Raw genomic sequence first — 54006 nt, 5'->3', positions numbered from 1 at the left:
ACCGATCGATACCGCGGCGGCCGATCGAAACCAAAGTTGGTATGTCCGCCTCGGCTCCACACCCTAGATAAGATGGTACAGACGAGCGTTATCGGTTGTGGCAACATGGGGAGCGCCCTGATCAAGGGGCTCTGGCGGGCCGGGAACCACACGGTGACCGCGTGCGATCTCGATCCCGACGCACTCGAGTCGGTCGCCGACTACGTCGATCGAACGACCTCGGACGTTTCGGAGGCGGCCGACGCCGACGTCGTGATCGTCGCGGTCAAACCGGACATCGTCGGCGCGGTTCTCGAGGAACTCGATCTCTCGCCCGAGCAGACGCTGATCTCGATCGCTGCGGGCGTCTCGACCGACTACGTCGAAGCGCGGACCGACGCGAACGTGGTTCGGATTATGCCGAATCTCGCGGCCGAGACGGGGGATATGGCGGCGGCCGTGACCGCCGAGGGCGTCACCGACGAGGTGCGGGAACTGTTGGACGATGTCGGCGAGTTCGCCGAAATCGACGAGGAGCGGATGGACATCGCGACCGCCGTCAACGGGAGCGGCCCGGCCTTCGTCTTCTATCTCATCCAGGCGATGGCGGACGCGGGCGTCGAGGGCGGCCTCGAGCCCGACGACGCCGAGACGCTGGCCGCCCAGACGTTCAAGGGGGCCGCCGAGACCGTCCTCCGGTCGGACCGGAGCGTCGAGGAACTGATCGACGCCGTCTGTTCGCCCAACGGGACGACGATCGAGGGAATGGAAGTCCTCTGGGACAGCGACGCCGACGCCGACGTTGCCGCAGCGGTGACGGCGGCCGAAGAACGCTCGGCGGAACTGGCGAGCGAATTCGCCAGTGAGGACGATGAGTAGCGAACTCGAGGAAGGGGCCGTCGCGGCGGCGCGACAGCTCGCGGCCGACGCGGACCGCGTGATCGTCAAGGCGGGGACGAACTCCCTGACCGACGCGGATTCCAATCTCGACGACGAGAAACTCGACAAGCTCGTCGACGACCTCGAGGACCTCCTCTCCCGTGACAAGGAGGTCATCCTCGTCTCGTCGGGCGCGATCGGGGCCGGTACGGGCCGGGTCGGGGCGTCGACCGGCACCGTCGAGGAGTCCCAGGCGCTGTCGACCGTCGGGCAGAGCCACCTCATGCACCGCTACACCGAGAGCTTCGCGCGCTACGACCGGAAGGTCGCCCAGCTACTGCTGACCCAGCACGACCTCGAGAACCCGGAGCGGTTCACGAACCTCCGGAACACGATCGAGACGCTGCTCGAGTGGGGCGTCGTTCCGATCATCAACGAGAACGACGCGGTCGCGACCGAGGAGATCCGGATCGGCGACAACGACATGCTCTCGTCGGCGACGACGATCGGCATCGATGCGGACCTGCTGGTCACGCTGACCGACGTCGGCGGCGTCTACACCGGCAACCCGAAGCGCGATCCCGACGCCGAACGCATCGAAGCGGTCGGCACCAACTACGACACGGTACAGGAGATCATTTCCGAGAGCACGTCCGACGGGTTCGGCGGCATCCAGACGAAAGTCGAGGGCGCGCGCGACGTCAGCGAGCACGGAATTCCGGCCGTCATCGCGAAGTCCACCGAGCCCGACGTCCTCGCAAAGATCGCTACTGCCAAGCCCGTGGGGACCCTATTCCTTCCCATCAACGGTGTGAGCGATGACTGAGACCGACATCGAACGAGACGTCGACGAGGCACAGACCGCGGCCCTCGAGCTCGCGAAACTGTCCGACGCGGAGCGGAGCGGGGCGCTTCACGAGATCGCCGACGCGATCGAAGCGCGAACCGACGAGATCCTCGCGGAAAACGAGCGAGACGTCGAGGAAGGTGAGCGGCTGCTCGAGGAGGGCGAGTACACGCAGGCGCTGGTCGATCGGCTGAAGCTCTCCGAGTCGAAGATCGAGAGCATCGCCGACATGGTCCGCAGCGTCGCCGGTCAGGACGACCCCCTCGGGAAGACCCTCGCCGCGCGGGAACTCGACGAGGACCTCGAGCTGTACAAGGTCGCGGTCCCGATCGGCGTCGTCGGTACGGTGTTCGAGTCCCGACCCGACGCGCTCGTCCAGATCGCCGCGCTCGCACTCAGATCGGGGAACGCGGTCATTCTGAAGGGCGGAAGCGAGGCCCTGCACTCGAATCGAACCCTCTTCGAGATCATCGAAGCGGCCGCGGCGTCGGCGGACGCCGACATCCCCGACGGCTGGGCGCAGCACGTCGAGGCCCGCGAGGACGTCGACGCCCTGCTCGAGATGGACGACGCGATCGACCTCCTCATGCCCCGGGGAAGCTCCGAATTCGTGAGCTACATCCAGGACAACACGAGCATCCCCGTGCTGGGCCACACGGAGGGGATCTGCCACGTCTACGTCGACGACGGGGCCGACCTCTCGATGGCCGAAGACATCGCCTACGACGCGAAGGTCCAGTACCCGGCCGTGTGCAACGCCGTCGAGACGCTGCTGGTCCACGAGGATATCGCCGCGGCGTTCCTGCCGGCGATCGCGGACCGCTACGAAACCGCCGACGTCGAGATTCGCGGCGACGAGGCCGCCCGCGAGATCGTCGACGTCGAGGCCGCGACCGACGCCGACTGGGACACCGAGTACGGCGACCTGATCGTCTCGATCCGGGTCGTCGACTCGCTCGAGGCCGCGATCGATCACGTCACCACCCACGGCTCGAAACACACCGAGTCGATCGTGACCGAGGACGAAGAGCGCGCGAGCACCTTCATGCGGAGTCTCGACTCCGCGAGCGTCTTCCACAACGCCTCGACCCGCTTCGCCGACGGCTACCGGTTCGGTCTCGGTGCCGAAGTCGGCATCAGCACGGGCAAGATCCACGCCCGCGGCCCCGTCGGCCTCGAGGGACTGACCACCTACAAGTACCACCTCGAGGGCGACGGCCAACTCGTCGCCACCTACGCCGGCGAGGACGCGAAACCGTTCACGCACCGGGAGTTCGACGGCGAGTGGTCTCCCGGCCGCCTCTCCGACGAATAGCTCAGTCCTTCCGCGCCTACCCACGCGTGGGCGCGGATCGATACCCGCCTTCCGCCTTCTCTGCGCTGCCTTCCGTCTTCTCTGCGAGTCCGAATAGGACGGCCCACTCGAGCAGCCGTTCGACCCGTTCGAGCTGCGTTCCCTCGGTGGGGTTCGAGCGCCGACCGCGTTCGCCGGACTGTCGTCGCGCTTCGCGGAGCGCCGCGACACCTTCGGCTGCAGTCAGTGAGCCGTCGGCTCGCTCGAGCGCTGAAAGCACTGCGTCGGCTCCGTCCACCCGCTCTCGAAACGCCCGACGGAGCCGGTCGCGCTCGAGCGCTGATGGGATGTCCGAATCGGGCTCGCCACTCGAGCCCGGATCACGGCGGCGAAAGCCCGCCGGCTCCTCGGTCGCGAGCTCGAGCGCTCGCAGGAAGGTGAGCCACGTCGCCGCCTCGTCGCGGGTCTCGAGGGGCGTCTCGTCGACGAGGAGTCGACAGCAGTCGTCGGCGTCGCCGGCGGCCGCGGGGAGGGCGCGGCGGACCGTCTCGACCGCGGCGAGATCCGCGGGCGGTTCGGGGACCGGCTTGAACCGCACGGTTACAGGTCGAAGGAGTCGACGAGGATCTCCTCGTCCGTTTCGCCGTGGACGTACGTCGGCCCGCCGATCACGTCGATCGTCACCGCCGCGGGCGCGAAGAGATCCGACGGCACCTCCGAGAAGTCCCACTCGAGGTCGTCGAAGACCTCGCCGAGCGGCCGGCCGTGATCCTCGGCTGCGCTCGAGGGCACCGAGTCGAAGATATCTGCGTCCTCACGGACCGTGAGGTGTGCACGTCCGCCGTAGGCGATCGCGTCGTTCGTCCGCGCGATGGCCGTCCGCTCGTCGCCAGCGACGGGTGCGACCGGTGCGCGCCCCGTCGCAGAGACGATGTCGAGGGGATCGTATCCGAGTTCCGAGAGCCGGAAGGTCGCGAGTTCGGCCGCGCGGGCGGCGTTCGTAATGCTCCCCACGAGGCTCGCGGTCGGATAGGCCAGCAGGAACACGCTGCTCGTCTCGACCTCGGCGCGCTCGGCGACGTGCTCGGCCACGGACTCGGTCGGATCAGTATCCGTCTCGATGGCCAGCGCTGTCAGGTCGAAGGCGTCGGTGTAGCCGATGCGGCGGAACTCCTCTTCTTCGGCTACCAGCGCTCGAGCGGGACCGCTACCGAGGCCCTCGAAGTCCTCGGTCAGCACCTCCCAGCCCGCCTTCTGAGAACACAGCAGCGAGAGCGCCGGCTGATCCGTCGATAGCTCGACGAAGGGAATCGACGCGCCGCCGAGTTCGCCGAGTTCGTAGCTCGGCGTCGCCATCCCAGCCGTCTGAATTTCGGTCAACAGGAGCCCGGCCTCGATACCGCCGTCGAACTCGAGGCCGAAGTCGAGTACCGTCGATTCGTTCTCGAGGTCGTAACCCCCGATATTCAACTCCTCGGCGTAGTCGAGGGCCTCGTCGACCAGCTCGATCGCCATTCGATTGAGACTTTCCATGCAATCGAATTCAGCCCCCGTGGTAAAACCGTTTGTCCGTTCGTGTCTGACCGCCGTCTGACAGGTGCCGCGATCACTCTCGCCTTGTCTCGACGGTCTCTCGTACTCTCAAGCGGTGTCCGCGGCGGGCAGTGGAGCCGATCCGCGACCGTTATTCCTCGCGATTTCGGGCGGGCCGTCCGAGCTGTTCTTCGACGGCCGAGACCTTTTCTGCGGCATCGATGTCTCGCGTCCGTTTGTCGTCGATTTTCAGGACCGTGCTCACGCGGTCGGCGTCGACGGCGTCGTGCGCCGCCTGCGCAGCCGCGAAGAGTTCGTCCGTCGTCTCGGCTTCGATCACCGTTCCCATCGGGTTCGTCTCGTAGGTGACGTCGTACTCCTCGAGGGCGTCGACGGCCTTCGCGACCTCGTCGGCCATGCTGTCCTCGATTACCGGTGCGACGCTCAGTAGTGCGACTACCGTCATATGGACCACTGATACCGGGCGGAACCTAAATACCGCGTCCGACGGATCGTCTCACCGGGTTGCCGTCAACTGCTCGTGAGCGTCAAACGGATGCGGTGCTCACGGTCAGTCGGCAGTGTGAGCGTGGAAAAACGACCAGTGGGACCGGGGCCGGGATCGGGATTGGGGCAGTGACCGCCGGCGTTCAGTTCGTGGTCGGCGTCCGGGGCGTCTCCGCGGGTGGGTAGATGATGACATCGCCGTTCGCGTAGACGTATACCTCGTGCTCGAGGGCGGTGAACGCGACGTGGCCGCCCGCGCGATCGGAGCCGTCCGCCTTCTGGCTGAAGATGCGGTCGAGCGCGTCCGGGTCGACGCTATCGTACAGGGAGAACTCCCCCTGCGAGACGTCGGTGTCCGCGATCGATGCGAGCGCGTGGACGATCGTCGTGGTGATGGTGGCGGTGCCGTCGACGTCGTGGTGGAAGACGTAGCGATCGTTTGGCTGGTCGTACTGGAGGTCGTCCGTGCCGTCTGCGGGTGAGAGTTCAGTCTGCATATCTATATCTGATCGTTCAATCGTGTATTAGACTGTAGCTACTCATAGTATAAAAGCCACTCGTCGCCGACAATAGTACGTATATGTGAGATACCGTTCTCTGTTAGTATAATACGTCAACTACCACTGCCAGCAGCCGATTGCGCGCTGCATCGCCAGCGTCACGGCGATGACACTCGCGACAATACGAGCTTTTACGACGACAACCGGTTATTTCCGGTCGAACCCCCACTCGATTCTCGTCGCGACGATCGCGTACCCCCGAGCTCCGCGTGACGGGCTGCTTCGTCGCACTTGCCAGTGAACGGGGCCGTTCGGCGTGGCTTCGATAGTCGACTCCTACCGACGAAATTCGTATGTACTGGACCGGTCGCTCCAACCCGTTATGAGGGAGGGGAGATTCTCGAGGCCGATTCGGGCGACGATGGCGACTGGCCGATCTGCGAATCGCTTGCCACGGCCGCCCGCGGGCTTATCCACACACGCGCCCAATCCGACGTATGGCAACCGACTCAACCAACGATTTCAGTTCGGAACTCGAGGAACTTCGCGAGGACCTCCCCGCTGCCGTCGACGAGGCGGCGATCAAACGCATGCGCGTCGTCGCGCACGCTCTCGACGAGGGGGTTCGGGTTCCAGGGACGGACTTCAAAGTCGGACTCGATCCGATCGTCGGGATCCTTCCGGGAGCCGGCGACGCCGCGGCCGCGGGCGTCTCGTTGTACCTCGTCGCCGAAGCCGCCCGCATGGGCGTCTCCCAGTCGACGCTGCTTCGCATGCTCGCGAACGTCGGCGTCGACGCCGTCATCGGCTCCGTCCCCGTTCTCGGCGTCATTTTCGACGCCTTCTGGAAGGCCAACAAGTGGAACCTGAAACTGGCCCTCGAGGATCTGGCGGAGAAGGACGGCCAATCCGACGGCGGACCGGAAGTCGTGACTATCGAGTAGCGCAGTCGCTCGAGGTCGTTGCGTCCGATCGTCGTCTCGTTTTGGCTGTGATCTCGAGGTCACACTCGCTGAACGTTGATTCCAATATGCGATGGCTCAGTGAAATCGACAGCAAATGACGTGTTCGGAGTCTGTGCTGGCTGGAATTTGGACAACGTAAAGACGGTCCTGCTCGCTCGCAGGCTGCGACTTCTCTCGTTCAAATTTAGGACGGTGTTTCGATGAACAGACTCCTCGCTCCGCTCGTCGCCACTAATAGAATATTAGTGGAGGAAGCGCTATTTTCCCAGTTCTAACCTTACCCTCGCCTCGTCTGCCCGTCTTCAAAGTCCTTCGTTAGCCGAATGATATTGATTTCTTCCAAACTTATTTTTCGTCTGGGTTATGTTTTCCTGTATGGGAGTTGTACGGCGCGAAGGGCGTTGGCGATTAGAAAAACAGGATACTGGCTTCTACGAAGTCACACACGAAAAGAGGACAGAGGCGACAATCACCACGCCAGAGTACGATCCCGGTATGTTCGACGATCGATTCGTTGCCGGTGTTCCGATCTATGAGGCTGATTCAGCAGCCGAAGCTCGGTCAGTTTTCGAAGATATCGTCGAAAGTAATTCAGCATCGATCCTCCCGAGTTCCGGACTGTCTGATACTGGGACCGAACTCGGCTATCCGTCTGGTTCGTCCGGTGAAGTGCAGTCTGACGGGGATGGAAACCTGCCGCCTGGTGGGATAGCACTCGTGATGTTAGTTGCTGGCGGTTTGTTTCTGTTCTCCTCATCGTTCGAGTTCGGAACGCCAGTTTTCTACGTCAGCACGGCGCTGCTCCTTGGTAGCCTCATAATCTTTGGCTGGGCGATTGCGCTGTACAAACGGGATGGAGCCGCGGAAGCCTGGTCTTTTCTCACCACAGTAGACACTAATGATGAATCCGATTCTAAATCGAATACTGGCGATAACGGCGAGGGTACTGTCGAGCGAACACCACCAGCACCACAATCCTTGAAAGACGATTTGTATTTCGATCGTGCGAACCAGCATTGTGAATGGTGTAATAACCGGACGGATCACCCAGAGGTCCATCACATTGAGCCTCGGAGTGAAGGCGGTCCAAATGACTCTTCTAACCTAATCGTTCTCTGCCCGGACTGCCATCGGAAAGCCGATAGCGGTGCGATTTCACGGAATAAGCTGCGCGCTAAGGTTCGACGACAGACCGAAGCGGCGATGTAGAATCGTCGTTGGAGGTAGAATACGTTTCAACTGCCTGGAATCTGAACAACGCGAAGACGGTCCTGCTCGCTAACTTCGTTCGCTCGCAGGCTGCGACTTCTCTCGTTCAAATCCAGGACGATTTCTCTGAACACGAATACTCGCGTTGCTACGCAACGCTCGCGATGTTGTGTTTAGAGAAATGCGCTGGCTGGGATTTGAACCCAGGTTGTGACCATGGCAAGGTCACGTGATACCACTACACTACCAGCGCCCTGCTGCACTCATATCTACTGCCGGACGGATGTATAAGGGTTGCGAATCGACCCGCCTTCGGCATGCCGCAGCATGCCGATTCTCGAGTAATCGTACTGCCAATTTCCGCACATACCCGGCAGTATTCTCCGGGCTTGCTCGCATGTCGGATATAACTGGTTACCGAAGACAAATGTGTGTCCGTTCAGCACGAATTCGGGGGTGTGAGGCGTTCACAGCCGGAATCGAATCCGCTATTCTTTTAAGACCCTCTCCGCAATACATCGCTACAGTCTAGTGACGCGGCGCCGAAGCGTTTCGGTATGACTGTCAGCGTACTCGTGCCGTCGTCAATCAGCCGGGAAGCCGAGGACAAACGCGAGGCAACTCGCAAACTTGGATACGTCGCCCGCGCGGCGACGATCTTCCGGGCCGATCGCCTGGTCGTCTATCCCGATCGGGATGGGGAAACCGGGCGATTTGACGGCGGATTCGTCAGCATCGTGTTGCGGTACGCCGCAACGCCCCCGTACCTCCGCAACGAGGCGTGGGGGATGCGGGACGAACTGAAGTACGCGGGCATCTTACCGCCGCTCCGCGCCATGTCACAGACCGGCTCCGAATCTACCGGTTCGGGGTCGTCAAGACAAGGAATCGTGACCGAGGTCGGACCTGAAGGGCGCGTCCGGGTCAATTGCGGACTGCAACACCCGATCTCCCTCAACGTACCGCCGAACATGGCGGTTGAAGAGGGGGAGCGCGTGACCGTCAGGATCTCTTCGCGACGACCGGTCCGGGCGAAGCTCGTCGACGATCCCCTTCCGGGGCTTTCGATCGAGCAGACGGACCTGCGGGCAGCACTCGGCCGTGAGGACGCCGGCGTTCGTATCGCGGCCTCCCGATTCGGTGAAGAACTCACCGTCGGGCGGCTCGAGACGCTGGCCGGACGCGTTCAGCGCGACGGGATGACCGTCGCCTTCGGCGCGCCCGAGAGAGGGCTGCCGGCGATCCTCGAAATCGAGGAATCCGCCGTCGGCGCTGCACAGGACGCAGCCGTCGGCGGGGATAACGGAGTCGAACCCACTGCCGATCCGGGGTTCGACCTCTGGCTAAATACGGTTCCGGATCAGGGAAGCGAGGTCGTGCGAACGGAAGAGGCTCTGTTCGCCACCCTCGCTCCCCTCTCACTGAGAGAGTGATAGAATGCCACAAGCAAATACACCACGCAAAGGCTCACTCGGGTTCGGCCCACGACAGCGTGCGACCAGCGAGGTCCCACGCTTCAACTCGTGGCCGGACACTGACGGACAGCCGACGCTCCAGGGTTTCGCGGGCTACAAGGCCGGCATGACCCACGTCGTCATGGTCGACGATACAGCGAACTCGCCGACCGAAGGGATGGAAGAGACCGTCCCAGTGACGATCGTGGAGACGCCGCCGATGCGCGCCGTCGCTCTGCGAGCATACGAAGACACGCCGTACGGTATGAAGCCGATAACCGAGGTCTGGACCGACGAGTTCGTTCCCGAACTCGATCGCGTTCTCGACCTTCCCGGTGACGATAACGACACCGGCGCGACCACGGACGAACTCCGTTCCCTCCACGAGGAGGGTCGCGTCGATGACGTTCGCGTCATCACCCACACGGTACCGGGGGAGCTGCCCTCGATGCCGAAGAAGAAACCGGACGTGATGGAAACGCGCGTCGGCGGCGGCTCCGTCGACGATCGCGTCGAGTTCGCCCTCGAGACCATCGAGAACGGCGGCGAACACGTCATGAACGACGTGTTCCGCGCCGGCGAGTACGTCGACGCGAGCGGCGTCACGAAAGGGAAAGGGACGCAGGGTCCCGTCAAGCGATGGGGCGTCCAGAAACGAAAGGGCAAGCACGCCCGGCAGGGATGGCGCCGTCGCATCGGTAACCTCGGCCCCTGGAATCCGTCCCGCGTTCGGTCGACGGTTCCCCAGCAGGGCCAGACCGGCTACCACCAGCGGACGGAACTGAACAAGCGCCTCGTCGACATCGGCGACGGCGCAGACGCGACGGTCGACGGCGGCTTCGTCAACTACGGCGAAGTCGACGGACCGCACGCGCTGATCAAGGGCTCGCTCCCCGGGCCGCAACAGCGTCTCGTACGCTTCCGCCCGGCGATCCGACCCGGAGACCAGCCGCGCCTCGATCCCGAGGTGCGCTACGTCTCCACCGCATCCAACCAGGGATAACACATGGACGCAACAGTACGAAACCTGGACGGCGACGACGCGGACACGGTCGAGCTCCCGGCGGTCTTCGAGACCACGTACCGCCCGGACTTGATCGGCCGAGCCGTGCGCGCCGCGCAGGCAAACCGAAAACAGGACTACGGTGCCGACGAGTTCGCCGGCCTTCGAACGCCGGCCGAATCGTTCGGTAGCGGCCGCGGGATGGCCCACGTTCCACGACAGGAGGGTCGCGCACGCCGCGTTCCCCAGGCCGTCAAGGGACGCAAGGCCCACCCGCCGAAAGCCGAGAAGGACCAGTCCGAATCGATCAACACGAAAGCAAAGAAACTGGCCGTCCGCAGCGCGATCGCTGCGACGACCGACGCCGAACTCGTCGCCGAACGCGGCCACGAGTTCGACGAAGACGCCGAGCTCCCCGTCGTCGTCGACGACGAGTTCGAGGACCTCCAGAAGACGCGCGAGGTCGTCGACTTCCTCGAGGCAGCGGGTCTCGCGGACGACATCCAACGAGCCGACGAGGGTCGAAGCGTTCGCTCCGGTCAAGGGAAAGCCCGCGGCCGGAAGTACAAGACGCCGACGTCGATCCTCTTCGTCACATCCAGCGAGACCGGCCCGTCGCGAGCGGCCCGGAATCTCGCCGGTGCAGACGTGACGACGGCTGCGGAGGTCAACGCGGAGGATCTCGCCCCCGGTGCACAGCCGGGACGACTCACCGTCTGGACCGAGAGCGCACTCGAGGAGGTGGCCGACCGATGAGCTCGGCCATCGAACACCCGCTCGTCACGGAGAAGGCGATGAACGACATGGACTTCGAGAACAAGCTCCAGTTCGTCGTCAACCCGGACGCGACCAAGCCCGAGATTCGGGACGAGGTCGAAGAGCGATTCGAGATCTCGGTCGAGAACGTCAACACGCAGGTAACGATGAAGGGTAAAAAGAAAGCGATCGTCCGCCTCTCCGAGGAGGACGACGCACAGGAAGTCGCTTCGCGAATCGGGGTGTTCTGAGAATGGGACGACGCATTCAAGGACAACGACGCGGTCGCGGGACCTCCACGTTCCGCGCCCCGTCGCACCGATACAAGGCGGACCTCGAGCACAAGAAAGAGGAAGACGACGATGTCGTCCGCGGGACGGTCGTCGACATCGAACACGACCCGGCTCGGTCCGCACCGATCGCGGCCGTCGAGTTCGACGATGGCGATCAGCGCCTCATCCTCGCACCCGAAGGCATCACCGTGGGCGAGGAGCTCGCGGTCGGTGTCACGGCGGAGATCAAGCCCGGCAACACGCTCCCGCTCGCGGAGATTCCCGAAGGAGTGCCGGTCTGTAACGTCGAAGCGAACCCGGGCGATGGCGGACGATTCGCTCGCGCCTCGGGGACCAACGCCGACCTGATCACCCACGACCGCAACGCGGCGGTCATTCAGCTTCCCAGCGGCGAGGTCAAGCGCCTCGATCCGCAGTGTCGCGCCACCATCGGCGTCGTCGCCGGCGGCGGCCGCACGGAGAAGCCCTTCGTCAAGGCCGGCAACAAGTATCACAAGATGAAGTCCCGGGGCACCAAGTGGCCTCGCGTCCGCGGTGTCGCGATGAACGCCGTCGACCACCCGTTCGGTGGCGGCGGCCGACAGCACCCCGGCAAACCCAAGTCCGTCTCGCGGGACGCCCCGCCGGGACGGAAGGTCGGTGACATCGCGTCCCGGAGCACCGGTCGAGGTGGAAAGCAATGAGTCAGGAGTACCGAACCGGCCGCGAAGGTGACTTTACCTACCGTGGTCACACGCTCGAGGAGCTGCAGTCGATGGAGCTCGACGAGGTTGTGGAACTGTTACCCGCACGACAGCGGCGAAGTATCGAACGCGGCCTCTCCGTCGAGAAGGAGAAGCTCCGAGAGGAGGCCAGCGACAAGGGCGAAGAAGAAACGGCGAACGCCCCGATCCGAACGCACCTGCGGGATATGCCGATCCTGCCGGAGTTCGTCGGACTGACCTTCGAGGTCTACACCGGACAGTCGTTCGAGCGCGTTCGCGTCGAACCCGAAATGATCGGCCACTACCTCGGCGAGTTCCAGCTGACGCGGACCTCCGTCGAGCACGGTCAGGCCGGTATCGGCGCGACCCGATCGTCCAAGTTCGTCCCACTGAAGTGATCCACGCATGGGAATCAACTACTCAGTCGACGCGGATCCCGACGCCACGGCGAAAGCCATGCTTCGGGAGCGTCATATGAGCAACAAGCACAGCAAGGAGGTCGCACGCCAACTCAAGGGCCAGACCGTCGGCGAGGCTCGAGCGTACCTTCAGGACGTAATCGACAAGAAGCAGTCGGTGCCGTTCAAGTCCCACAATACCGGCGCGGGTCACCGCTCCGATATCGACGGCTGGGACGCCGGCAAGTACCCCGAGAAGGTCTCCAAGGAGTTCCTCGATCTGCTCGAGAACGTCGAAGCAAATGCAGATCATCAGGGCTTCGACGGCGAGTCGATGGAGATCGCCCACGTCGCCGCCCACAAGGTCGGCGAGTCCGTGGGCCGCAAGCCCCGCGCGATGGGGCGTGCCTCGGCCTGGAACACGCCACAGGTCGACGTCGAGATCGTCGTCGAAGAAGTCGAAGACGAGGAGGACGATAACTAATGGCTGACGAACACCAATTCATCGAAAACGGCCTGCAGCGGTCCCAGATCGACGAGTTCTTCCAGGAAGAGCTCGGCCGCGCGGGCTACGGTGGTATGGACGTCGCCAAGACGCCGATGGGAACCCAGATCGTCCTCAAGGCCGAGAAGCCCGGGATGGTCATCGGCAAAGGCGGCGAGAACATCCGGAAGGTCACGACGGCCCTCGAGGAGCGGTTCAACCTCGAGGACCCCCAGATCGACGTGCAGGAGGTCGACGAACCCGACCTCAACGCACGGATCGTCGCGGACCGACTGGCCAACGCACTCGAGCGCGGCTGGTACTTCCGAAAGGCCGGTCACACGACGATCGACCGGATCATGGACGCCGGCGCGCTCGGCGCGGAGATCGTCCTGTCGGGGAAGGTCACCGGCGCGCGATCGCGCGTCGAGAAGTTCAACCGCGGCTACATCAAGCACAACGGCGAGCCCGCCGAGACGGTCGTCGACCACGGTCAGGGCGTCGCGGTCATGAAACTCGGCACCATCGGTGTCGACGTCAAGATCATCCCGCCGGGAGCCGAGCTCCCCGACGACTTCCAGGTCAGCGAGGACATGGATCCGGAAGAGGTCGTTCCGGACGCCGTCGAAGTCAACGCGGAAGGCGGCGTCGAGGAACTCCTCGAGGGCGAACCCGAGGCCGCCGAAGGCGATGCCGAGGCTGCGGCTGACGAAGCCGTCGAAACCGACGAAGCCGACCTCGACGAAGACGTCGTCGAGGAAGTCATCGAAGCGGAGGTCGAGGCCGACGCCGACGAGGAGTTCGACGAGGTCGAAGTCCCCGACGACGAAGACGTCGACGAAGAGCTCGAGGAGCTCGAGGAAGACGTCGAAGCGGAAGCCGAAGAGCTCGTCGAAGAGATGGACGAGGAGGCGGAAAGCGCCTCCGAAGACGAGGAGACGGACGAGGCAGCTGCAGACGCGGACGAAGCCGAGACGGACGAAGCGGACCCAGACGAGGGAGGTGACGCCTGATGGCGATCCTCCACGTCGAAGAGATCCGCGACATGACTCCCGCCGAGCGGGAGGAAGAACTCGAGGAACTCGAGACGGAACTGCTGAACCAGAAGTCCGTCCTCGCCGCCGGTGGTGCCCCGGAGAATCCGGGTCGCATCGGCGAACTCAGTCGCACCGTCGCGCGGATCAAGACGATCCAGCGGGAAGAAGGCGATCTCGAGGACGAAGCGGAAGCAACCGCGGAATAACGACACACCAATGGCACTGACACCCGAGACCCTGCCGCGACACGAACTCAACGGGCTCCCCGTGCGAGTCGTCGAGAGCGACGACTCCTCGCGGGTCGGCCTCGAGGGACGGATCGTCATCGAGACGACCAAAACCCTCTCGATAGAAGTTCGCGACGACGGCGAGTCCCGGGTCGTCATGGTGCCGAAGTCGGGCTCGACGTTCGAGTTCGCGATCACAGATGAAGCCGCCGACTCCGCGAAGGAGTCGGGGACTGCGTCCAAACTGGCCGACACTGAACCCGCCGGGGGATCCGAGGAACGATCCTCACCCGCTGCGGACTGCGCTGGCGAGGATGTAGCCTACGTTACGGTCGATGGATCGCGGTTGCTCTCACGACCCGCCCGACGCACGGAAACGAATGGTGACTCACCATGGCAATAGGACTAGACGTTGAAACCCCTCCGGAACCGAACAATCCGGAGGAATACGACTACGAGAAGTGTCCGTTCTACGGCGACCTCTCCGTTCGAGGACAGATCCTCGAGGGGACGGTCGTCTCCACGGACATGGACAAGACCGTAGTCGTCGAGCGAGAGTACGATGTGGCGGTCCCGAAGTACGACCGACACATGAAACGACGCTCGCGCATCCCGGCACACGTACCGGGCGTGCTCGAGCCGCTCTCGGTCGGTGACACGGTCAAGATCGCAGAGACCCGACCACTGTCGAAGACGAAATCGCACGTGGTCGTCGAAGTAACCCAAGAAGCGACCGCGGAGGACCTCGCCGAACTCACGAGCCAGGCCGAGCCTGAGCCGCAGCTTTCGGACGAGGACTTCGCGACCGACGAAGACGAGGGTGATGAGTGATGGAGGCGATGAAAGCCGACGTCACGCAGGGCCTCAAGAAGGGATCCCTGGTCACGTGTGCCGACAACACCGGCGCACGTGAGCTGAAGATCATCAGCGTCGCGGGCTACCACGGCACCAAGAACCGCCAGCCGAAGGCGGGGATCGGTGACAAAGTGACCGTCTCGGTCACCAAGGGTACCCCGGAGATGCGCCGACAGGTTCTCGAGGCCGTCGTCGTTCGCCAGCGGAAGTCGATCCGCCGGCCGGACGGCACGCGGCTCAAGTTCGAGGACAACGCGGCGGTCATTATCGACGAGAACGAGGAGCCCCGCGGCACGGAGATCAAGGGGCCCATCGCCCGCGAAGTCGCGGAACGCTTCGGAGCAATCGCCAGTACGGCGACGATGATCGTATAGATATGACCACGCAACCACACAAACAGCGAACGCAGACGAGAAACGCGCCGCTGCACGAGCGAGGAAAGCAGCTGCACGCGACGCTGTCCGACGACCTCCGCGAGGAGTACGACACCCGTCGAACCCGCGTCAACGCGGGCGACACGGTCGAGGTCATGCGCGGCGACCACGCCGGCGAGGAGGGCGAGGTCATGCGCGCGATCCTCGAGGATGGAACCATCCACGTCGAGGACGTGACGGTCGAGACGGCCGACGGCGAAGAAGTGCCGCGGCCGCTGGACCCGTCGAACGTCCGTCTCACGGAGCTCGACCTCGAGGACGAGCGTCGCGAGGCGCGTCTCGAAGGTGATACCGAATGACGAAACACCAGAAGCGACTGTCGGTTCCGAAGTCCTGGCCGGTCGAGAGAAAGACCGAGACCTTCACGGTAAAGGCCGGTGCCGGCCCGCACGGCGAGGACGGCGTACCGCTCGTCGTCCTCCTGCGGGACGTGCTCGGCTACGTGGACTCGCGCAAGGAAGCGCGCTACGCACTCTCGGAGGATTCGATCCTCATTAACGGGAACGCGATCAACGACGAACAGCGCCCGATCGGCATGTTCGACATCGTCGCCTTCCCCGCTCTCGAGGAGTACTACCGCGTCTTCCCCGACGAGGGTGGTCGGCTCGCGCTGACCGCAATCGACGAGGACGCAGCGGGGAGCCGCCTCGGCAAGATCGAGGGCAAACAGCAAGTTCCGGGCGGCGACACGCAGTTGACGCTCCACGACGGAACGAACGTCCTCACCGATTCCGACGAGTACCGGCCGAAGGACTCGATCGTCATCGACAACGACGACAAATCCGTCGTCGCACACTTCCCGTACGAGGAAGGTGCGCTCGTGACGGCCGTCCGTGGCAACCACGGCGGCAAAGTCGGCGAGATCGACGCGATCGACATCACGCCGGGCAGCGGATCGAACAACGTCGGCGTCTCGATGGACGACGGCGGCTTCGAAACCGTCGAAGAGTACGTCGTCGTTATCGACGAGAACTTCACCGGTGACGAAGACGACGAGCCCGTAAACACAGGTGATGACGAATGAGCGAAGCCGACAACGCTGACTTCCACGAAATGCGCGAGCCCCGCGTCGAGAAAGTCGTCGTCCACATGGGCGTCGGCCAGGGCGGTCGCGAACTCGGCAAGGCCGAGGACATCATCGAGGAGGTCACGAGTCAGGAGAGCGTCCGCACGCAGGCCAAGCGGACCGAACCCGACTTCGGCATCCGTCAGGGCGATCCGATCGGCGCGAAGGTGACCCTTCGCGACGAGGACGCCTACGAGTTCCTCGAGACGGCGCTTCCCCTGGCGAACATCTCGTCGTCGCAGTTCGACGACACGGGGAACTTCAGCTTCGGTGTCGCGGAACACACCGACTTCCCCAGCCAGGAGTACGACCCGAACGTCGGGATCTACGGGCTGGACGTCACCGTCAACCTGGTACGTCCGGGCTACCGCATCGCCAAGCGCGACAAGGCCACCCGATCGATCCCCTCGAGCCACCGACTGACCCCCGAGGACGCGATTCGCTTCCTCGAGGCGAACTTCGACGTGACCGTAGAGGGCACAGACGATGAGTGAAAGCGAAACAGAAAACGACCGCACGGGCGAGCACGCAGCAAAGCGGACGGGACAGATTGAGTCCTGTCAGCGCTGTGGCCGCGAGCAGGGGCTTGTCGGGAAGTACGACATCAACCTCTGCCGGCAGTGCTTCCGCGAGATCGCCCGCGACATGGGATTCAGGAAGTATCGATAACATGACCGGAAACGATCCACTCAGTAACGCGCTCTCGGGACTCGATAACGCCGAGAGTGTGGGTCATCTCACCCACGAGGTAACGCCCGCCTCGAACGAAATCGGCAGCGTACTCGAGGTCTTCTACGACCGCGGGTACATCGACGGCTTCGAGTACGTCGACGACGGTAAAGCCGGTCAGTTCGAGGTCGAATTGAAAGGAGCGATCAACCAGTGCGGCCCCATCAAGCCCCGCTACGCCGTCGGCTCCGAGGACTTCGAGAAGTGGGAGAAGCGCTATCTCCCCGCTCGAGACTTCGGTGCGCTCGTCGTCACGACGAGCAGCGGCATCATGAGCCACTACGAGGCTCGCGAGCAGGGTATTGGGGGCCAGGTGATCGCATACGTCTACTGACCATGCGAGTAGAACTGGAAATCCCCGAGAACGTAACCGTCGAGGTCGATCGGTTCGACGTGACCGTCGAAGGGCCGGAAGGCAGCGTTGCACGCCGCCTCTGGTACCCCGACGTGACCGTCGAGACCGACGACGATCAGGTGGTCATCGAAAGCGGTGCCGAGGACGCGAAGACGAATTCGACCGTCGGCACCTTCGAGAGCCACATCCGAAACGCATTCCACGGCGTGACCACGGGCTGGGAGTACGAGATGGAAGTCTTCTACTCTCACTTCCCGATGCAGGTCCGCGTGGAAGGCGAGGAGGTCGTCATCGAGAACTTCCTCGGCGAAAAGGCACCGCGACGAACGACTATCCACGGTGAGACTGACGTTGCCGTCGACGACGAGCAACTCGTCCTGTCCGGCCCCGACAAGGAGGACGTCGGACAGACGGCGGCCGACATCGAGCAACTGACGAAGGTCAGCGGCAAGGACACCCGCGTCTTCCAGGACGGGGTCTACATCACCACCAAACCCGCCAAAGGAGGCGTCTAAAAGATGGCAGACGATCAATCGAACGACGAGCAAGCCTCGGACGACGCCCGGACTCTCGAGGACATCAGCGGCGTCGGCGCGAGCAAAGCGGACGCGCTGCGCGATGCCGGTTTCGAGTCCATCGAGGACATCAAGGAAGCCGACCAGGACGACCTGGCCGATGCCGACGGCGTCGGGAACGCGCTCGCGGCTCGTATCAAGGCTGACGTCGGCGACCTCGAGGTCACCGACGAGACCGAAGCCGAGATCGAGGACGAGAGCGCCGAGGAAGAAGAACCCGACGAAGATGTCGAGACGGAACTGCAGCCCCGCGGGCTGACCGAGAAGACGCCCGACCTCTCCGAGAACGAGGAGCGACTCCTCAACCGCCGACGGAGCGAGGGGAAGCCGCAGTTCAACCGTCAGGACTACCACAAGAAAAAGCGGACGCCGGAATCCTGGCGACGACCCCGCGGCCAGCTGTCCAAGCAGCGCCGCGGTGTCAAGGGCAAGGGCCCGAAAGTCGAAGCCGGCTACCGCACGCCGAAAGCCGTCCGGGGGAAACACCCCAGCGGCTTTGAGGAAGTCTACGTCGAGAATCTCGACGATCTCGCGGGCGTCGACGGCGACAGCGAGGCGGTCCGGATCGCCTCGGCGGTCGGCGCGCGAAAGCGCGAGCGGATCGAAGAGGAAGCCGAAGACCAGGGCGTTCGCGTCCTGAACCCGACCTACGAGGAAGTCGAGGTGGAATCAGATGACTGATCTGAGCGCACAGAAGCGACTGGCGGCCGACGTCATGGACGTCGGCAAGAACCGCGTCTGGTTCGACCCGGATGCGCAGGGAGACATCGCCGAAGCGATTACTCGCGACGAGATCCGTGAACTCGTCGACGAGGGTCGCATTCAGGCCGACGAACCCTCCGGCAACTCTCGCGGTCGCGCCCGCGAGCGCAACGCGAAACGCGCCTACGGCCACCAGAACGGCCAGGGCAAGCGCCGCGGCAAGAAGGGCGCACGCCAGAACGAGAAAGAAGAATGGCAGAAGAAGATTCGCGCACAGCGCCGGAAGCTACGCGACCTCCGCGACAAGGGCGAACTGACGCCCACGCAGTACCGCACGCTCTACAAGAAGGCGGGCGGCGGGGAGTTCCGTAGCGTCCAGTACCTGTTGAACTATATCGACGAAAACTACGGTAACCAATAATGGCGACAGGACCACGATACAAAGTGCCGATGCGGCGTCGCCGTGAGGTCCGGACGGACTACCACCAGAGGTTGCGCCTGCTGAAATCGGGAAAGCCCCGCCTCGTTGCTCGCAAGAGTAACAAGCACACTACGGCGCAGCTGATTACTCCCGGACCTCAGGGAGACGAGACGCTTGCAAGCGCGCACTCGAGCGATCTGGCGGAGTACGGCTGGGACGCCCCCACGAGCAACATTTCCGCGGCGTATCTGACCGGCCTCCTGGCCGGCAAACGAGCCGTCGACGCCGGTCTCGAGGAAGCGGTCCTCGACATCGGCCTCAACACGGCCACGCCCGGCAACAAGGTGTTCGCGGTACAGGAGGGCGCGATCGATGCCGGCCTCGAGATCCCGCACAACGACAGTGTACTCGCTGACTGGTCGCGTACGCGCGGCGAGCACATCGCCGAGTACGCCGAACAGCTCGACGAGCCGCTGTACAGCGGCGAGTTCGACGCAACGGATCTCCCCGAACACTTCGACGAGGTACGAGAGGCGATTCTCGAATGAGTAACTACAACGATAGCGGATGGGAACCCGTCACCCGTCTCGGCCGGAAGGTCCAGGAGGGCGAAATCGAGGATATGGAGACCGCCCTCAACTCGGGCCTCCCGCTAAAGGAACCCGAAATCATCGACCAGCTCCTTCCCGGACTGGAAGACGAAGTACTGGACATCAACATGGTCCAGCGGATGACCGACTCCGGACGACGCGTGAAGTTCCGCTGCGTCGTCGCCGTCGGCGACCGCAACGGCTTCGTCGGCTACGCCGAGGGTCGAGACGACCAGGTCGGCTCCGCCATCCAGAAGGCGATCGGTATCGCGAAGCTGAACATGATCCAGGTGCCCCGCGGTTCGGGTTCCTGGGAGGACCGCTCGGATCGGCCCCACTCGCTGACGCGGAAGACGACCGGCAAGGCCGGCTCCGTCGTCGTCGAGGTCATTCCGGCCCCCGAAGGGCTCGGACTGGCCGCTAGCGACACGGTCCGTCACGTCCTCGAACTGGCCGGCATCGAGAACGCCTGGACCAAGAGCCACGGCAACACTCGAACGACGGTCAACCTCGCGAAAGCGACGTACAACGCGCTCGAGAACGCCTCCCAGTCGCGACAGCCGCGACAGCGAGGCGGCCGGGACGAAGCCGAGGTGGCTGACCAATGAAAGCGATCGTCCAGATCCGTGGCGAAGTGAATCGACAGGAAGACGTCCAGGACACCCTGTCGATGCTCAACATCCACAACGTCAACCACTGCACGCTCGTTCCCGAAACCGACCCCTACGAGGGGATGATCGCGAAGGTCAACGACTACGTCGCCGTCGGAGAGCCCGACGCGGACGTGATCGAGACCCTGCTCGCGAAGCGAGCGGAGCCCCTCGAGGGCAAGCAGGCGGACGTCGACGAGGAGTGGCTGGCCGACAACACCGAGTACGACACCTTCGGTGAACTGGCCGACGCGCTGCTCGACGAGGAGACGACGCTTCGTGACGAGGGACTGTCACCGACGCTTCGACTCCACCCGCCGCGGGGGGGTCACGACGGTATCAAAAAGCCGACCGTCGAGGGCGGCCAACTCGGAAAGCATACAACAGGGGAGATTAACGACCTCCTAGAATCGATGCGATAACCATGACGAGCAAAAAACGACGCCAGCGCGGATCGCGGACCCACAGCGGCGGTTCCCACAAGAATCGACGCGGTGCGGGCCATCGCGGTGGCCGCGGCCGTGCCGGGCGCAGCAAACACGAGTTCCACAACTACGAACCGAAGGGTAAACACGGCTTCAAGCGACCCCACGACATCCGCGAGACGGTCGCGGAGATCGACGTCCAGAAGTTAGACGAGGACGCGATCCTCTACGTCGCGGAGGACCTCGCCGAGGAGACCGACGACGGCTACGAAATCGACGCACGCGATGTCGTCGAGGACGGCCACGAGGTCGACGTCGTCAAGGTCCTCGGATCGGGACAGGTCCGCAATCAGCTGACGGTCACTGCGGACGCTTTCTCCGACACGGCCGAGGAGAAACTCGAGGCCGGCGGCGGTGAAGCGGTCCTCTCCGAGCGCGGCGAGGAGCGAGCGGCCGAGAACGAGGACGACGAAGCCGACGCTGAACAGGACGAGGAATAACTATGGGATGGAAGGAAGCCGCTGAACCGGTCCTGACGAGGATGCCAACAGTGCGCCGTCCGGAGGGGCACGTCCCCTTCAAGCGGAAGCTGATGTGGACGGTCGGTATCCTCATGTTGTACTTCTTCCTGACGAACATCTCGCTGCTCGGGTTCCAGTCCGGCGGGGCGGACGACCTCTTCGGACAGTTCCGTGCGATCCTCGCCGGGGCGCACGGATCGGTGCTCCAGGTCGGTATCGGTCCGATCGTCACCGCGAGCATCGTCCTGCAGTTGCTCGGCGGTGCGAATCTGCTCGGGCTCGATACGGACGATCCCCGTGACCAGGTCCTCTATCAGGGCCTCCAGAAGGTACTGGTCGTCATGATGGTCATCCTGACCGGGCTCCCGATGGTGTTCGCCGGCGGCTTCCTGCCAGCAGTGCCCCAGCTCCAGCTCGGCGGGCTCACCCTCGATCAGACGCAGGTACAGATGCTGATGTTCGCCCAGATTGTCGTCGGCGGTATCCTCATCCTCTACATGGACGAGGTCGTCAGCAAGTGGGGCGTCGGCAGCGGGATCGGCCTGTTCATCATCGCCGGCGTGAGCCAGCGACTGGTCACCGGGCTCATCAACCCGGTTCAGGGCGGGTTCTTCTTCGACTGGTACCGCATCCTGACCGGACAGGTCGAGGTGGGGTCGCTCGTCTCCGGCGCCGGTCTGCAGACGCTGTTGCTCGGTGACGGGCACATCATCGCCCTGTTCACGACGGTGCTCATCTTCGGGATCGTCGTCTACGCGGAGTCGGTCCGCGTCGAAATCCCGCTGAGCCACGCTCGAGTCAAGGGCGCTCGCGGTCGCTTCCCCGTGAAGCTCATCTACGCGAGCGTCCTGCCGATGATCCTCGTTCGCGCAGTGCAGGCGAACGTCCAGTTCATGGGGCAGATCCTCAACCGCCAGTGGGCCGGGATGCCCGCTTGGCTTGGTAGCTACTCGCAGGGCCAACCCGACGGTGGATTCTTCTACTACGTCTCTCCGATCTACTCGCCCCAGGACTGGATGTGGTTCACGGCGAACGTCGGCCAGGAATGGTGGCAAGTGATGATCCGGATCGGCATCGACGTCACCTTCATGGTCGTCGGTGGCGCGATCTTCGCCATCTTCTGGGTCGAGACGACGGATATGGGCCCCGAATCGACGGCGAAGCAGATCCAGAACTCCGGGATGCAGATCCCCGGCTTCCGACAGAACGTCGGCGTCATCGAGAAGGTCATGGAGCGGTACATTCCGCAGGTGACCGTCATCGGCGGTGCGCTGGTCGGCCTGCTGGCCGTCTGGGCCAACATGCTCGGCACCATCGGCGGTGTGAGCGGAACCGGACTGCTGCTGGCGGTCTCCATCACGTACAAGCTGTACGAGGAGATCGCCGAGGAGCAGATGATGGAGATGCATCCGATGATGCGCGAGATGTTCGGCGGCGGCGACTAACGCCCATCTCGTCTCTCTTTCAGTTCTCCAGCCCGTGAGCGGTTGCACAACAGCACCAGTCGGTACGGAACTGTGGGCTGTCGCCAGCCGGTGAGAGACCTAACCCGCTGCACAACGTACCCTGACACATGGTCAACGCCTTCTGGCTTGATCGCGATCTCGAGCGAACCGCGACGTGGCTCGTCGATCGTCACGTCACGAGCAGCGTCTTCGAGTGTTCGATGGTACTGACGACGGCGGTTCAGCGAAACGGCTACCCGGAATCCGACGCGCTGTACTTCACGCATCCCGACCACCCGCTGACTCGCTGGGCAGCGCGGTCCGTCGCCAACTGGCGTTCCCTCCGGGCGTACACCGACGCGGCTCACGAGGAGTGGCGTTACCGCTGGGATCACGAGCCGACGGAGCGCCACGGCTGCTGGGCGACCGTTCGCTCGCTCGACGACGACCGGGTTCGCGGCCTCGAGTGGCCGGCCGAGGGCCATGAGGACCCGCCGCAGGTGACGGGCGGGTGGACGGCCGATGACTACGTCGACGCCTATCGCTACTACTACGCGAACGAGAAGCGCCACCTGTTCGAGTGGTCGAAAGAGCGGTCGATGCCGCCCTGGATCCCGGAGTACACGGTCGACGGGACGGGGTGACAGCCGCTCCGCTCTCGCGTCACGACGGGGACGTGCAGTCTGCAAACGCTACGCGAGACGCGGGGCCGAGAGACCGACCGCTGTCGCGCGAGCGATCGGACTGCGTTCGGCTGCCAGCGCTTCAGTCCGAGACCGGCTCCATTTTGACTCGGTCGTGGAGAGAGGCGAGATAGCGGGCGACCTCGTCGTGGGTGTGAGCCCCGGCGAGGTGGTTTTCGAGGGTCCGATCGAGTTCCAGCACGTCCCGGCAGATCGGACACTCGATCGGCGGGTTGAATGCCATCTGTTCTTCACCATCCGTCCGTTCGAGGGAAAGCGCTACAGCATGCATGTGCCCGCATACGATCCGTCTCGAGCGTGCCATCGATGGCGGTCTCGCGTCGTCTCCAATGGTTCGCGGCGTGCCCTCTTCCCGACGAACCTACGGACGCCCCTCGAGTTGTCGTGACGGAACCGGGACCGCCCGGGTCGTGCAGGCCGAGACGGCTTCCGGGGCGGGACGTTACATTCGACGGAATGAGTCCCACCGTTACCGACGACGATGTCGGCAAGTCCGTCGAAAGTGCAGACGGCGAGACGCTCGGTACCGTCGTCGACGCCGACGCGGAGCGTGCACACCTCGATCCGGAACCGGACATGACCGACTCGATCAAGGCCGTACTCGACTGGGAGCCCGAAACCGGTGACGTCGTCCCGCTCGAGGACGACGCGATCGACGAAATCACCGACGATGCGGTCCGGATCAGGGCCGAGTTTTCGGCCGAAAGCGTTGCGTCGGACGACGAACCCGAACCCGAACTCGAGGGGTGACGACGGGGGATCGGGACGGAGACACCGACGATTGACTCCTCGCCGTCGCCCGGGCGACAGCCGTTCGATCACCGAACGAGAGTCTCGAGCGGCGTCGCGCGGGTTACGTCCTCCCTTCCGAAGGGGAATCCGTCTCGACTGACGGTAGGAGGGTGATAACAATGCCGTCCGTCGGCGACAGTCAACGCAGTGATCAGGAACGTGCTCGCCGTTCGTCACCGGTCGGACCGTGCGACGGCAGATCCCCGGTCCGCGCTCGTGGAGTCGCCGACGTCGCGCTGTCGTCGCCTCCCAACTGACCCGGTGTTCGCGTTGACTAATGTCAGTCACTGAGCGGATCGTCGACGGCTTCAAGGCGACGCTGGGCGCTCGTCTCGTCACCAACCTCGCGAACGGGGTGTTGATGCTCCTGCTCGCGCGGGAACTGCTCACGCCCGACGAGTACGGGTTGTTGTTCTTCGTTATCGCAGTCATCGGCGTCGCGGGGATGTTTACCGACCTCGGAATCGGTCGCTCGGCCGCCCGATACATCTCCGAGTCCAAGGAGACCGATTCCGGCAAGATCCCGTATCTCCTCCGGGCGTCGCTCGGATTTCGACTGGTGTTGATCGGCATCGTTTCCACCACGCTGGTCGTCGGCCACGAGCAACTCGCCGCCCTGCTCGAGACGCCGGAGGCGGCAACGCTATTGCTGGTTGGCGGCGTCTATCTCGTCTTCCAGTCGCTGAACTCTTACACACAGACGGTCTTTCAGGGGTTCAATCAGGTCGAGCTCAGCGCCGTCGTCAGCGTCGTCAACAACGTCACGCGGGTCGGCTTCGTCGTCGCCTTTACCGTCCTCGGACTCGGCGTCGTCGGCGCGATGATGGGCTATCTGGTCGGCGCAGTGCTCGCGGCAGGCGTCGGGATCGTCCTCCTCTACCGACGGTTCTACGTGACCTATGACGACGACGGCGGCGAGAAGACGCTGCGCAATCGAATGCTGCGGTACAGTATCCCGTTGACCGCCTCGACCAGCGCGAGCATTCTCGACAATCGGATCGATACGATTCTCGTCGGATTCTTCCTCAATCCGGTGGCCGTGAGCTACTACGTGCTCAGCAAGCAGATCTCGGAGTTCGTGCTCGTCCCCGCCGGCTCGCTGGGCTTCTCCGTCTCGCCAACCTACGGCGAACAGAAGGCCAACGACGCGCTCGAGGAGGCGGCGCGGATCTACGAGTCGACGCTACAGTACGTCCTCCTCCTCTACATCCCGGCGGCAGTCGGGCTGATCCTCGTCGCCGATCCGGCCATTCGGCTCGTGTTCGGCGCGGACTACGCCGGTGCCGTCCCCGTCCTTCAGTTGATGGCGATCTACGTCATCTTCCAGGCGATTACCAACGTGACCACGAACGGGCTGGATTACCTCGGCCGGGCGTCCGACCGCGCGATCGCGAAGGGAGTCACCTCCGCCGCCAACGCGGTCCTCAACGTGCTCTTGATCCCGCGATTCGGCGTCGCCGGGGCGGCGTTCGCCACCGTCGTCACCTACGGCATCTACACGGCCGTCAACGTCTTCGTGATGTACCGCGAGATCGCGTTCGATTACGGCGGCGTCGGCCGATCGATCGCGCTCATCGCCCTCATTTCCGCGGGGATGGGCGTCGCCGTCCTCATCCTCGTCCCCTACGTCTCGAACTTGATCGCCCTCGCCGGCGTGATCGCACTCGGCGTCGGTATCTGGGGATGCTTGATCACGTTCAGCGGGCTGGTCGATCCTCGAGAGACGCTCGCGCTGTTGACCTAGCTTCGCCGGCGGTTGCTGGTCTTGGCGCTTTCCGGAACTCCCTGCTCGAGACCCAGTTTCGGTCGTCACGTTCTCTCGAGTGTCGACCGACTGCGTTCGAGTAACCGCCTGCCTGCACTGTGTCCGATCGCTCACGCTCGAGTCGCCCCATTCCGGTCCGTTCGTGCGCTCTCGAGAACGAGCGCTCACTCATCGGCTCGCTCATCTCCGGTGGTAACAATACCCTTCCAGAGCGCTATATACCGGTAACACGTTCATATCAAAATAGGATATAGTCGGCATCGAGAATGTGAATACACGACCCCTCGATTCCGATACCGACGGGGCTGCCCGTCGGTCGTTCGTCGATCAGTTCGAGCGGGGTGAGCGACACGCGGCGGTCCAGACCCTGCTCGAGACCGCCGACGAGCCGCGTTCGATACTTACCTCGCTCTTCGGCGTCGGATACGACGGCTGGTACGCCCTCGTCGCCGACGACATCTCCGGCTCCTGTCTCGATCTGACCCCCGGCTGGGGACGGACGACGCCGCTCCTGAGTCGACTCGCCGAGACGGTCTATACGTACCAGCCGACCGATACCGGCAGTCGGCTTCTCGAGGCCCGACCGGCGCTCGAGAGTGCCGACGTCGTATCAGTCGAAGCCGACGACCTCACTTCGGCGGTCCGCGATCGTTCGTTCGCGACGATCGTCACGACGGGACCGCGGGCACCGGACCGCGACTTTTTCGATCACGTGGACAGGCTCACGGCGTCGATCGAGGACGGTGGCACACTTATCACCGAGATAAACGGCTGGCCCCGAACGACCGGAATGACGGATCTGGTCGGCCTCGAGCGCGGGTCGGCGACGGCCGGCGATCGATCCCCGGCGACCGTCTGGCGATCGATTCCCTCGCGGTTCGTCGACGCCCTCGAGGACAGGGGGTTCGACGAGGTCGAACTGTTCGGGCTGCTTCCCGGCGGGAGGCAATACCGGTGGGCGGTACCGGTCGCCGACCCCGACGCCCTCGAGTGGGTATTGGACACGATCGAGGCGGACACGACGGCCGCTGGGCTGCTCCGAGGTGGTGCAACTCTCGCCAACAGGATGGGCGTCGTCACACAGTCGTATCCCAGTTACGTCGCCGTCTGTCGAACGCGGCCGTCGGAGCCGGAAACGGACGCCGAATCGGGGAGGGGGCCCGAGCGGACGCGAGTGCTCCGACGCGGCGCAAACAGGTCGATCGTCTTCGAACTCGCCGACGGCGACCTCGAGTCCGTCCGAAAAGTACCGAACGCCCCCCAGCACGGCCGCTACAACGAACGCGCGGCGTCGACCCTCTCTGCGCTCGCGGCTGCGGACAGCCCGCTGACGGGGACGCTCCCCGACGTGGCGCTCGAGGAGTCCCCGCTCGGTCCGGTGCTGTCGGAACCGCCGGCCGCGGGCACGCCGCTCATGGACGTCGTCGCTCGACTGGAGACGCCGCCCGATCCGGACGCCTTCGCTCGGATCCTCGAGACGGGACTCGACTGGATCGGGAGGCTACAGCGAACGCACGCGGGGCCGCGAGTAACGGTGTCACCGGAGACGGTACATCGAGAGCTGACCTCGGCCGAATTCGACGTGACACCGCCGGCAGTGACCGATCCGGTCGAGTATCCGACGGTCCCCGCACACGGGGACTACCACCCGGGGAACGTCCTCGTCGCCGACGACGGCACGATCGAGCGCGTCATCGACTGGGAGTACAGCGCGCTCGATCGCAACCCCGTCGCCGATCCCGGCTTCTTCACCCTGAAACTCGCCGAGTTCTCCTTCGGCGGCTTCGAGGCGGGCGTCCGGGCCACGTTGCTCGAGGACACGCCCTACGCCGACCGCGTGTACGAGCAGTCGGTCGCGTACTGCGACGCGATCGGCGTTCACCCGCGGACGTTCGGGATCTATCTCGGACACGCGCTCGTGACCCAGACCGACGTTCACTTCCAGTCTGACAGTCCGTGGCGCTTCCACGCGAATCCGCGGGAGAAGTGCGATCGATTGACGTTCCTCTACGACAACCTCGAGGAAATTCGGTGCCGACTCGATCGCCAGCGAACGGAGTCTTCCACAGATTCGCAGCCAGTGGCCGACTCCAGTTCCGACGCAGACACAGCCGAGTCAGGCCATCGCGACTCCGTTCGTGCTGCGGACGCCTCCCTCGAGCAGTCACGTCACCGATGAGCGTCGAGCGACGGGGCCGTTCGACCGGCGGATCGGACCTGCTAACACTGATACCGGCTGCAAAGGAGAGAAGGCGTGATTCGGTTTCAGACGCCGTCCGTGCGTGTGTGGCGTTACTGGATCGAGTACCCTGCTGCAAGGGTGAGCAGGACGACCATGAACACCGCGGTGAGCATCAGGTAGGTGATCGACCGCGGCTCGTCTTTCAGGTGCTGGAAGTAACCGGCGATCAGGGATACCTTGATGACTGCCAGAATCATCGTCCCGCCCACTGCGAGTTCATAGGTGAAGATCTCCGGGAAGTGAAAGAAGACGAACTTCCCCGTCGCTAGCAGTATCAGCGCCACGTAAATCAATGCGTAGTTCCGAATACTCGCCATTGGTGAGGAATGAGACTGACGGATACTTATACCTTCCTCATACGATCGCTCGCCGGGCTGGCCGGCGTCTGCGCGTCCGTCGGAAGGAGATGGTAAATCGACGGTCGTGCGGGACCGACCGCGATCGCACGGAAGCGACACGTAGATGGATCGCGGGTGCGAATCGCCGGCAATGAGTGGACGTTCGGCTCTCCGTCGCCGGACCGGTATCGGGTTCGTGTTCGCCCTCGCGGTGCTCGCGGCGAGCACCGGCGTCGTCGCCGCGAGCAACGTGGCAGCCGGCCTTTCGGGGGGCAGCGACGTGTCGGTTCCGACGTGGCTCTACCTCGCGACCGGCGGCGGTGCCGTCGGTGCCTCGGCGCTGCTGACCATGCTCGTCACCGATCGCGACGTGATCGGGACCTACCACGACCGCGCGCTCGAGACCTCGACTGATCGGCTCCTGGCAGCGGGCTCGCTCCTGCTCGGCGTCCTCGGTCTCCTCGGGCTCGCGCTGATCCTGCTCGCCGGAATCCGGGGTCCCGCAATCGGGTTGGTCAGCGCGACCGTCCTGGTGACGTTCGTCGGCGGGCGAGCGCTACTGACGATCGTCGCGTACGCCGTCGGAAACCCGTGGCCGGCGCTCAATCCCTGGCGGCGGATCGCCGCAGCGCTGCCCAACGGCTACGAATCGTACCCGTCGGCCTTCGGCTCCTGGCCCGCCGTCGTGGCGCTGTTGACGTTCATCTGGCTCGAGGTCGTCGCTCCGCTGACCTCGTCGGCGCGCGCGCTGGTGTTCGTGCTCATCATGTACTCGCTGTTTACGATCTCGAGTGCAGTCGTCTTCTCCCCCGAGACGTGGTTCCGTCGCGGCGATCCGCTCTCGCTGTGGTTTCGACTCTACGGGGCCGTCGCGCCGATTCAGCGCACGGACGACGGGTTCGAACTGCGATTTCCCGGTTCTCGGCTGAGTGACGACGACCTGGTAACTGACACCTCCGTCGTGGCGTTCGTCCTCGCGCTCGTCTGGGAGCTCACCTACAGCGGGTTTATCGTCACTCCCGTCGGCGTCGGGACCGTCAGAGCGTTCGTCGGAATCGGCGTCCCGCCGGTGATCGTCTACCTGCTCTTGCTCGTGGGCGGCTTCGCCCTGTTCTGGAAGGTGTACTGGATCGCGATCGACCGGACCCGCAATCGGGCCGACACGTATCTCTCCCGTCGGTATCTCGGGCTTCGCTTCGCCGCGCCGCTGCTCGCCATCGCGGCCGGCTACCACTTCGCACACTACATCGGCTTTGCGATCTCGCTGTGGCCGTCATTGTTCGACGCGCTGGCGATGCCGCTTTCCCCGCCGCCGAACCCGACCCGGTACGCGCTCCCGGGCTGGTTCGGCTACGTCGAAATCGCCAGCATCCTGCTCGGTCACGTTCTCGCGGTGTGGATCGCCCACACCGTCTCCTTCGACCTCTTTCCCGGCAAGCTGCAGGCGATCAGGAGCCAGTACCCGCTCATCGTCGTGATGGTGTTTTTCACGATGGTGAGCCTCTATCTCGTCTCCCAGGGGTCGATGAGCCCGCCGTACGTTCCGGGGTAACCGTCGTGGCCACCCCTTCACCATCGGTCGCGTTTGGGCTCGCTAACCGCTCGGCCCACTGAACCGGCAAACATTTCCTCCCGCCGTCGCAATTGTCGGTCGAATGGCGATCGATCGACCGCTCGAGCGGGAGTACGAGGTTCCACCGGAGGAAACGCCCGGCAAGACCTGTCCGTACTGCGGCCGGCCGTTCCGATCCGAGCGCTACGCCACGTTCCACATCGGTGTTGATCACGCCGCGGAGTGTTCTGAGGACGAACTCGAGGCGTTCGAAGCCGAACGCGACGACGAGGAGTACGACCTCTTTACGTTCCACTTCAAGGCAGCTATCTCCGTGTTTCTGGTTTACTTCCTGTTTACGTTCGTCTACGCGCTCGTCTGGGCCGGCTAACGCCCGGGGCTCGAGCCGCTCCCGTATCGTGGCTCCGGCCGTCGATGTTGCACTCTCTTTGTTGCCGTCGCTTCGTCTCGCACGTCGTCGCTCGAGCCAGCAGGTTGATTTGTGCCGTCTCGCCGCACTCTCGAGTTCGAAGACGATCGTGAGGACGGGATCGCTGTCGCCTCTCGCCACTCGAGAGGACGATCGACCGCCCGGATCGATACACCAGTATTGGGTACCGACGGGTGTCGTCAGCGAACGCAACGCCGAGGACTCGTAACGTCGTCTCAGTAGTCGTCAGGAAGAACGGTATCGTAATCGAATGCGAACTGAACCCGTGTAGCGGCGGGCCGCTACATCAGGTAGAACAGTGGGAACAGGAAGACCCACACGATGTCGACGAAGTGCCAGTAGAGACCGAAGTACTCCACCGGCATGTGGTCCTCGAGGTAGGCGTCGATCGAGACGACGCGGTAGATCATGAAGCCCGCGATGAGCAGGCCGAGGATGACGTGCAGCGCGTGCAGCCCGGTCGTCACGAAGTACAACGAGTACTCGATCCCGCTGAACCAGTAGTGACCGGCGTCGAACTTGCTGCTGTACTCGAAGGCCTTGACGCCCATGAACACGAACCCGAGCAGGACCGTCGCGCTGAGTGCGCCGAGCAGTCCCTTCTTGTTTCCGCGTTCGGCCATCACGTGCGCGAGGATGACCGTGAAACTCGAGGTCAACAGGACGTACGTGTTGAACAGCCCCGCCATGGTGATCGACTCGAGGTGCCAGTTATGCCAGCCGCCGTGAATGCGCATGAAGATGTACGCACCGATGGCGGCCCCGAAGACGACGACGTCAGAGGCCAGGAAGACCCAGACGCCCATCTTTTCGTTGCTGATGCCGCCGAACGGCCAGCGTTCGGCGATCGCCATCTCGGGAGCGTCGAACTGCTCGCGGCCGAACTGGAACAGCGTGATCCCCATCAGGCCGAGCCCGAGCGCGGTCAGTATCGGGTAGACGATACTCTGGTTGGGTGCAGAGGCCAGGGTCACGAAGTCGCCGACATCGCTGTGGATGTGCGACTCGACGAACGAGTAGACGTACGGCGTGATGCCGCTGAGCCCGAGGAAGAAGACGAAGGTCCCGGCACCGATGCCGACCGGCCAGATGCTGGCGTGGTCGGCGTGTTCCTCTTCGTGCTTCTCGGCGGTCGCGGTCGCTCCGTGGGCGACGCCGCCATCGGTCGCCGCGGGGGCGTCGTCGACGAACTCGAGTCGACCGCTCGCGTAGCTGGGACGGTTCGGCCAGTTCTCGAGCGGTGGCGGCGAGGGGATCGCCCACTCGGCGGTTCGCGAGAACGTCCACGGGTTGTCCGGTGCGTCGGGGCCGGACAGCAGGCTCTTCCCGAGCGTGATGAACACGAGCAGCACACCCGCACCGAGGACGAACGCCCCGACGGTCGCCATCTGGTGGTAGAGCTGTGCGCTCTCGGCGTAGTGGAAGACGCGCCGCGGCGTCTCCCACGCGAGGAACATCGGGAAGTACAGCAGGTTGAAGCCGACGAAGTAGACCGCGAAGCTGAGCTTCCCGAGCCGTTCGGAGTACATCTTCCCCGTAATCTTCGGCCACCAGTAGTAGAGGCCGGCGAACAGCGCGGTGACACCGGAGACCATCACGTAGTGGAAGTGGGCGACGACCCAGTAGGTCCCGCGGAACTCGTAGTCGAGGACGACCGCACCGAGGAAGACGCCGGTGATCCCGCCGAGGATGAACAACACGAGCGCACCCAGCGAGAACAGGAACGGCGTCGTAAAGCGCACGCGACCCTTGACCATCGTGTAGATCAGCGCGAAGACCATCAGGTCGAAGGGCAGCGAGATACCGATCGTCGTCGCCATAAAGAGCGTCTTGATCGGGAGGTTGATCGTCGACAGGAACATGTGGTGCATCCAGACCAGGAAGGACTGGACGGCCACCAGGACCATCGCGATGATGACCCACTTCCGGCCGACGAGTCGTCGACCACAGAAGGTCTGGAACGTCTCGAACATGATTCCCAGCGCCGGGAAGAAGACGATGTACACCTCCGGATGGCCGAAGAACCAGAACAGATGTGCCCACAACAGGCTCGAGCCCTGGTCAGTGGCGAAGTACTGTGTGAGGAACAGGCGGTCGACCGACAGCAACAGGAGCGCTGCCAGCAGCGCCGCGAACGCGAACAGCATCATCCAGATGGTCAGCAGCCACGACCAGGAGAACATCGGGATATTCCAGAGACCGAGCCCTTCGGCTCGAGACCGGTGCATCGTCACGAGGAAGTTTACCGACCCGATCGTGATCGACACGACGAACAGGGTTAGCGCGAGGATCGTCGCGTTACTGCCGGCAGTCGCCCCGATCGCCGGTGTATACACCGGAACGTTCAGTGGGGCGTACATCGTCCAGCCGCCGGAGAACGTGCCTCCCTGGAAGAACGAGATCCCCATGAGGATTCCCGAGAACAGGTAGAACCAGTAACTCAGGGCGTTCAGTCGCGGGAACGCGAGGTCTTTCGCGCCGATCTGCAGGGGAACGAAGTAGTTCGCAAAGCCGCTCGCGATCGGCGAGAGGAACCAGAAGACCATTATCAGTCCGTGCGCGGAGACCGACTGATAGTACTGATCGTTCGACAGCAGCGCGCTGCCGCCAAACTGCATGCCGCCCGACTCCCAGAGATGGGCGCGGAACAGCAGGGCAAGGACACCACCGAAGATGAGGAAGAACAGCGATGTCGTGATGTACAGGATTCCGACGTCCTTGTGGTTCGTCGTTACTAACCACCGCTTGACCGATTTCATCGGCGGGAGATCACTCATCAGGCCTCACCTCCGTCGTTCGTGTCGCTTTCATTGGTTTCACTTTCCGTCGCGTTCAGCTCGAGCGTGAAGGACTCGTCGACCGGACCGGTCATGTCGAACTGCTCTTCGACCGGTTCGAACTGCTGACCGCCCTCGGTCGGTGAGATCGTTACGTTGTAGACGCCGCCCTGTTCGATGTCGCTGACGTTGCTGACCGTGATCGTCCCGTTATCGAACTGGTCGTCCGTGTAGGTCTCTTCGAAGTCCCACTCCTGACTCTCGAGGGTCATCTCGTATCCGACATCTCCGTATCCGGTTTCTTCGGAGACGGGAGTCTCGTTCCCGTCTTGAACCGTAATCGACATCGTCAACTGCTCGTTCATCCACTCGTCGAACGCGTCGGGTTCCATAACCTGAGCTTCTCCGGTCATCGAGGTATGGAACTCGCCACAGAGCTCGAAGCACTTGATCTCGTACGTTCCGGGTTCCTCGGCTTCGAACCACGTTTCGTCGTACTCGCCCGGGATCGCGTCGGCTTTCACCCGTTGATCGGGGATACCGAACGCGTGCCAGACGTCGCCCGACGTCACCTGGAGCCAGACTCGTTCGTCTGCGGGGACTCGGAGCGTTCTTGTCGATTCGATTCCGTTGTCATACTCGAAGTACCACGCGAAGCTATCGCCGGTCACATCGACGTTGAGTGCCTCTTCTTGGTTGCCGTCTCCGGGACTTTCGACGTACAGGAGCATCGTGTACGTCCAGATCACCAGGGAAATGACGATGATGGCACTGATGCCAAATGAGAGGAACAGTTTTTTCCCGCCCTTTCCGCCTGTCGGTAACTCCCCGACGGATGGCAGATCCTCGTCTTCCTCGGCGGCCTCGCCGGTATCACGGTACTTGTACGCGTTGTACAACGTGTACGCGACAACGGCGATACCGACGAGCGTCCCGAGTCCGAGGAATACCACGAAGATATTCTCGAACACGTCGACGCGGGTCCGCTGCATCGGGGCAATGAGTGCGCTGTAGATTGTATTCATCTCTTTTGTCGGCCAGTTATATGTCGGACGATGGTTGCTGGGGGCACTTATCTATTTGGAAACCGCCCGGACGCGCCCGTCTCTCGAGTCAGACTGCGGTTCGTGGTTCGATCGGCGGACCGTCCACCGCCGTCAGTTTTCCTCATCACGATGTCGTTGGTGTCGACGACCTTTTCTTTATCGTTCTTTCGGCCGGACGACGCCCGTCGGAGATGAATCATCGCGTAGTCGGGCGAACACGTTCGTGGCCGCGGCAACTGAGAGGGGGTCTCGTCGCCACCCGGACGGTTCGTGATTCTCGACTCGGTCGTGCCTCTCGGTCCCCTATTCCGACGCTCTGATCGGCTCCGATACTTCCTCGAGAACGGTGTTGTCGGGTCGACTGGCGGATCGACGAGTTATCGTCGCGGGCGAGGACCGTTACTCTCGCCCCCCAAAGAGGCGTTCGCGGAGCGACCGGTCGTGGCTGCGCTGGGCGAGCAACACCGAACAGTCGACGGTTTCGGCGATGTCGTCGATCAGCGACTCTCCCACGAGTCGAGTGAGGAGGCCTCGTTCGGTCGCGCCGACGACCACCATCGTCTGCTCTCGAGCGGCGCGCCCGATCGCAGTTCCGGGATCACCGGCTTCGATCTGTAAGGTCGCGTCCGCGAGATCGTGGTCGGTCGCCCACTCTTGGAGGAACGCTTCGGCGTCGGCGGCCGACTCGTCGTCGTCGCGAACGTACAGCAGCGTGACGTCGCTGTCGTACTCGTCGGCGAGCAGCTTGGCGACGGTCGCGCCGAGCTCGGAGTCGGGTCCGCCGGCGGTCGGAACGAGGATGCGCGACGCGTCGAACCCGCGGTTCTTGAGGACCAGGAAGTCACAGGGGAGATCCCCGGTGAGTTCGTCCATCCGTTGTTCCGCACGGCCGTGTGCGTGTGGCCCCCATCCCATCACGACGAGATCCGCATCGTTCGTCCGCGCGGCGTCGAACACTTCGTCGAACGACCGGTGTGAGAGGATCGTTCTCGTTTCGACGTCGACCCCGAACGTCTCGGCGTCCCGTCGAGCCTGCTCGAGGAGCGCACCTGATTCCGAGTCGAGCTTCGCCACGTGGTCGGCACCCTTCTCGAGGGGCGTCTGGTCGGGGACCTGGACGATGTGGGTCGCGACGACGGTGCCGCCTTTCTGTTTGGCGAGCGCGCTGGCGAGCGTAATCAGGTCCGTCTCGTGATCCGGGTTCGCCAGCGGGACCATCACGCGGTAGGTTCCACCGTCGGGTTTGACGCTCGTAGCGGCGGTGACGGCGGGCTCGGGCATTTCGTCGGCCCGGTTGAGGATGTACTCGCTGAGAACGCCCTGCGCTTCCGTTTTATCGCGGGCGTAGAACAGGTACCAGAGCGCGGCGACGACCACGAACAGGCCCGAGAGGGCGATTACCCGCGGATCGATAAACGCGATGAGGGCGAACGAGAGAATCGCGCCGAGTATGGGCGTGAACGGATAGAACGGGACGCGGTAGTCCGGGTCGTACCCCTCGGGCTCGGCCTCGCGCATGACGATCAATGCGACGTTCAGCAAGCCGTAGATGATGAGGTGGAGGACGCTGCCGGCCGTCGAGAGCGTCCTGATGTCGCCGATGAGCAGGAAGAAGATGATGAAGCCGCCGGTCACTGCGATCGACCGGTACGGCGTCCCGAAGCGGGGATGGATCGCGTTGAGGTTCGGACTCACGAGTTTGTTCCGCCCCATCGCGAAGTTGATCCGTGACGACGCGAGGATCGACGCGTTCGCGGACGAGGCCGTTGCGAGCAGGCCGCCGAGCAGGAGCGCGCCGGCACCGATCGGTCCGATGAGCGTGCTGGCGACGTCGACGACCGCCGTGTCGTTGTTTGCCACGAGTTCGGTTTCGACGGCGGCGAGAACGGCGATCAACACGAGCGCGTAGATCACGGTCACGAGGACGACGCTGCCGATGACCGCTCGCGGGAGGTTCCGTCCGGGATCTTTGATCTCCTCGCCGACGGACGTGATCTGGACGAAGCCGAGATAGGAGACGAAGATCAGTCCGGTCACCGGCAACAGGGGCGTGAGTCCCTTCTCCGGTGGGACGATCGGTCGGAGCGTCGAGAGGTCCGCGTTCATCACCCCGAACGCGGTGAAGACGGTCAGAATGCCGACGAGGATCAAAACGATAACGTTCTGGAGGGTTCCGGTCTCCTTCGCGCCGACGTAGTTCACGGTGATGAAGAGCAGTGCCGCACCGATCCCGATCACCTGGGCGGCCGACAGCGAGATGACGTACAGATCCAGCGGCCCGAAGGTAAGGCCGCCCATCCGAACGATGTACTCGCCGAACCCGTAGACGTAAAACGCCGATGCGAACGCTAACCCGATCCAGTTGCCCCAGCCGGCGATGGAGCCGAATAGGGGTCCGAGCGCCCGGTTGACGTAGAAGTACGCGCCGCCGGATTTCGGCATCGCCGTCCCGAGTTCGCTCGCGGAAAACGCCGTCAGTAGTGCGATTCCACCGCCCAGAACGAATGCGACCGCAGCCAGCGGTCCGGCTGATGCGACGGCTTCACCCGGCAGGACGAAGATCCCGGCTCCGATCATCGTCCCGACACCGATCGTCAGCGCGGCCAGCGGGCCGAGGTCCTTCGCCAGTTCTTCGTCACTCATCGTAAGAGAGTTGACCGCCGATCACTGGTCGTCGAACGATCGTCGATGGCGGCCGCAGTCCGGCTGTCGGTCGCCGTAACTGGGGTGTGACCGAACCCGTCAACTGACGTGACTGGTCGGTGCGTCGCGCGAAGTCCATAGCGACTCTTGTGACTCTTCGTATTATAGTTCCCCGATACCGTCCGCCGGCGTGACGGTCTCGAACGGTCTTTCGTGACCGTTTACACCTCGGCGACCCAGACGCGAAACCCTGTCGGGAGATCATACACCTCGAGGAAGGCGTCGTCGACGAACTGGGCGATCCGATTCGAGTCCGCCTTTGCGCTGATCCGGGCGTTGACTCCCTCGGCCTCCTCGGGTCGAATCAGTTCGTCGATCTTGAACGCCGGAAACTCCCCGAGGACGGTCTTTAGCGTCTCCAGCTCCGCGTCGGTGCAGTCGAGGTTGACCGTTCCGTCACCGAACTGGATCCACGGAACGCCCAATTCCGCGGGCGGCACATCGTCCGAATCCTCCTCGGAACCGGGCATCGTCTCCGTCTCGTCACTCCCGTCTGCGTCCGCCTCGAGGACGGCGTTGTCGGCCTCGAACGTCAGAAAGGCGCTCTCGCGCTCTCGATGTGCCGCGATAGCGTCGACGTACAGTTTCCGTCTCTCGGCGGGTTCGGTCGCATCGAAGCGAGTCATAGTCGGACGGACGTGCCCGATTCTTTAAGCCTTTATGCGGGGCCCCTGAACGGAGTCGTATGGCTCAGCCACGAATCCTGATCCTGGGCGCGCCCGGTGCGGGGAAGGGGACCCAGAGTGCAAAGATCACCGACGAGTTCGATGTCGATCACATCACGACCGGTGACGCGCTCCGGAACAACAAGGAGATGGACATCTCCGAGTTGGACACCGAGTACGACACGCCGGGCGAGTACATGGACCGAGGCGAACTCGTCCCCGACGAGGTCGTCAACGCCATCGTCGATGAGGCCCTCTCGCAGGCCGACGGCTTCGTTCTCGACGGCTATCCGCGGAACGTCGAACAGGCCGAGGAACTCGAGGACATGACCGACCTCGATGTCGTTCTCTCTCTCGAGGTCGGCGAGGAGGAACTCGTCCACCGGCTGACCGGCCGACGAATGGATCCCGAAACGGGCGACATCTACCACGTCGAGTACAACCCGGCCGAGGATCCCGAGGTCGAGGAGCGACTCGTCCAGCGCGACGACGACACCGAGGAGACGGTCCGCGAACGGCTCTCCGTGTTCCACGAGAACACCGAGCCCGTTATCGACCATTACGAGGAGGTGGGCGTACTCGAGCGAATTGACGGCGAGCAGGCTCCCGACGCGGTCTGGGAGGACGTGAAGGAAACGATCGAAAACGCAGCGTAATCCTTTCTGACGAAAACGCCTTCGTTACAGAAGAGCGCTCGAGGGTTGAGGACGGCCAACGACGCAGCTATTTGTTCTTCACGTCGAGTTCGTGAACGGCGACGTTCAGATAGGTGATCTGCGGGGGGAGCGGGTACTCATCCGAGTAGGGCTCGATGTTGGCGTCCTTCAGGTTAGGGTCGTGATCGAAGGAGACGGATTTCGATTGTGCACAGGCAGAGTAAGCGACGATCGACCCGTAAAAGTCGCCCCCGCCCTGCATGTGTATCTGATGGTATTCTTTGCATTTCCCATTGTTTTTGACCTCACTATCTTTCCACCAATCTTTCTCCTCAGACGACGCGATGTAGAGAACTCCCTCGAACGCACCCTTGCTCCCAGGGCCCTGGTGAACGCTCATCGTTGACGGGCCGTAAAACTGGATAACCTGCGCGTCGTCGCTACAATCGCTCTTTGCGCAAATATCTCCATCCAGAACTAGGTCGTCGCCGCCGGCGTAGATACGTAAGACGTTTTTCTCGTCAGAATCTTGGTCGACGACACGGATCGAACCGCTATCCCCGAGATTTACGTCATCTCCGACGATTAGCGTTGCATTCCCGTTCGATAAGTCAAACCTGTAATTCTCGTCACCGTCGATTTTGTCGACGAAGTATGTCCCTTCTTCTAGTGGATTCGAATAATTCCCGTTAGAGAGATTTTTATCCACGTTCTTACCGGCTTTAGCATCGGCGACCATCTGCTCGATAACGGTGTCCATTTCCGGCAAGGGCGTTCCCGTCCGGTGATCGTTTCCGAAGTTATCGTGCTTGTCGTAGAAATCGTCCGGATCGTCCGATCCAATAGTCGCGCCCTCATCGAACGCCCCCTCGAGATCGGCGTATCCGAGAAGGACCGTGATCGTCCGGTTCTCGTGATCGATATTCTGGATCGACGTTCCGCCGGCTTCCGTCCGGAAATACCGTTCCCAGCCCCTGTAGTAGTCGCTCTGAATCGTGATCGTGACGGAATCGTTTTTGACGAAACTCACGTGTCGCATGGGATTCGTTTTGGTGTGTTTGACCGAAATCTCACCAGATTCGAGCGACTGCTGTCCGCTGAGTGTCGTAATCGGGAACCACAATGTGTCGTCCTCGGAATTGTAATTGATATTCGGAGCAGAGAGCATTCGAGTCTGATTTCCAGTTTCTCGCCAGACGCCACCCGACTGATAGGAGATGATCGTTCCGTCGTCGCCTTCGTACTCGACGGCCCCCATCGGTTGTCGAGTGACGTTGACCCCACCGCCTCTGATAGTCACCCATCCAGCTTTCGTTTTCGTCACCGCACCTGACTCGCCCGCATCGAACTGAACCGATCGCGACGTATCGTCGCTCGCCGAGACCGTCGACATCGTATGACTGAGCTCGACGAACGCCTGTTCGACTCGATCGTGTTCCGACTGCTGTTCGGCGCTGGACATAACGTCACCAGCGACGAGCAGTATTCCGACACTGACCGTCGCGACCATCCCGATCAGGATGACGAGGCTGAGTACCGCCGACTGCCCGCGATTCGAAGTGACGGTTACGCGTCCCTCGCCTCGAGAATTCATTAGAAGAAGATTGTCAACATTACTTATAAATTGTTCGACTGATCAAACGCTTCAATTCCGTTTAATACCGCTTAGAGAGCGAATACGGGTGGCAGACGACGATCATCGCCTATCATCTTTCGGTTCGTCGTATCCGGACCGGTGAGGACTACCGTTCGATCCGACGCGGCCTCGTCGCTATCGAAGAAAAACACTTGTATATCGGACCCACCCTAGCACAAACCAGATGACGCGTACAGCCGACAAGATCGACGCCCTCGTCCGCGAGGATTCCTCGATGGCGGCCGCCCTCGAGGCGATCCGCGATGAAGCCGACAGGAACGGCGGCGAGGTCCAGTGGGCCGACGTCAGCGACGACCTGACGAGCGGACAGTGGGGGCGACTGATCGAGAAAGGTGTGTTAGTCGACGGCGACCAGGGGTTCGAGATCGCCGATCGTGAGGCCTACGATCGGGCACTCGACGGCGATGGCGACGGCGGAAGCGGTGCCGCAACCGACGTCGACATCGACGAGGAGGAATCAAGCTGGTCACAGTGGGACAAGCTGGCCGGCGTGGGGGCGATCCTGTTGATGCCAGGGTACTGGTTCGACTCGATTCAGAACGTCGTCGGGAACGCCGTCAACGTCTTTCTCGGACCGCTCGATGCGGCGTTACCGTTCTACGCCGTAATCCTCTCGGTCGCGCTGCTCACCGGCCTCTACTCGTCGCTGCTCCAGGCGAACCTGATGAACACGGAGATCATGGGCAAATATCAGGAGCGGATGAAGGCCGTCCAGAACGAACAGAAGGAGCTCCGCCAGAAGAAGAAAGACGCCGAGGACCGCGGCGCGAGCGAAGCCGAAATCGAACGCATCGAAAACGAGATCGAGAAGGCCCGCGAAGAGCAGATGGAAGCCATGGCGGACAATCTGGGCATGTTCAAAGAGCAGTTCCGCCCGATGGTCTGGATCATGCTGTTGACGATCCCGCTGTTCCTCTGGATGTACTGGACGATCCGGACGGGCGCTATCGGAGCGGCAGAGGAGACCGTCGTGATGCCCCTCGTCGGCGAGATCGAGTGGCAAGAAGGTGTACTCGGACCGATGCAGGCGTGGATCGTCTGGTACTTCCTGTGCTCGATGGGGTTCTCCCAGCTGATTCGCAAGTCGCTGAACATCGATATGTCGCCGTCGAGCGCCTGAGCTGACCCGTCGACTAACATTTCTTCTCGGTCGTTTTGGACCGGATCGACCGGTCTCGCGCATTCAAAACCCATTTCACCTGCCCCCTCGCAGATCGACTATGTTACTCACCGTCTCCGGCCCGCCGGGAAGCGGGAAGAGCACGACCGCCGGGTTGCTCGCCGACGCCTTCGATCTCGACCACGTCAGCGGCGGTGACATCTTCCGCGACCTGGCCGACGAACGCGGCTACACCCCCCTCGAGTTCAACAAACTCGCCGAGGAGAACGACGAGATCGACCGCGATCTCGATCGGCGGCTACGAGAGATCGCCGTCGAGGAGACCGATCTGGTGCTCGAGTCCCGGCTCGCCGGCTGGCTGGCCGGCGACCAGGCCGACTTCCGCTTCTGGCTCGATGCACCGGCGCGGGTCCGGGGCGAACGCATCGCCGAGCGCGAGGAGAAAGACCCCGTCCGCGCGACCGAGGAGACGAAGGCCCGCGAGGCCAGCGAGGCCCAGCGCTACGAGGAGTACTACGGGATCGACATCCGGGATCTGACGATCTACGACCTCTCGGTGAACACGGCCCGCTGGGAACCCGACGCCGTCCTCGATATGCTCGTGACCGCCGTCGAACGCTACGACGCCGCCGGCGACGAGGGGAAAGCGCTCGTCGACCTCGAAACCGACTTCTGATGACGCTCCGTGGCCCACCGGGCGAGCGCTCGCCCGCCGAGTTGCTCACCTTCGGCGTCGTCAATCTCGACAAGCCGCCCGGCCCGTCATCACACCAGGTCAGCGGCTGGCTGCGCGACGCCGTCGACGAGACGCTGGCTGAGCGCGGCGTCGAGTCGCGAATCGATCGCGCCGCCCACGCGGGGACGCTCGATCCGAAAGTGACCGGCTGTCTCCCGATGATGCTCGGCGACGCGACCCGGCTCGCACAGGTCTTTCTCGAGGGGGGCAAGGAGTACGTCGCCGTTCTCGAGTGTCACGCGCCCGTTCCGGCCGACGCCGAGTCGGTCGTCGCCGAGTTCGAGGGGCCGATCTATCAGAAGCCGCCGCGCAAGAGCGCGGTGACCCGACGCCTGCGCGTGCGAGAGATCTACGAGCTCGAGGTGCTCGAGATCGAGGACCGGCGGCTCCTCGTGCGAATGCGCTGTGAGAGCGGAACCTACGTCCGCAAATTGTGCCACGACCTCGGACTGGCGCTGGGAACGGGCGCGCACATGGGGCACCTGCGCCGGACGGCGACGGATCCGTTCGACGATCGGACGCTCCACAGTGCCCACGACTTCCTCGACGCGCTGGGCTTCTGGCTCGAAGACGACGATCCCGAACCGCTGTACGACGTCGTCGAGCCCGCAGAACGCATGCTCGAGGGGATCCCGAGCGTGGTGATCGCCCGGAACGCGGCCCGCGAGGTGGCCGAGGGCGCGCCGGTTTACGCACCGGGCGTGCTCGAGGCCGACGACGGAATCGATCGGGGAGCGCTTGTGGCCTGCTACACGCCCGACGGTGCGGCGGTGTGTCTCGGTGAACTGGCTGGCGATGTCGACGCTGAGAGTGGTGTTGTAGTCGATCTCGAGCGCGTGCTGGTCTGAGTGGGTTCGACCGAGTGGTGGCGGAAACCCGTGTTGGAGCGGTCGCGAAACGACACTCTTAAGCGGCAGACGGGCATCGATTCAGGTACGGGACCGTGGGGTAGTGGTATCCTCTGCGGATGGGGTCCGTAGGACCCGAGTTCAATTCTCGGCGGTCCCACTCGAAATTATCTAAGTGTTCAACTCTTAGCGTCTCGTCCCCTCGAGACGGCCGAAAATCCAATTCTCGGTTTCAGTATATTACCACGTAGTCGACAGACTACCGAGAGGTGGTCGGCGTGACGGTCGCGCCCTGGCCGTCGGTCGACAACTCGACCTGTCGTAACTGCGGAGCCCATATCACCGACCGGTTCCGTCGCGTCTTCGGTGACGATGACGATCGCGCCCATCGCTGTGGTGACTGCGATACCTACGCGCGACTGAGCCGCGGTTCTGCAGCTGGCGTCGACGTTTCGATTCCGGACCCTGAAACGGCGCCCGGTCGTCACGGTGGTGAGGCTGATGTGTAGCTGGTTCGTTCCGGCGAATCAGCTTACGATGTCGAGAGTCGGACGCCCATAGCCCATCCCGCCAATCAAGCGACTGACGAGGACGTTCAGCGGGCGCTCGAGAACCGAGAGGTTCGCGCCGACGGCGGATACTCCTCGAGCGGTACTGACCGCTCTATTCAGTTACGTTGTATGGTTCTGGAGAAAGGGCCAACCGTGGGCAACGCGTCGGCTTCAACCAGAACCAGTACTCTATCGGCTCATCATGGCAATAAATACCAATGGAAATGTCCGCAAGCAATTGATCAGCTAGTAGATCTTGTTTCATTTAGTCGATCACTACAACCGGACACTGACCGCGAGGATGGTGATTCTCGATGAATCGCCTCGTCGAATCCGACGAATGCGAGCGCTGCGGTGACCGCGTTGATGCGCTTCGTCGGCTGTGCCCGGACTGTACGCGCGCAGTTCGCAAATGCACGAGAGGGGCCGCTATGAGTTCTCGAGCGTCAGAACTCGAGAGTTTGACGGGCAGCGACGACGCGCTCGAGGGCGAGATCGTCTAGGCGTCCCATCAGGTCTTCGAGCGCGACGACCGCACGCTCGAGCAGCGCCGAGAGATCCCCGAGACACTCTCGACTCGAGCGGTGTCGGTCGAAGTCGAGACTGACATCGCTGTCACTTCTGATTGAATTTTCGCCTCGAGAAACGCTGGCGAAGAGCCAGCGTCGGGCCCCCACCCCCATAGGTGGTGTGTCAAGTGGGTGACTGTGAGATCGAGTTTGACAATGTGACTTTCAGGTCGGAACGATCTCAGGGGTCCAGCGAGGGTCCGTTTGTCTCGAAGTCGGACAGATTCTGTCGGGCAACGACTGAATCCTTCCCCCGCCACCTGCACCTTTGAATTACGTAGAAATAATCTTGTTGGTGGTGTGATACCTATCGAAACAATCAATAACAATATCCGAAAGGAATCAATTGCCTCCGAGCACCCTCTCCCCCACCTATTCGGAGGCATCCCCCACCTGCCGTTCTATCAAAAAATGGTATCGATCGCGATTTTTGAATGTTCGGTCCCGCGCTGATCGTCACTACCGTGCCACCGGAGCAGCGGGAGATCGATCGAGCGGACCAGCTTGCCTTTGAGGATCGGACAGCCAGAGTGCCGTGCGGCCGGGAAACGACAAACAGTCCCAGCCGTGGCGAGCACGAACAGCGGTGTGAGCGCGCTGTCAATCAGGTCTATGCTCTCTTCACGCTGTACCGCGCTTGGCACCGAGTTTGATGGAGGCGAAGTGCCAGACGACTGGTCGTCATCCTCTCCTGTCGAAACGGTCGGGAAACCAGGGTTCACCGAACGTTCTACCAAGGCGGGTTGCCGCCGATGCATGGCACTGAACGAACTCAGACGCTTGGACCAGCATTCGCTCGGGATCACTCTACCGAAAGATGATCTTCGGGTCGAGGGGCCTGGACGAACACGAGGATCTCGAGGGAGAACACCACCTCCACATCCGCCACATCGGTGACGGTGAATGGACGGTCGAACTCGTCAAGGGGGGTCGACGCGTGATCGACGATCTACTCGGGAGGCCAGACGAGAACAACGCCGGGAACTCGAGGCGGAAGCGAGGAAGCTGACGACTTCGAGCATGCCCGAAAAATTGCAGGACTCGATACGTCCGAGATAGGGATGGTCAAAAAATGCTAATGATTAGCTGATTACCGAAATATGATTTCAGGTTTCAGAGATGATGTTCTCGCTACCTTCGTCGTTAACTGCGATGATGTTGGAATCAGCCACGCAGCCAAACTCATCTCCAACATTACTGCCGCTCTCGCTAGGGTGATCAGAACAGTAAACTTCTTGCGTACTGTCTCCAATGGACTGAATCGTCACTGTCTTCGTGAGAGTATTGTTGCCGCTGTAGCCGTCGTCGACACTCACTCCAGCTTGTGCGGGCGCGCTCTGATTCCCGCCCATGTCAAGTACGAACGCCGCGATCACGGCCGCGAGAATGACTGTAATCGCAACCATGAGGATCACGCCAATGACTGGTGATACCGCTCGTTCGTCGTCGCTTCCGATCAGCTTCGATCTGTATTGCTTCAAATCCATGTTTATCACAGCACCGCTGTGAACGGTCGGAAAGGTTATGCGCGGTGGTCTGGAACCACTTTTCGCGCGTAGGGGATTGGAACTTCACAGCCAACCCGACGCGCCTTCTTACCGTTCCGCTTGGTGCGTACAACCAGCAGGCTCCCCCTCCCATATATAGTTAAAGGTTCGTGAAACTCCCGACAATTGATAAGGCTTTCAGAACTGAGAATCAGCGGGTCCTATCTACGTTACAGCGGAGACTTGAAGCCGTCCTGTCTTGCGATTTGCTTCTTTTCTGCAGAAACGATACGAATTTGACTATTCGGGAATAGACATTGCTATGCAGTGGAACGAACCGGTAATCGCCGAACGCGACCTCGCGCGCACCTGCAACGGGGTGCCTACGAGGACCCGGTGGCTGCCGTCTTAGATTATCACGCTGTGATGCGGTACGTGAGCGATCACCAAACAAGGGCTCGAGTGCGATCGTGACCGCGCTCGAGCACGAATTTCATCACGAAGACCCACAGTCACCGACGGAGTTCGTTCGTGTACACTCCGAGCGTGAATATCGCTCCGATGATAAAGAGGAAGAAAAAGTCTCTGAAGGCGACCCCGATCAGGGAGACCTGGAGACCGATAATCATGTTCATGATGTCGTTCTGGCGGTCAGCAGTATCACTCATACCGATAGCTGTTAGTTACAGCCATATGAACTGTTCTACTTGACGGCATTCGCTCGAGCGGGTCGGACTCATCACGGAGACGGTCGCTCCACGATTTCGGAGATGTGAGTACACGAGCCGCATCTGAGCCACAACGAATCCACAATCCCACACTATCCTTCGCTACGAAACAGCAGTAGTTTTAAGATACTATAAGTCAACAATCAGAATGGAAGCGACGCTCCATCCGCCGCAGGGGGCTGCGCCGAAATGCCCCGGGTGTCATAGCACCCGAGACGTGCTTCCAAATCCCTATCGGGGATTCACAAGCATGATTCCGTACATTCTACCGGGATATAAACGTCCCGCCCGACGGACGCGTGTACCGACTCGAGCAACCGCAACACCCACTACAGCCAGCCTCACGACCCGATCCGGTGATCCCGATGGCCGATGAGAGCAGCGGCAAAGGCGGAAGTTCGCGCTCGCATCCGGACTGTCCGCGCTGTGGCGAGCCGGTCGCGACGCTGACGGTCATCGGACCGGAGGACGGCTACGTCGGCCCCTGTGGCTGTCACATGCCGCCCGAAATGCTCCCCAACCCGGGTCTCGGGGAGTAACACCGACTCGAGGCGACGGGCTCGAACAACACCCGTCGCTCGCGGTGATTTATGGTGATCTCGGACGCGACGAGTTGAACGCGACGCGCGACCGAATCCCAGCGAGTAGCTCTCGATTCGGGCGCTGTACTCGAACTCGCTGGCGCTGAGGGAGTCCGAGACGTCGATATCGAACTCGCCTTCGTCCGTGTTCGACTCACGGCCGCCGAATCCCGCCCGTCGAACGATCGCTCGAGCGGCCGCCGAGTTCGGTCGTCTGACGCGCGTCTGCCGCCTGGCTGCCAGCCGTCAGTAAAGGATCGAGGGAATTATTGCGATCCTCGTTGCCGGCCGTGATATGTCAGCAACGATTCCGACCAGCATCAGGGTGGTACAGGGGGTGGCGGCACACGAGGGGACCGATCCGACGGATCTCGAGCCGCCGTTGCACGCGGTCATCGATACGGACGCGCTCGACGCGCTGTTTCGTCCGGCCGAGGACCCGAACGCGGTCGCGTCATCGGTCGAGTTCACGTACCGGGGGAAACACGTGTCCGTCGATAGCGCGGGTCGCGTCGATGTGACGGAGACCGACGCCGACCGAAGCGGGTCGACCGGGACCGGTTCGGACCGGTAGTCGACGAGTCCGATCGGTGACGCCCGTCGATCGCCGCGTCTCGAGTCAGCCGTCCACGGTAACGGCGGCCGTCGACGGCGTGAACATGTGCTCGTCGAGATAGCCCCAGTCGTCGAAGGTGCCGGGGCCGGATTCCGAGGAGAAGCCGTAGAACTCCCGCGGCGCGTCGTAGTTCATGACGCTCGTGTAACTCCGGAAGCTGTATCTGGCGGAGTCGATCCCGTCGAAGTCGGTGTTCGACAGCCCGAGCGAGTGGCCCAGTTCGTGCATCACGGTCGATCCGGTGTGGTCGTCGCCCCACTGGGCTTCGACCATCATCGTTCCGAGGCCCGCCATCCCGATAACGTTCCCTCGCTCCGTATCGCCGGCGACGTTCTCGACGATGGCCAGATAGTGATACCCCTCTCCCGCCCGGTCGAAGTACCGGGACCGATACTCGGTCAGCTGGCCGACGTCGGTCGACGATTCCCGGGGAATCGTGCCGCTGTAGACGACGTGCAGGTCCGCACCGGACGATCCGTCGGGGTTCGCGAGCGGCGCGGTGTCGAACTCGTCGACGACCCGCTCGATCTCGGCGCGCTCGAGGTCGACCCCTTCCATCCGGTTGAGTTCGACGTAAATGTCGGTTCGAAGCGGGTCGGCGTCGGGATACAGGTCCTGTCGGTGGACCTCCGCGCCGTCCCCGAGCCCGTCGCCGTCCGTGTCCGACTCGAGCGGATCCGTCCCGTACTCGGTGACTTCCGCGCCGTCGTCGAGTCCGTCACCGTCCGTATCGGCCGCGGTCGGATCGGTGTCGTACTCGCCGATCTCGGGGCCGTCCGCGAGCCCGTCGCCGTCCGTATCCGCCGCGAGCGGATCCGTCCCGTACGTCTCGAGTTCGTCGGGATCGGACAGCCCGTCGTCGTCGGAATCGGTCGTCAACGGATTCGTCCCGTGCTGGTGGACTTCCGTCCCGTCGTCGATACCGTCGCCGTCAGTGTCCGCCTCGAGCGGGTCCGTCTCGTAGTCGCGAACTTCCGGGCCGTCGTCCAGACCGTCTCCGTCGGTGTCCGCCACAGCGGGGTCGGTCTCGTAGTCGCGAATCTCCGCGCCGTCGTCGAGTCCGTCGCTGTCAGTATCCGCCTCGAGCGGATCCGTCCCGTGGTCGTGCACCTCCGTTCCGTCCGCGAGCCCGTCACCGTCCGAATCCGCGACGGTCGGGTCGGTCCCGTGTCGCTTTTCTGCGCCGTCGTCGAGTCCGTCACCGTCGGTGTCGTCGTCGAACGGGGCGGTTCCATCGCGGAGTTCCACCAGCATCGGCTCTCCGTCCCCGTCGGGATCGACGACCGTCGCTCCGGCGACGACTCCCGTCGTCAACAGCCCGACGACGAGAACCAGAACGGTGAACAGCCGAGGAAGTCGCATTTCCTGAACGTCTCGAACGGAAGAATAATTAGATTGTGGCTATTCACGAGCGGAACCGATCCGTGTCCCTGTCGATTCGAGACCGATGGGACGCAACCCACCGTCCGTTTCACTTTCACCGTGCTGTCCAAACCCTCTTACACGCCGGTCCCGGAGACGACGGTAATGGACGGGAACGAGCGCCTCGAGTTGCCGGTCGCCGACGACGCCCTCCCTTTCGATCCCGCCGCTGTGACGATCGAGGACGGCGACGTCTTCGACCTCCTCGAGCCGGCGGTCCAGGAGTGGTGGCTCGCGGAGTTCGGCGAGTTCGTTCCCGAGAACGACGGCTTCTTCACCCCGCCACAGCGGGGCGCGATCCCGAAGATTCACGACGGGACGAACACCTTAGTCTGTGCGCCGACTGGCAGCGGCAAGACCCAGGCCAGCTTCTGTGCGATCATCAACGAACTGTTCAAGCGCGAGAAGAGGGACGGGCTCAAAAACTCGGTCTACTGCCTCTACGTCTCCCCGCTCAAGTCCCTCGCGAACGACATTCACCGCAATCTCGAGGTTCCCCTCGAGGGAATCGAGGAGATCGTCGCCGAGCGCGACGGCGACGAGTCGATGGGCGAGATCCGCCACGCCATTCGCCACGGCGACACCTCCTCGAGCGACCGCCAGAAGATGCTCGCGGAGACGCCCCACATTCTCAACACGACTCCCGAGACGCTCGCGATCCTCCTCAATTCGCCCAAGTTCCGCGAGAAGCTCCGTACCGTCGAGTACGTCATCGTCGACGAGATCCACTCGCTGGCGGCGGGCAAGCGAGGGACGCACCTCTCGGTGAGCCTCGAGCGACTCGAGGCGATGGCCGCGGGCGACATCACCAGGATCGGCTGTTCCGCGACGATCGAGCCGCTGGATCGCGTGGCGGAGTTTCTGGTCGGCTGCGAGGAATCCGGCGGCGACGAGTCGGGACGCGATCGGGATTCGGACGGCGATTTTCGCAGCCCGACCGCACCGCCCGCGGACCACGCGAGCGGTGAGGGGCCCGATCGAAGTGACCGCCCCGACGATTCGAACGAGAGTGAGAGTGAACGCCCCGGACGTAAGCGGGAGACTGGCACGGAGACGGAGACCGAAGCGACCCGCGAGCCCCGCGACTACGAGATCGTCGACGCCCGCTTCGCCCGCGAGTTCGATCTCCAGCTCGAGTGCCCGACGGACGACCTGATCAACACGCCCCGCGAGGTCGTCCAGGAGCGATTCTATCGGATGCTCCACGACCACGTTCAGGGACACACGAACACACTCGTTTTCACCAACACGCGCTCGGGCGCGGAACGTGTCCTCCACAACCTCCGGGAGCGATTCGACGCCTACGACGAGGAGAACTCGGGCTGTCACCACGGGAGCCTCTCGAAGGAGGTCCGACAGGACATCGAGGGTCGGCTGAAAGACGGCGACCTCGACGTGGTCACCTCCTCGACGAGCCTCGAGCTGGGGATCGACATGCCCCACGTCGATCTAGTCGTGCAGGTCGGCTCGCCCAAGTCCGTCGCCGCCTTGCTCCAGCGGGTCGGGCGGGCGGGCCACCGCGTCGGCCAGACCGTCACCGGCCGAGTGATCGCCCTCGACCGGGACGAACTCATCGAGTGTGCGGTCATGCTCAAAACGGCCGCGGAGGGGTTCGTCGACTCCGTGTCGATCCCCGAGAACGCCCAGGACGTGGCCGCCCAGCACGTCTACGGGATGGCGATCGCCGAAATCAGACCCGAGTCCGAACTGAAAGCGATCCTCCGGCGCGCGTATCCCTACCGCAACTACTCCGAAGCCGAGTACGAGTCCCTCATGCGATACCTGACGGCGGAATACGCCGGCCTCGAGGATCGTAACGTCTACGCGAAGGTCTGGCGCGACGAAAACGACCCGCCCGACGGCGAACACCACTACGAGGAGTACCCGGTCGGCGAGCGGTTGATCGGCAAGCGCGGCCGCCTCGCGCGGGTCATCTACATGACCAACATCGGGACGATTCCGGATTCCTTCACCTGCGATGTCAAGACGCGCGCGGGCGACGAGTGGGTCGGCCAGCTGGACGAGTCCTACCTCGACACCCTCGAGAAAGGCGACGTCTTCGTCCTCGGTGGCGATCACTTCGAGTACAGCTATCGGCGCGGTTCCAAGGTCTACGTCGACCGCACGAGCGCCCGGCCGACCGTCCCCTCGTGGTACTCCGAGCGGCTGCCGCTTTCCTACGACCTGGGCTGTGAGATCCTCGACTTTCAGGGCGAACTCCTCGCACACTACGAGGACGGCGGCCCCCCGCGGGTCCGCGCGTGGCTCCGGGAGTTCCCGCTGGACGACGACAGCGTCCGCGCGATCGCCCGCCTGTTCGAGTACCAGTGCCGGTACGCCGGCGCGGCGAGCGTCAGCACGCCCGACCGGCTCGCGATCGAGGTCGTCCGGGACCGCGAGGAGTACGAACGCCACTACTACGTCCACTCGAATTACGGCCGCAAGGTCAACGACGGGCTCTCGCGCCTGTTCGCGTACCGCTGTGCGCAGGAGGCGACGGCCAACGTCCGCGTGGCGGTCGCGGACAACGGCTTCGTCCTCTCGATGCCGCTCAACCGAAAAGTCGACATCGAGGGCGTCATCGACGACCTCGAGCCCGACGACGTCCGTGCGGATCTCCGGGCGTCACTGTCGGGAACCGACCTCCTCCAGCGGTACTTCCGGATCAACGCGACCCGATCGCTGATGATCCTCAAGCGCTACAAGGGCTACGAGAAGTCCGCGAGCGAACAGCAGGTCTCGAGCGAGATGCTGCTGGGGTTCGCCGAGGAACTCGAGAACTTCGCCGTGATCGAGGAGACCTACCGCGAGATCCTCGAGGACAAGCTGAACGTCGCCGAGATCGAGGGCATCGTCGACGCGATCGACGCGGGCGAGCTCGCGGTTTCCCGGCAGCTTCTCGATTCACCGACGCCGCGGGCGTTCGGTCTCGCGACGCTCTCGGCCAGCGACGTCGTCCTCGCCGAGGACGAGAGCGCCGCGCTCCAGTCGTTTCACGATCGCGTTCTCGCGGAGATCGGCGAGGAGTCGTTGGCGGGGCTGTCGACGGGGCCGGAGAGCGAGTAACGGAGACTGCATTACCAACGGTAGGTCTCTCCCAAACAGACTTTGTGTTGGAAACTGAAATGGTGGTGTATCACCGATGACGCGCCAGACAATTCCACACGCAGGGACCGACGATCCGTATCGCGAATCCAACGACGTGAACCGTCCGCTACCGGACGGCCGTCAGAACGGGGGACGATAGATGGTCGATCACGAGACCTGGAGCGACGAGCAGTCGACGACGACGATCTCGGTCGATGGCCGGGATCTCGAGGTGGCGTACCACGACGCCGGTCCCGACGAGAGCGAGGGACCGCCGGTCGTCTTCGTCCACGGCATTCCGACCTGGTCGTTCCTCTGGCGCGATATCGTTCCGGCGGTCGCCGAGGATCGACGCACGATCGCACTCGACATGGTCGGCTACGGCAACTCCGCGATGAGCGACGACTTCGACCGCTCGATTCGCGCACAAGAAGAGATGCTCGAGGCCCTCCTCGCGGACCTCGACGTCGATCGAATCGCGCTCGTCGCCCACGACATCGGCGGCGGGGTTGCCCTGCGCTTTGCGGCGCACAATCCCGACGTGGTCGACCGGCTCGTTCTCTCGAACGCGGTCTGTTACGATTCCTGGCCGGTCGAGTTTGTCTCGAATCTGGGCCTTCCGTCAACGGCCGATCTCGAGCGCGAGGAACTCGAGGGGCGCCTCGATTCGGCGTTCGTCGAAGGGGCCTACGGTGAGGCCGATCCCGAGTTCGTCGACGGCATGAAAGCGCCGTGGCTGACCGACGAGGGCCACGTCTCGCTGGTCCGCGACGCCGTCGCGACGAACACCAACCACACGACCGAGATCGACTACGAGGCGATCACCGCGGAGACGTTACTGCTGTGGGGCGAAGACGACGTGATGCAGCCCTACGCCTACGCCGAGCGACTGGCCGAAGATATCGCGAATTCGGACCTCGCGCCGCTGTCTGACGCCTATCACTGGGTGCCCGAGGACCGATCCGACGCCTACGCCGACCGCCTCCGCGAGTTCCTCTCTGGAACGGAAGTGTAACAGTATGTCAGCTACGACACTCACGCACGTATGAGTGGTGACCAACCAACCTGGGATTTCAAAGATCGCGACATCGCGATCCTCTGTGAACTCTCGGACGATCCACAGTTGTCCTCTCGGGAACTCACGCAGGTGCTCGAGGAGGAGTACGACATCGACGTCTCCCACGTCACCGTCAGTGAGTCGATCCGACGGATGCGCGACGAGGGTGTCTTCCGCGAGGCGATCATTCCCAACGAGGAGTACTACATCTTCGCGCTGTTCGAGTTCAAGTTCAATCCCGAGAACTTCGCCGATAGCTGGCGCGACGCTATGGAGTACGTCAAGGCCGACAAACACACCCTGTTCTTCTTCCTCTCGGACGGGGAGTACCAGTGGAAGACCGTGATGATGTTCCGCGACCGCCAGGAGGTCTCCCAGTGGATCCACGAGTGCTACACCGAATACGGCGACGTCATCGCGAACATCCGCAACTCGGCGGTTCACAACGTCCTCAAGTTCCAGACCGACCCGCGGATCTACGAGGATCTCCGAGACGAACGCAACGAGCGGTGACTGTCCCGTTCGGGCTCGTTTGAGATGGATTGCTGTCACGCCCGACACAACTGCGACCGTCCTGCGGGTTCGCCGACACCGACTGGCAGGAGTTCGTATAAGAGAGGGGGACCGCTAGTCCCGAAATAGCCGGTAGGTCGTCCGACCGACAGCGGCCTCGCCGTCCGCTCCCTCGACGGTGACGTCGGTGACGCCGGTCGAGCCGCCGGCCCGGAGCACTTCGGCTTCGGCTCGCAGGTCGCCGGTCGCCGGCCGAAGATACGAGACGCTGAGATCGGTCGTCGTCAGAAAGGCCTCGCTCGGGTTCTCGAACGTGGTGCGGAGCGCGAACGCGCTCGCGGTGTCGATCAACGTCGCGACGATACCGCCGTGGACCGGATCGTGGCCGTCGGCGCCGATGGGGTTCTCGAAGTCTTCGTTCCGTTCGATGGCGAGGACCGCCCGTCCGTCCGCGAGGGACTCGACCTCGATGTCGAGCCACGACAGGTAGCCGTGTCGCTGGACGA

The 54006-nt window shown here is 63.0% G+C and carries 65 protein-coding genes and 2 tRNA genes (1 of these 67 cut by a window edge); 49 read left to right on the top strand and 18 right to left on the bottom strand.

The window, feature by feature from the left end; translation table 11 throughout:
• The first annotated feature begins 72 nt into the window (after positions 1–72).
• Genes proC through LDH74_RS12555 form a run of 3 tightly spaced genes read left to right on the top strand, consistent with a single transcriptional unit; the run spans position 73 to position 3020 of the window.
• Positions 73–858: a pyrroline-5-carboxylate reductase gene (gene proC / locus LDH74_RS12565; protein ID WP_226039063.1), complete on the top strand. Its 786-nt coding sequence runs from the start codon at positions 73–75 to the stop codon at positions 856–858.
• Entirely contained in the window at positions 851–1684 is an 834-nt protein-coding gene (gene proB, locus LDH74_RS12560; protein WP_226039062.1) for a glutamate 5-kinase, read from the top strand. Before proC ends, proB begins: the two co-directional genes overlap by 8 nt.
• Positions 1677–3020 carry a glutamate-5-semialdehyde dehydrogenase gene (locus LDH74_RS12555; protein ID WP_226039061.1) on the top strand — a complete coding sequence of 448 codons (1344 nt, stop codon included), beginning with the start codon at positions 1677–1679 and terminating at the stop codon, positions 3018–3020. Before proB ends, LDH74_RS12555 begins: the two co-directional genes overlap by 8 nt.
• 16 nt (positions 3021–3036) lie before the next feature.
• Here the strand turns inward: LDH74_RS12555 and LDH74_RS12550 are convergent, their stop codons facing one another.
• The 4 genes from LDH74_RS12550 to LDH74_RS12535 form a co-directional block, all read right to left on the bottom strand.
• Positions 3037–3597 carry a hypothetical protein gene (locus LDH74_RS12550; RefSeq protein WP_226039060.1) on the bottom strand — a complete coding sequence of 187 codons (561 nt, stop codon included), beginning with the start codon at positions 3595–3597 and terminating at the stop codon, positions 3037–3039.
• Positions 3598–3599: 2 nt separating this feature from the next.
• The gene (mch, locus tag LDH74_RS12545; RefSeq protein ID WP_226039059.1) at positions 3600–4532 is read right to left on the bottom strand and encodes a methenyltetrahydromethanopterin cyclohydrolase; all 933 of its coding nucleotides are present in this window, start codon (positions 4530–4532) and stop codon (positions 3600–3602) included.
• Positions 4533–4683: 151 nt separating this feature from the next.
• A complete protein-coding gene (locus LDH74_RS12540) occupies positions 4684–4998 on the bottom strand; it encodes an MTH1187 family thiamine-binding protein (RefSeq protein ID WP_226039058.1) in 315 nt (104 codons plus the stop codon).
• A 184-nt stretch (positions 4999–5182) separates the two neighbouring features.
• The gene (locus LDH74_RS12535) at positions 5183–5536 is read right to left on the bottom strand and encodes a HalOD1 output domain-containing protein (protein ID WP_098725819.1); all 354 of its coding nucleotides are present in this window, start codon (positions 5534–5536) and stop codon (positions 5183–5185) included.
• A gap of 500 nt (positions 5537–6036) precedes the next feature.
• On the opposite strand from LDH74_RS12535, the gene LDH74_RS12530 reads away from it, so the two are divergent.
• Entirely contained in the window at positions 6037–6483 is a 447-nt protein-coding gene (locus LDH74_RS12530; RefSeq protein WP_226039057.1) for a DUF4112 domain-containing protein, read from the top strand.
• A gap of 396 nt (positions 6484–6879) precedes the next feature.
• On the top strand, positions 6880–7713 hold the full coding sequence (locus LDH74_RS12525) for an HNH endonuclease signature motif containing protein (RefSeq protein WP_226039056.1): 834 nt from the start codon (positions 6880–6882) through the stop codon (positions 7711–7713).
• A 182-nt stretch (positions 7714–7895) separates the two neighbouring features.
• Here the strand turns inward: LDH74_RS12525 and LDH74_RS12520 are convergent.
• Positions 7896–7966: transfer RNA gene (locus tag LDH74_RS12520), tRNA-Gly, on the bottom strand.
• A gap of 304 nt (positions 7967–8270) precedes the next feature.
• Here LDH74_RS12520 and LDH74_RS12515 point away from each other — a divergent pair.
• The 26 genes from LDH74_RS12515 (at position 8271) to LDH74_RS12390 (ending at position 23481) form a co-directional block, all read left to right on the top strand.
• On the top strand, positions 8271–9146 hold the full coding sequence (locus LDH74_RS12515; RefSeq protein WP_226039055.1) for an RNA methyltransferase: 876 nt from the start codon (positions 8271–8273) through the stop codon (positions 9144–9146).
• A gap of 4 nt (positions 9147–9150) precedes the next feature.
• A complete protein-coding gene (locus LDH74_RS12510) occupies positions 9151–10170 on the top strand; it encodes a 50S ribosomal protein L3 (protein WP_226039054.1) in 1020 nt (339 codons plus the stop codon).
• A 3-nt stretch (positions 10171–10173) separates the two neighbouring features.
• Positions 10174–10926 carry a 50S ribosomal protein L4 gene (gene rpl4p, locus LDH74_RS12505; protein WP_226039053.1) on the top strand — a complete coding sequence of 251 codons (753 nt, stop codon included), beginning with the start codon at positions 10174–10176 and terminating at the stop codon, positions 10924–10926.
• Positions 10923–11177 (top strand): 50S ribosomal protein L23, encoded by a 255-nt coding sequence (locus LDH74_RS12500; RefSeq protein ID WP_180842253.1) that lies wholly within the window; start codon positions 10923–10925, stop codon positions 11175–11177. Before rpl4p ends, LDH74_RS12500 begins: the two co-directional genes overlap by 4 nt.
• 2 nt (positions 11178–11179) lie before the next feature.
• Positions 11180–11902, top strand: a complete 723-nt coding sequence (locus tag LDH74_RS12495; protein ID WP_226039052.1) for a 50S ribosomal protein L2 — start codon at positions 11180–11182, stop codon at positions 11900–11902.
• Positions 11899–12321: a 30S ribosomal protein S19 gene (locus tag LDH74_RS12490; protein WP_226039051.1), complete on the top strand. Its 423-nt coding sequence runs from the start codon at positions 11899–11901 to the stop codon at positions 12319–12321. The genes LDH74_RS12495 and LDH74_RS12490 overlap by 4 nt, the downstream gene beginning before the upstream one ends.
• 7 nt (positions 12322–12328) lie before the next feature.
• Positions 12329–12805 (top strand): 50S ribosomal protein L22, encoded by a 477-nt coding sequence (locus tag LDH74_RS12485; RefSeq protein WP_226039050.1) that lies wholly within the window; start codon positions 12329–12331, stop codon positions 12803–12805.
• The gene (locus LDH74_RS12480; RefSeq protein WP_226039049.1) at positions 12805–13818 is read left to right on the top strand and encodes a 30S ribosomal protein S3; all 1014 of its coding nucleotides are present in this window, start codon (positions 12805–12807) and stop codon (positions 13816–13818) included. Before LDH74_RS12485 ends, LDH74_RS12480 begins: the two co-directional genes overlap by 1 nt.
• Positions 13818–14048, top strand: coding sequence for a 50S ribosomal protein L29 (rpmC, locus tag LDH74_RS12475; protein WP_226039048.1), 231 nt, complete (start codon positions 13818–13820; stop codon positions 14046–14048). The genes LDH74_RS12480 and rpmC overlap by 1 nt, the downstream gene beginning before the upstream one ends.
• Positions 14049–14058: 10 nt before the next feature.
• Positions 14059–14472: a ribonuclease P protein component 1 gene (locus LDH74_RS12470; protein ID WP_226039047.1), complete on the top strand. Its 414-nt coding sequence runs from the start codon at positions 14059–14061 to the stop codon at positions 14470–14472.
• On the top strand, positions 14463–14900 hold the full coding sequence (locus tag LDH74_RS12465) for a 30S ribosomal protein S17 (protein WP_226039046.1): 438 nt from the start codon (positions 14463–14465) through the stop codon (positions 14898–14900). Before LDH74_RS12470 ends, LDH74_RS12465 begins: the two co-directional genes overlap by 10 nt.
• Positions 14900–15298 carry a 50S ribosomal protein L14 gene (locus tag LDH74_RS12460; RefSeq protein WP_207288781.1) on the top strand — a complete coding sequence of 133 codons (399 nt, stop codon included), beginning with the start codon at positions 14900–14902 and terminating at the stop codon, positions 15296–15298. The genes LDH74_RS12465 and LDH74_RS12460 overlap by 1 nt, the downstream gene beginning before the upstream one ends.
• 2 nt (positions 15299–15300) lie before the next feature.
• Positions 15301–15657, top strand: a complete 357-nt coding sequence (gene rplX, locus LDH74_RS12455; protein ID WP_226039045.1) for a 50S ribosomal protein L24 — start codon at positions 15301–15303, stop codon at positions 15655–15657.
• Entirely contained in the window at positions 15654–16382 is a 729-nt protein-coding gene (locus LDH74_RS12450; protein WP_226039044.1) for a 30S ribosomal protein S4e, read from the top strand. The genes rplX and LDH74_RS12450 overlap by 4 nt, the downstream gene beginning before the upstream one ends.
• Positions 16379–16918, top strand: coding sequence for a 50S ribosomal protein L5 (locus LDH74_RS12445; protein ID WP_226039043.1), 540 nt, complete (start codon positions 16379–16381; stop codon positions 16916–16918). Before LDH74_RS12450 ends, LDH74_RS12445 begins: the two co-directional genes overlap by 4 nt.
• Positions 16911–17093 carry a 30S ribosomal protein S14 gene (locus tag LDH74_RS12440; protein ID WP_098725837.1) on the top strand — a complete coding sequence of 61 codons (183 nt, stop codon included), beginning with the start codon at positions 16911–16913 and terminating at the stop codon, positions 17091–17093. The genes LDH74_RS12445 and LDH74_RS12440 overlap by 8 nt, the downstream gene beginning before the upstream one ends.
• A 1-nt stretch (position 17094) precedes the next feature.
• The gene (locus tag LDH74_RS12435; protein ID WP_098725838.1) at positions 17095–17487 is read left to right on the top strand and encodes a 30S ribosomal protein S8; all 393 of its coding nucleotides are present in this window, start codon (positions 17095–17097) and stop codon (positions 17485–17487) included.
• A 2-nt stretch (positions 17488–17489) separates the two neighbouring features.
• Positions 17490–18023 (top strand): 50S ribosomal protein L6, encoded by a 534-nt coding sequence (locus tag LDH74_RS12430; RefSeq protein WP_226039042.1) that lies wholly within the window; start codon positions 17490–17492, stop codon positions 18021–18023.
• Between the two features lie 3 nt (positions 18024–18026).
• Positions 18027–18764, top strand: coding sequence for a 50S ribosomal protein L32e (locus tag LDH74_RS12425; RefSeq protein WP_226039041.1), 738 nt, complete (start codon positions 18027–18029; stop codon positions 18762–18764).
• Positions 18757–19206: a 50S ribosomal protein L19e gene (locus LDH74_RS12420; RefSeq protein WP_226039040.1), complete on the top strand. Its 450-nt coding sequence runs from the start codon at positions 18757–18759 to the stop codon at positions 19204–19206. The genes LDH74_RS12425 and LDH74_RS12420 overlap by 8 nt, the downstream gene beginning before the upstream one ends.
• Positions 19206–19754, top strand: coding sequence for a 50S ribosomal protein L18 (locus tag LDH74_RS12415; RefSeq protein ID WP_226039039.1), 549 nt, complete (start codon positions 19206–19208; stop codon positions 19752–19754). The genes LDH74_RS12420 and LDH74_RS12415 overlap by 1 nt, the downstream gene beginning before the upstream one ends.
• Positions 19751–20404: a 30S ribosomal protein S5 gene (locus LDH74_RS12410; RefSeq protein ID WP_226039038.1), complete on the top strand. Its 654-nt coding sequence runs from the start codon at positions 19751–19753 to the stop codon at positions 20402–20404. Before LDH74_RS12415 ends, LDH74_RS12410 begins: the two co-directional genes overlap by 4 nt.
• Positions 20401–20868, top strand: a complete 468-nt coding sequence (locus tag LDH74_RS12405) for a 50S ribosomal protein L30 (RefSeq protein WP_226039037.1) — start codon at positions 20401–20403, stop codon at positions 20866–20868. Before LDH74_RS12410 ends, LDH74_RS12405 begins: the two co-directional genes overlap by 4 nt.
• Positions 20869–20870: 2 nt before the next feature.
• Positions 20871–21371: an uL15m family ribosomal protein gene (locus LDH74_RS12400; RefSeq protein WP_226039036.1), complete on the top strand. Its 501-nt coding sequence runs from the start codon at positions 20871–20873 to the stop codon at positions 21369–21371.
• 2 nt (positions 21372–21373) lie between these two features.
• Positions 21374–22837, top strand: a complete 1464-nt coding sequence (gene secY, locus LDH74_RS12395) for a preprotein translocase subunit SecY (protein WP_226039035.1) — start codon at positions 21374–21376, stop codon at positions 22835–22837.
• 128 nt (positions 22838–22965) lie between these two features.
• Positions 22966–23481, top strand: coding sequence for a hypothetical protein (locus LDH74_RS12390; RefSeq protein ID WP_226039034.1), 516 nt, complete (start codon positions 22966–22968; stop codon positions 23479–23481).
• 121 nt (positions 23482–23602) lie between these two features.
• On the opposite strand, the gene LDH74_RS12385 is transcribed toward LDH74_RS12390, so the two are convergent.
• Positions 23603–23764 (bottom strand): hypothetical protein, encoded by a 162-nt coding sequence (locus LDH74_RS12385; protein WP_226039033.1) that lies wholly within the window; start codon positions 23762–23764, stop codon positions 23603–23605.
• A gap of 233 nt (positions 23765–23997) precedes the next feature.
• On the opposite strand from LDH74_RS12385, the gene LDH74_RS12380 reads away from it, so the two are divergent.
• From LDH74_RS12380 to LDH74_RS12370, 3 genes are all read left to right on the top strand, one after another.
• Positions 23998–24291, top strand: coding sequence for a hypothetical protein (locus tag LDH74_RS12380; protein WP_226039032.1), 294 nt, complete (start codon positions 23998–24000; stop codon positions 24289–24291).
• Positions 24292–24610: 319 nt separating this feature from the next.
• Complete coding sequence (locus LDH74_RS12375; protein WP_226039031.1) at positions 24611–26077, top strand: flippase; 1467 nt, start codon at positions 24611–24613, stop codon at positions 26075–26077.
• Between the two features lie 289 nt (positions 26078–26366).
• Positions 26367–28277 carry a phosphotransferase gene (locus LDH74_RS12370; RefSeq protein WP_226039030.1) on the top strand — a complete coding sequence of 637 codons (1911 nt, stop codon included), beginning with the start codon at positions 26367–26369 and terminating at the stop codon, positions 28275–28277.
• A 113-nt stretch (positions 28278–28390) separates the two neighbouring features.
• Here the strand turns inward: LDH74_RS12370 and LDH74_RS12365 are convergent, their stop codons facing one another.
• Complete coding sequence (locus LDH74_RS12365; protein ID WP_098725852.1) at positions 28391–28657, bottom strand: cytochrome C oxidase subunit IV family protein; 267 nt, start codon at positions 28655–28657, stop codon at positions 28391–28393.
• A gap of 172 nt (positions 28658–28829) precedes the next feature.
• Here LDH74_RS12365 and LDH74_RS12360 point away from each other — a divergent pair, with 172 nt between their 5' ends.
• Positions 28830–30230: a hypothetical protein gene (locus LDH74_RS12360; RefSeq protein WP_226039029.1), complete on the top strand. Its 1401-nt coding sequence runs from the start codon at positions 28830–28832 to the stop codon at positions 30228–30230.
• A gap of 103 nt (positions 30231–30333) precedes the next feature.
• On the top strand, positions 30334–30621 hold the full coding sequence (locus LDH74_RS12355; RefSeq protein ID WP_226039028.1) for a hypothetical protein: 288 nt from the start codon (positions 30334–30336) through the stop codon (positions 30619–30621).
• A gap of 341 nt (positions 30622–30962) precedes the next feature.
• Here the strand turns inward: LDH74_RS12355 and LDH74_RS12350 are convergent, their stop codons facing one another.
• The 4 genes from LDH74_RS12350 to LDH74_RS12335 all read right to left on the bottom strand — a co-directional run bounded on the left by LDH74_RS12350 (position 30963) and on the right by LDH74_RS12335 (position 37833).
• Complete coding sequence (locus tag LDH74_RS12350; protein ID WP_226039027.1) at positions 30963–33458, bottom strand: cbb3-type cytochrome c oxidase subunit I; 2496 nt, start codon at positions 33456–33458, stop codon at positions 30963–30965.
• Positions 33458–34483: a cytochrome c oxidase subunit II gene (gene coxB / locus LDH74_RS12345; protein WP_226039026.1), complete on the bottom strand. Its 1026-nt coding sequence runs from the start codon at positions 34481–34483 to the stop codon at positions 33458–33460. The genes LDH74_RS12350 and coxB overlap by 1 nt, the downstream gene beginning before the upstream one ends.
• Positions 34484–34903: 420 nt before the next feature.
• Positions 34904–37147, bottom strand: coding sequence for an amino acid permease (locus LDH74_RS12340; protein ID WP_226039025.1), 2244 nt, complete (start codon positions 37145–37147; stop codon positions 34904–34906).
• 221 nt (positions 37148–37368) lie between these two features.
• Complete coding sequence (locus LDH74_RS12335; protein ID WP_226039024.1) at positions 37369–37833, bottom strand: hypothetical protein; 465 nt, start codon at positions 37831–37833, stop codon at positions 37369–37371.
• Between the two features lie 59 nt (positions 37834–37892).
• On the opposite strand from LDH74_RS12335, the gene LDH74_RS12330 reads away from it, so the two are divergent.
• Positions 37893–38528 carry an adenylate kinase gene (locus LDH74_RS12330; protein ID WP_226039023.1) on the top strand — a complete coding sequence of 212 codons (636 nt, stop codon included), beginning with the start codon at positions 37893–37895 and terminating at the stop codon, positions 38526–38528.
• Between the two features lie 67 nt (positions 38529–38595).
• Here the strand turns inward: LDH74_RS12330 and LDH74_RS12325 are convergent, their stop codons facing one another.
• A complete protein-coding gene (locus LDH74_RS12325; RefSeq protein WP_226039022.1) occupies positions 38596–39696 on the bottom strand; it encodes a hypothetical protein in 1101 nt (366 codons plus the stop codon).
• A gap of 228 nt (positions 39697–39924) precedes the next feature.
• Between LDH74_RS12325 and LDH74_RS12320 the strand changes: the two genes are divergently transcribed.
• The 6 genes from LDH74_RS12320 to LDH74_RS12295 all read left to right on the top strand — a co-directional run bounded on the left by LDH74_RS12320 (position 39925) and on the right by LDH74_RS12295 (position 43398).
• Complete coding sequence (locus tag LDH74_RS12320) at positions 39925–40125, top strand: hypothetical protein (RefSeq protein WP_226039021.1); 201 nt, start codon at positions 39925–39927, stop codon at positions 40123–40125.
• A 223-nt stretch (positions 40126–40348) separates the two neighbouring features.
• Entirely contained in the window at positions 40349–41305 is a 957-nt protein-coding gene (locus LDH74_RS12315; RefSeq protein WP_226039020.1) for a DUF106 domain-containing protein, read from the top strand.
• Between the two features lie 100 nt (positions 41306–41405).
• The gene (cmk, locus tag LDH74_RS12310) at positions 41406–41981 is read left to right on the top strand and encodes a (d)CMP kinase (RefSeq protein ID WP_226039019.1); all 576 of its coding nucleotides are present in this window, start codon (positions 41406–41408) and stop codon (positions 41979–41981) included.
• A complete protein-coding gene (locus LDH74_RS12305; protein ID WP_226039018.1) occupies positions 41981–42889 on the top strand; it encodes an RNA-guided pseudouridylation complex pseudouridine synthase subunit Cbf5 in 909 nt (302 codons plus the stop codon). The genes cmk and LDH74_RS12305 overlap by 1 nt, the downstream gene beginning before the upstream one ends.
• Before the next feature lie 89 nt (positions 42890–42978).
• Positions 42979–43049 (top strand) — tRNA-Pro (locus LDH74_RS12300).
• A gap of 109 nt (positions 43050–43158) precedes the next feature.
• Complete coding sequence (locus tag LDH74_RS12295) at positions 43159–43398, top strand: hypothetical protein (protein WP_226039017.1); 240 nt, start codon at positions 43159–43161, stop codon at positions 43396–43398.
• 488 nt (positions 43399–43886) lie between these two features.
• Here LDH74_RS12295 and LDH74_RS12290 read toward each other — a convergent pair whose 3' ends face one another.
• Both LDH74_RS12290 and LDH74_RS12285 read right to left on the bottom strand, forming a co-directional pair.
• Positions 43887–44123: a hypothetical protein gene (locus LDH74_RS12290; RefSeq protein ID WP_226042589.1), complete on the bottom strand. Its 237-nt coding sequence runs from the start codon at positions 44121–44123 to the stop codon at positions 43887–43889.
• A gap of 290 nt (positions 44124–44413) precedes the next feature.
• Positions 44414–44767, bottom strand: a complete 354-nt coding sequence (locus LDH74_RS12285) for a hypothetical protein (protein WP_226042588.1) — start codon at positions 44765–44767, stop codon at positions 44414–44416.
• 59 nt (positions 44768–44826) lie between these two features.
• On the opposite strand from LDH74_RS12285, the gene LDH74_RS12280 reads away from it, so the two are divergent.
• Complete coding sequence (locus tag LDH74_RS12280; RefSeq protein WP_226042587.1) at positions 44827–45018, top strand: hypothetical protein; 192 nt, start codon at positions 44827–44829, stop codon at positions 45016–45018.
• Positions 45019–45115: 97 nt separating this feature from the next.
• Here LDH74_RS12280 and LDH74_RS12275 read toward each other — a convergent pair whose 3' ends face one another.
• Positions 45116–45496 (bottom strand): type IV pilin N-terminal domain-containing protein, encoded by a 381-nt coding sequence (locus LDH74_RS12275; protein WP_226039016.1) that lies wholly within the window; start codon positions 45494–45496, stop codon positions 45116–45118.
• 512 nt (positions 45497–46008) lie between these two features.
• The gene (locus LDH74_RS12270) at positions 46009–46164 is read right to left on the bottom strand and encodes a hypothetical protein (protein WP_226039015.1); all 156 of its coding nucleotides are present in this window, start codon (positions 46162–46164) and stop codon (positions 46009–46011) included.
• A gap of 425 nt (positions 46165–46589) precedes the next feature.
• On the opposite strand from LDH74_RS12270, the gene LDH74_RS12265 reads away from it, so the two are divergent.
• Positions 46590–46763 (top strand): hypothetical protein, encoded by a 174-nt coding sequence (locus tag LDH74_RS12265; protein WP_226039014.1) that lies wholly within the window; start codon positions 46590–46592, stop codon positions 46761–46763.
• A 337-nt stretch (positions 46764–47100) separates the two neighbouring features.
• A complete protein-coding gene (locus LDH74_RS12260; RefSeq protein ID WP_226039013.1) occupies positions 47101–47379 on the top strand; it encodes a HalOD1 output domain-containing protein in 279 nt (92 codons plus the stop codon).
• 45 nt (positions 47380–47424) lie between these two features.
• On the opposite strand, the gene LDH74_RS12255 is transcribed toward LDH74_RS12260, so the two are convergent.
• Positions 47425–48783 carry a hypothetical protein gene (locus tag LDH74_RS12255; protein WP_226039012.1) on the bottom strand — a complete coding sequence of 453 codons (1359 nt, stop codon included), beginning with the start codon at positions 48781–48783 and terminating at the stop codon, positions 47425–47427.
• 165 nt (positions 48784–48948) lie between these two features.
• Between LDH74_RS12255 and LDH74_RS12250 the strand changes: the two genes are divergently transcribed.
• The 3 genes from LDH74_RS12250 (at position 48949) to LDH74_RS12240 (ending at position 53500) form a co-directional block, all read left to right on the top strand.
• On the top strand, positions 48949–51909 hold the full coding sequence (locus LDH74_RS12250; protein ID WP_226039011.1) for an ATP-dependent helicase: 2961 nt from the start codon (positions 48949–48951) through the stop codon (positions 51907–51909).
• A 181-nt stretch (positions 51910–52090) separates the two neighbouring features.
• Positions 52091–52945, top strand: coding sequence for an alpha/beta hydrolase (locus LDH74_RS12245; protein ID WP_226039010.1), 855 nt, complete (start codon positions 52091–52093; stop codon positions 52943–52945).
• Between the two features lie 30 nt (positions 52946–52975).
• On the top strand, positions 52976–53500 hold the full coding sequence (locus LDH74_RS12240) for a winged helix-turn-helix domain-containing protein (protein ID WP_226039009.1): 525 nt from the start codon (positions 52976–52978) through the stop codon (positions 53498–53500).
• A 114-nt stretch (positions 53501–53614) separates the two neighbouring features.
• Here the strand turns inward: LDH74_RS12240 and LDH74_RS12235 are convergent, their stop codons facing one another.
• Positions 53615–54006 carry the 3' portion of a PaaI family thioesterase gene (locus LDH74_RS12235; protein ID WP_226039008.1) on the bottom strand. Its footprint extends 49 nt past the window's final position, so 392 of the gene's 441 nt are visible here — the last part of the coding sequence; its start codon lies off the right edge, out of view; its stop codon occupies positions 53615–53617.

The sequence above is a fragment of the Natrinema sp. DC36 genome, from assembly GCF_020405225.1.
GTDB lineage: Archaea > Halobacteriota > Halobacteria > Halobacteriales > Natrialbaceae > Natrinema.
This window is presented reverse-complemented; position numbering and strand designations above follow the sequence as displayed.

Coding starts and splice junctions, on each gene's coding strand:
- LDH74_RS12330 (WP_226039023.1), top strand. CDS start 37,893: ATGGCTCAGCCACGAATCCTGATCCTGGGCGCGCCCGGTGCGGGGAAG.
- LDH74_RS12510 (WP_226039054.1), top strand. CDS start 9,151: ATGCCACAAGCAAATACACCACGCAAAGGCTCACTCGGGTTCGGCCCA.
- LDH74_RS12335 (WP_226039024.1), bottom strand. CDS start 37,833: ATGACTCGCTTCGATGCGACCGAACCCGCCGAGAGACGGAAACTGTAC.
- LDH74_RS12245 (WP_226039010.1), top strand. CDS start 52,091: ATGGTCGATCACGAGACCTGGAGCGACGAGCAGTCGACGACGACGATC.
- mch (WP_226039059.1), bottom strand. CDS start 4,532: ATGGAAAGTCTCAATCGAATGGCGATCGAGCTGGTCGACGAGGCCCTC.
- proB (WP_226039062.1), top strand. CDS start 851: ATGAGTAGCGAACTCGAGGAAGGGGCCGTCGCGGCGGCGCGACAGCTC.
- LDH74_RS12525 (WP_226039056.1), top strand. CDS start 6,880: ATGGGAGTTGTACGGCGCGAAGGGCGTTGGCGATTAGAAAAACAGGAT.
- LDH74_RS12265 (WP_226039014.1), top strand. CDS start 46,590: ATGGCCGATGAGAGCAGCGGCAAAGGCGGAAGTTCGCGCTCGCATCCG.
- LDH74_RS12530 (WP_226039057.1), top strand. CDS start 6,037: ATGGCAACCGACTCAACCAACGATTTCAGTTCGGAACTCGAGGAACTT.
- proC (WP_226039063.1), top strand. CDS start 73: ATGGTACAGACGAGCGTTATCGGTTGTGGCAACATGGGGAGCGCCCTG.
- LDH74_RS12450 (WP_226039044.1), top strand. CDS start 15,654: ATGACGAAACACCAGAAGCGACTGTCGGTTCCGAAGTCCTGGCCGGTC.
- LDH74_RS12360 (WP_226039029.1), top strand. CDS start 28,830: ATGAGTGGACGTTCGGCTCTCCGTCGCCGGACCGGTATCGGGTTCGTG.
- LDH74_RS12260 (WP_226039013.1), top strand. CDS start 47,101: ATGTCAGCAACGATTCCGACCAGCATCAGGGTGGTACAGGGGGTGGCG.
- LDH74_RS12500 (WP_180842253.1), top strand. CDS start 10,923: ATGAGCTCGGCCATCGAACACCCGCTCGTCACGGAGAAGGCGATGAAC.
- LDH74_RS12440 (WP_098725837.1), top strand. CDS start 16,911: ATGAGTGAAAGCGAAACAGAAAACGACCGCACGGGCGAGCACGCAGCA.
- LDH74_RS12270 (WP_226039015.1), bottom strand. CDS start 46,164: ATGAGTGATACTGCTGACCGCCAGAACGACATCATGAACATGATTATC.
- LDH74_RS12495 (WP_226039052.1), top strand. CDS start 11,180: ATGGGACGACGCATTCAAGGACAACGACGCGGTCGCGGGACCTCCACG.
- LDH74_RS12305 (WP_226039018.1), top strand. CDS start 41,981: ATGACGCTCCGTGGCCCACCGGGCGAGCGCTCGCCCGCCGAGTTGCTC.
- LDH74_RS12390 (WP_226039034.1), top strand. CDS start 22,966: ATGGTCAACGCCTTCTGGCTTGATCGCGATCTCGAGCGAACCGCGACG.
- LDH74_RS12380 (WP_226039032.1), top strand. CDS start 23,998: ATGAGTCCCACCGTTACCGACGACGATGTCGGCAAGTCCGTCGAAAGT.
- LDH74_RS12320 (WP_226039021.1), top strand. CDS start 39,925: ATGACTGAGCTCGACGAACGCCTGTTCGACTCGATCGTGTTCCGACTG.
- LDH74_RS12410 (WP_226039038.1), top strand. CDS start 19,751: ATGAGTAACTACAACGATAGCGGATGGGAACCCGTCACCCGTCTCGGC.
- LDH74_RS12445 (WP_226039043.1), top strand. CDS start 16,379: ATGAGCGAAGCCGACAACGCTGACTTCCACGAAATGCGCGAGCCCCGC.
- coxB (WP_226039026.1), bottom strand. CDS start 34,483: ATGAATACAATCTACAGCGCACTCATTGCCCCGATGCAGCGGACCCGC.
- LDH74_RS12285 (WP_226042588.1), bottom strand. CDS start 44,767: ATGCATCGGCGGCAACCCGCCTTGGTAGAACGTTCGGTGAACCCTGGT.
- LDH74_RS12255 (WP_226039012.1), bottom strand. CDS start 48,783: ATGCGACTTCCTCGGCTGTTCACCGTTCTGGTTCTCGTCGTCGGGCTG.
- LDH74_RS12555 (WP_226039061.1), top strand. CDS start 1,677: ATGACTGAGACCGACATCGAACGAGACGTCGACGAGGCACAGACCGCG.
- LDH74_RS12325 (WP_226039022.1), bottom strand. CDS start 39,696: ATGCTCTCTGCTCCGAATATCAATTACAATTCCGAGGACGACACATTG.
- rpmC (WP_226039048.1), top strand. CDS start 13,818: ATGGCGATCCTCCACGTCGAAGAGATCCGCGACATGACTCCCGCCGAG.
- LDH74_RS12460 (WP_207288781.1), top strand. CDS start 14,900: ATGGAGGCGATGAAAGCCGACGTCACGCAGGGCCTCAAGAAGGGATCC.
- LDH74_RS12315 (WP_226039020.1), top strand. CDS start 40,349: ATGACGCGTACAGCCGACAAGATCGACGCCCTCGTCCGCGAGGATTCC.
- secY (WP_226039035.1), top strand. CDS start 21,374: ATGGGATGGAAGGAAGCCGCTGAACCGGTCCTGACGAGGATGCCAACA.
- LDH74_RS12435 (WP_098725838.1), top strand. CDS start 17,095: ATGACCGGAAACGATCCACTCAGTAACGCGCTCTCGGGACTCGATAAC.
- LDH74_RS12515 (WP_226039055.1), top strand. CDS start 8,271: ATGACTGTCAGCGTACTCGTGCCGTCGTCAATCAGCCGGGAAGCCGAG.
- LDH74_RS12250 (WP_226039011.1), top strand. CDS start 48,949: ATGGACGGGAACGAGCGCCTCGAGTTGCCGGTCGCCGACGACGCCCTC.
- LDH74_RS12425 (WP_226039041.1), top strand. CDS start 18,027: ATGGCAGACGATCAATCGAACGACGAGCAAGCCTCGGACGACGCCCGG.
- LDH74_RS12540 (WP_226039058.1), bottom strand. CDS start 4,998: ATGACGGTAGTCGCACTACTGAGCGTCGCACCGGTAATCGAGGACAGC.
- LDH74_RS12280 (WP_226042587.1), top strand. CDS start 44,827: ATGATCTTCGGGTCGAGGGGCCTGGACGAACACGAGGATCTCGAGGGA.
- LDH74_RS12375 (WP_226039031.1), top strand. CDS start 24,611: ATGTCAGTCACTGAGCGGATCGTCGACGGCTTCAAGGCGACGCTGGGC.
- LDH74_RS12490 (WP_226039051.1), top strand. CDS start 11,899: ATGAGTCAGGAGTACCGAACCGGCCGCGAAGGTGACTTTACCTACCGT.
- LDH74_RS12470 (WP_226039047.1), top strand. CDS start 14,059: ATGGCACTGACACCCGAGACCCTGCCGCGACACGAACTCAACGGGCTC.
- LDH74_RS12465 (WP_226039046.1), top strand. CDS start 14,463: ATGGCAATAGGACTAGACGTTGAAACCCCTCCGGAACCGAACAATCCG.
- LDH74_RS12355 (WP_226039028.1), top strand. CDS start 30,334: ATGGCGATCGATCGACCGCTCGAGCGGGAGTACGAGGTTCCACCGGAG.
- LDH74_RS12405 (WP_226039037.1), top strand. CDS start 20,401: ATGAAAGCGATCGTCCAGATCCGTGGCGAAGTGAATCGACAGGAAGAC.
- LDH74_RS12385 (WP_226039033.1), bottom strand. CDS start 23,764: ATGGCATTCAACCCGCCGATCGAGTGTCCGATCTGCCGGGACGTGCTG.
- LDH74_RS12485 (WP_226039050.1), top strand. CDS start 12,329: ATGGGAATCAACTACTCAGTCGACGCGGATCCCGACGCCACGGCGAAA.
- LDH74_RS12420 (WP_226039040.1), top strand. CDS start 18,757: ATGACTGATCTGAGCGCACAGAAGCGACTGGCGGCCGACGTCATGGAC.
- LDH74_RS12400 (WP_226039036.1), top strand. CDS start 20,871: ATGACGAGCAAAAAACGACGCCAGCGCGGATCGCGGACCCACAGCGGC.
- LDH74_RS12430 (WP_226039042.1), top strand. CDS start 17,490: ATGCGAGTAGAACTGGAAATCCCCGAGAACGTAACCGTCGAGGTCGAT.
- rplX (WP_226039045.1), top strand. CDS start 15,301: ATGACCACGCAACCACACAAACAGCGAACGCAGACGAGAAACGCGCCG.
- LDH74_RS12240 (WP_226039009.1), top strand. CDS start 52,976: ATGAGTGGTGACCAACCAACCTGGGATTTCAAAGATCGCGACATCGCG.
- LDH74_RS12350 (WP_226039027.1), bottom strand. CDS start 33,458: ATGAGTGATCTCCCGCCGATGAAATCGGTCAAGCGGTGGTTAGTAACG.
- LDH74_RS12480 (WP_226039049.1), top strand. CDS start 12,805: ATGGCTGACGAACACCAATTCATCGAAAACGGCCTGCAGCGGTCCCAG.
- LDH74_RS12415 (WP_226039039.1), top strand. CDS start 19,206: ATGGCGACAGGACCACGATACAAAGTGCCGATGCGGCGTCGCCGTGAG.
- LDH74_RS12365 (WP_098725852.1), bottom strand. CDS start 28,657: ATGGCGAGTATTCGGAACTACGCATTGATTTACGTGGCGCTGATACTG.
- LDH74_RS12290 (WP_226042589.1), bottom strand. CDS start 44,123: ATGGGGGTGGGGGCCCGACGCTGGCTCTTCGCCAGCGTTTCTCGAGGC.
- rpl4p (WP_226039053.1), top strand. CDS start 10,174: ATGGACGCAACAGTACGAAACCTGGACGGCGACGACGCGGACACGGTC.
- LDH74_RS12275 (WP_226039016.1), bottom strand. CDS start 45,496: ATGGATTTGAAGCAATACAGATCGAAGCTGATCGGAAGCGACGACGAA.
- LDH74_RS12340 (WP_226039025.1), bottom strand. CDS start 37,147: ATGAGTGACGAAGAACTGGCGAAGGACCTCGGCCCGCTGGCCGCGCTG.
- cmk (WP_226039019.1), top strand. CDS start 41,406: ATGTTACTCACCGTCTCCGGCCCGCCGGGAAGCGGGAAGAGCACGACC.
- LDH74_RS12535 (WP_098725819.1), bottom strand. CDS start 5,536: ATGCAGACTGAACTCTCACCCGCAGACGGCACGGACGACCTCCAGTAC.